The 56,319-nt window shown below is 60.1% G+C and carries 56 protein-coding genes, 1 tRNA gene, 1 pseudogene and 1 other annotated feature (1 of these 59 only partly in view); of the genes and pseudogenes, 26 read left to right on the top strand and 32 right to left on the bottom strand.

What is annotated here, in order from left to right; translation table 11 throughout:
• From OKC28_RS16910 to OKC28_RS16815, 20 genes are all read right to left on the bottom strand, one after another.
• Positions 1-914: the 5' portion of a hybrid-cluster NAD(P)-dependent oxidoreductase gene (locus tag OKC28_RS16910; protein ID WP_270690471.1), read on the bottom strand. 106 nt of this gene lie to the left of the window's left edge; only the first 914 of its 1,020 coding nucleotides appear in the window; the start codon lies at positions 912-914; the stop codon falls past the left edge of the window.
• Between the two features lie 132 nt (positions 915-1,046).
• Entirely contained in the window at positions 1,047-2,696 is a 1,650-nt protein-coding gene (gene hcp, locus OKC28_RS16905; protein WP_270690475.1) for a hydroxylamine reductase, read from the bottom strand.
• A gap of 218 nt (positions 2,697-2,914) precedes the next feature.
• Positions 2,915-3,382, bottom strand: coding sequence for a Dps family protein (locus tag OKC28_RS16900; RefSeq protein WP_021140949.1), 468 nt, complete (start codon positions 3,380-3,382; stop codon positions 2,915-2,917).
• A 131-nt stretch (positions 3,383-3,513) separates the two neighbouring features.
• Complete coding sequence (locus OKC28_RS16895) at positions 3,514-4,056, bottom strand: DUF3833 domain-containing protein (protein WP_219615254.1); 543 nt, start codon at positions 4,054-4,056, stop codon at positions 3,514-3,516.
• Positions 4,057-4,070: 14 nt separating this feature from the next.
• Entirely contained in the window at positions 4,071-4,613 is a 543-nt protein-coding gene (locus OKC28_RS16890; RefSeq protein ID WP_270690466.1) for a chalcone isomerase family protein, read from the bottom strand.
• Positions 4,570-4,788 (bottom strand): TIGR02450 family Trp-rich protein, encoded by a 219-nt coding sequence (locus tag OKC28_RS16885; protein ID WP_005311934.1) that lies wholly within the window; start codon positions 4,786-4,788, stop codon positions 4,570-4,572. Before OKC28_RS16885 ends, OKC28_RS16890 begins: the two co-directional genes overlap by 44 nt.
• Complete coding sequence (locus OKC28_RS16880) at positions 4,785-5,264, bottom strand: DUF2878 domain-containing protein (protein WP_270690464.1); 480 nt, start codon at positions 5,262-5,264, stop codon at positions 4,785-4,787. The genes OKC28_RS16885 and OKC28_RS16880 overlap by 4 nt, the downstream gene beginning before the upstream one ends.
• A 2-nt stretch (positions 5,265-5,266) precedes the next feature.
• Positions 5,267-6,523, bottom strand: coding sequence for an SAM-dependent methyltransferase (locus tag OKC28_RS16875; RefSeq protein WP_265458729.1), 1,257 nt, complete (start codon positions 6,521-6,523; stop codon positions 5,267-5,269).
• A gap of 121 nt (positions 6,524-6,644) precedes the next feature.
• Complete coding sequence (locus OKC28_RS16870) at positions 6,645-7,397, bottom strand: DUF1365 domain-containing protein (RefSeq protein ID WP_270690462.1); 753 nt, start codon at positions 7,395-7,397, stop codon at positions 6,645-6,647.
• Entirely contained in the window at positions 7,394-8,653 is a 1,260-nt protein-coding gene (locus OKC28_RS16865) for an NAD(P)/FAD-dependent oxidoreductase (protein ID WP_270690461.1), read from the bottom strand. Before OKC28_RS16865 ends, OKC28_RS16870 begins: the two co-directional genes overlap by 4 nt.
• On the bottom strand, positions 8,650-9,384 hold the full coding sequence (locus tag OKC28_RS16860; protein WP_270690460.1) for an SDR family NAD(P)-dependent oxidoreductase: 735 nt from the start codon (positions 9,382-9,384) through the stop codon (positions 8,650-8,652). The genes OKC28_RS16865 and OKC28_RS16860 overlap by 4 nt, the downstream gene beginning before the upstream one ends.
• On the bottom strand, positions 9,381-9,809 hold the full coding sequence (locus OKC28_RS16855) for a nuclear transport factor 2 family protein (protein ID WP_270690459.1): 429 nt from the start codon (positions 9,807-9,809) through the stop codon (positions 9,381-9,383). Before OKC28_RS16855 ends, OKC28_RS16860 begins: the two co-directional genes overlap by 4 nt.
• Before the next feature lies 1 nt (position 9,810).
• Positions 9,811-11,232, bottom strand: a complete 1,422-nt coding sequence (gene phrB, locus OKC28_RS16850; RefSeq protein WP_270690458.1) for a deoxyribodipyrimidine photo-lyase — start codon at positions 11,230-11,232, stop codon at positions 9,811-9,813.
• The gene (locus tag OKC28_RS16845; RefSeq protein ID WP_270690457.1) at positions 11,229-12,128 is read right to left on the bottom strand and encodes a MerR family transcriptional regulator; all 900 of its coding nucleotides are present in this window, start codon (positions 12,126-12,128) and stop codon (positions 11,229-11,231) included. The genes phrB and OKC28_RS16845 overlap by 4 nt, the downstream gene beginning before the upstream one ends.
• A 139-nt stretch (positions 12,129-12,267) precedes the next feature.
• Complete coding sequence (locus tag OKC28_RS16840) at positions 12,268-13,212, bottom strand: YbgA family protein (protein WP_059167975.1); 945 nt, start codon at positions 13,210-13,212, stop codon at positions 12,268-12,270.
• Positions 13,213-13,386: 174 nt separating this feature from the next.
• The gene (locus tag OKC28_RS16835; RefSeq protein ID WP_270690453.1) at positions 13,387-14,016 is read right to left on the bottom strand and encodes an outer membrane beta-barrel protein; all 630 of its coding nucleotides are present in this window, start codon (positions 14,014-14,016) and stop codon (positions 13,387-13,389) included.
• Positions 14,017-14,205: 189 nt separating this feature from the next.
• Positions 14,206-14,754 (bottom strand): DUF3157 family protein, encoded by a 549-nt coding sequence (locus OKC28_RS16830; protein ID WP_270690450.1) that lies wholly within the window; start codon positions 14,752-14,754, stop codon positions 14,206-14,208.
• A 105-nt stretch (positions 14,755-14,859) separates the two neighbouring features.
• Positions 14,860-15,732: a hypothetical protein gene (locus OKC28_RS16825; RefSeq protein ID WP_265458740.1), complete on the bottom strand. Its 873-nt coding sequence runs from the start codon at positions 15,730-15,732 to the stop codon at positions 14,860-14,862.
• Positions 15,733-15,776: 44 nt separating this feature from the next.
• Positions 15,777-16,055 (bottom strand): DUF6482 family protein, encoded by a 279-nt coding sequence (locus tag OKC28_RS16820; protein ID WP_059112965.1) that lies wholly within the window; start codon positions 16,053-16,055, stop codon positions 15,777-15,779.
• Between the two features lie 31 nt (positions 16,056-16,086).
• Positions 16,087-16,683 carry an HAD family hydrolase gene (locus OKC28_RS16815; RefSeq protein ID WP_270690445.1) on the bottom strand — a complete coding sequence of 199 codons (597 nt, stop codon included), beginning with the start codon at positions 16,681-16,683 and terminating at the stop codon, positions 16,087-16,089.
• A 170-nt stretch (positions 16,684-16,853) separates the two neighbouring features.
• Positions 16,854-16,976, top strand: a sequence feature (Phe leader region).
• A gap of 38 nt (positions 16,977-17,014) precedes the next feature.
• Between OKC28_RS16815 and pheA the strand changes: the two genes are divergently transcribed.
• Positions 17,015-18,187 carry a prephenate dehydratase gene (gene pheA, locus OKC28_RS16810; protein ID WP_021141201.1) on the top strand — a complete coding sequence of 391 codons (1,173 nt, stop codon included), beginning with the start codon at positions 17,015-17,017 and terminating at the stop codon, positions 18,185-18,187.
• A gap of 58 nt (positions 18,188-18,245) precedes the next feature.
• Here pheA and OKC28_RS16805 read toward each other — a convergent pair.
• From OKC28_RS16805 to OKC28_RS16795, 3 genes are all read right to left on the bottom strand, one after another.
• A protein-coding gene (locus tag OKC28_RS16805) for an IS3 family transposase (RefSeq protein WP_256688064.1) occupies positions 18,246-19,465 on the bottom strand; the annotation gives its coding sequence in 2 pieces (ribosomal slippage) (positions 18,246-19,117 and positions 19,117-19,465; 1,221 coding nt in all).
• 117 nt (positions 19,466-19,582) lie between these two features.
• The gene (locus OKC28_RS16800; RefSeq protein WP_159165733.1) at positions 19,583-20,008 is read right to left on the bottom strand and encodes an LPP20 family lipoprotein; all 426 of its coding nucleotides are present in this window, start codon (positions 20,006-20,008) and stop codon (positions 19,583-19,585) included.
• Between the two features lie 16 nt (positions 20,009-20,024).
• Positions 20,025-20,645, bottom strand: a complete 621-nt coding sequence (locus OKC28_RS16795) for a FlgO family outer membrane protein (protein WP_005311899.1) — start codon at positions 20,643-20,645, stop codon at positions 20,025-20,027.
• Between the two features lie 194 nt (positions 20,646-20,839).
• Here OKC28_RS16795 and OKC28_RS16790 point away from each other — a divergent pair, with 194 nt between their 5' ends.
• From OKC28_RS16790 to OKC28_RS16755, 8 genes are all read left to right on the top strand, one after another.
• Complete coding sequence (locus tag OKC28_RS16790) at positions 20,840-21,994, top strand: flagellar assembly protein FlgT (protein ID WP_270690438.1); 1,155 nt, start codon at positions 20,840-20,842, stop codon at positions 21,992-21,994.
• A gap of 50 nt (positions 21,995-22,044) precedes the next feature.
• A tRNA-Arg gene (locus OKC28_RS16785) sits at positions 22,045-22,121 on the top strand.
• A gap of 265 nt (positions 22,122-22,386) precedes the next feature.
• Positions 22,387-23,445: a PQQ-dependent sugar dehydrogenase gene (locus tag OKC28_RS16780; RefSeq protein WP_270690436.1), complete on the top strand. Its 1,059-nt coding sequence runs from the start codon at positions 22,387-22,389 to the stop codon at positions 23,443-23,445.
• Positions 23,446-23,465: 20 nt separating this feature from the next.
• A complete protein-coding gene (locus OKC28_RS16775; protein WP_021140529.1) occupies positions 23,466-23,591 on the top strand; it encodes an entericidin A/B family lipoprotein in 126 nt (41 codons plus the stop codon).
• A 100-nt stretch (positions 23,592-23,691) separates the two neighbouring features.
• Positions 23,692-24,594: a DMT family transporter gene (locus tag OKC28_RS16770; protein WP_270690433.1), complete on the top strand. Its 903-nt coding sequence runs from the start codon at positions 23,692-23,694 to the stop codon at positions 24,592-24,594.
• A gap of 95 nt (positions 24,595-24,689) precedes the next feature.
• Positions 24,690-26,633: a methyl-accepting chemotaxis protein gene (locus tag OKC28_RS16765; protein ID WP_270690430.1), complete on the top strand. Its 1,944-nt coding sequence runs from the start codon at positions 24,690-24,692 to the stop codon at positions 26,631-26,633.
• Positions 26,634-27,141: 508 nt separating this feature from the next.
• The gene (locus tag OKC28_RS16760) at positions 27,142-28,587 is read left to right on the top strand and encodes an OprD family outer membrane porin (protein WP_021140526.1); all 1,446 of its coding nucleotides are present in this window, start codon (positions 27,142-27,144) and stop codon (positions 28,585-28,587) included.
• A gap of 114 nt (positions 28,588-28,701) precedes the next feature.
• The gene (locus OKC28_RS16755) at positions 28,702-29,532 is read left to right on the top strand and encodes an SDR family oxidoreductase (RefSeq protein WP_021140525.1); all 831 of its coding nucleotides are present in this window, start codon (positions 28,702-28,704) and stop codon (positions 29,530-29,532) included.
• Between the two features lie 119 nt (positions 29,533-29,651).
• Here the strand turns inward: OKC28_RS16755 and OKC28_RS16750 are convergent, their stop codons facing one another.
• Complete coding sequence (locus tag OKC28_RS16750) at positions 29,652-29,984, bottom strand: DUF1904 family protein (RefSeq protein ID WP_005311886.1); 333 nt, start codon at positions 29,982-29,984, stop codon at positions 29,652-29,654.
• 70 nt (positions 29,985-30,054) lie between these two features.
• Between OKC28_RS16750 and OKC28_RS16745 the strand changes: the two genes are divergently transcribed.
• The 4 genes from OKC28_RS16745 (at position 30,055) to OKC28_RS16730 (ending at position 33,635) form a co-directional block, all read left to right on the top strand.
• A complete protein-coding gene (locus OKC28_RS16745) occupies positions 30,055-30,933 on the top strand; it encodes a TraB/GumN family protein (protein WP_021140524.1) in 879 nt (292 codons plus the stop codon).
• A 193-nt stretch (positions 30,934-31,126) separates the two neighbouring features.
• Positions 31,127-31,276, top strand: a complete 150-nt coding sequence (locus tag OKC28_RS16740; RefSeq protein WP_005311880.1) for a DUF3149 domain-containing protein — start codon at positions 31,127-31,129, stop codon at positions 31,274-31,276.
• Between the two features lie 165 nt (positions 31,277-31,441).
• Complete coding sequence (gene smrA, locus OKC28_RS16735) at positions 31,442-32,023, top strand: DNA endonuclease SmrA (RefSeq protein ID WP_059169594.1); 582 nt, start codon at positions 31,442-31,444, stop codon at positions 32,021-32,023.
• Between the two features lie 133 nt (positions 32,024-32,156).
• The gene (locus tag OKC28_RS16730; RefSeq protein ID WP_270690425.1) at positions 32,157-33,635 is read left to right on the top strand and encodes a carboxypeptidase M32; all 1,479 of its coding nucleotides are present in this window, start codon (positions 32,157-32,159) and stop codon (positions 33,633-33,635) included.
• Positions 33,636-33,704: 69 nt separating this feature from the next.
• On the opposite strand, the gene OKC28_RS16725 is transcribed toward OKC28_RS16730, so the two are convergent.
• The gene (locus OKC28_RS16725; RefSeq protein WP_270690423.1) at positions 33,705-34,106 is read right to left on the bottom strand and encodes a VOC family protein; all 402 of its coding nucleotides are present in this window, start codon (positions 34,104-34,106) and stop codon (positions 33,705-33,707) included.
• Between the two features lie 170 nt (positions 34,107-34,276).
• On the opposite strand from OKC28_RS16725, the gene OKC28_RS16720 reads away from it, so the two are divergent.
• Both OKC28_RS16720 and OKC28_RS16715 read left to right on the top strand, forming a co-directional pair.
• A complete protein-coding gene (locus OKC28_RS16720; RefSeq protein ID WP_408861436.1) occupies positions 34,277-35,863 on the top strand; it encodes an AlkA N-terminal domain-containing protein in 1,587 nt (528 codons plus the stop codon).
• On the top strand, positions 35,850-36,344 hold the full coding sequence (locus OKC28_RS16715) for a methylated-DNA--[protein]-cysteine S-methyltransferase (protein WP_270690420.1): 495 nt from the start codon (positions 35,850-35,852) through the stop codon (positions 36,342-36,344). The genes OKC28_RS16720 and OKC28_RS16715 overlap by 14 nt, the downstream gene beginning before the upstream one ends.
• On the opposite strand, the gene OKC28_RS16710 is transcribed toward OKC28_RS16715, so the two are convergent.
• The 6 genes from OKC28_RS16710 to OKC28_RS16685 form a co-directional block, all read right to left on the bottom strand.
• Entirely contained in the window at positions 36,317-36,982 is a 666-nt protein-coding gene (locus tag OKC28_RS16710; RefSeq protein ID WP_270690418.1) for a class I SAM-dependent methyltransferase, read from the bottom strand. The genes OKC28_RS16715 and OKC28_RS16710 overlap by 28 nt on opposite strands.
• A 133-nt stretch (positions 36,983-37,115) precedes the next feature.
• Positions 37,116-37,367 (bottom strand): DUF1272 domain-containing protein, encoded by a 252-nt coding sequence (locus OKC28_RS16705; RefSeq protein ID WP_270690416.1) that lies wholly within the window; start codon positions 37,365-37,367, stop codon positions 37,116-37,118.
• 39 nt (positions 37,368-37,406) lie between these two features.
• Positions 37,407-37,736, bottom strand: a complete 330-nt coding sequence (locus OKC28_RS16700; protein ID WP_058393547.1) for a DHCW motif cupin fold protein — start codon at positions 37,734-37,736, stop codon at positions 37,407-37,409.
• A gap of 180 nt (positions 37,737-37,916) precedes the next feature.
• Complete coding sequence (locus tag OKC28_RS16695) at positions 37,917-39,785, bottom strand: peptidase U32 family protein (protein WP_270690413.1); 1,869 nt, start codon at positions 39,783-39,785, stop codon at positions 37,917-37,919.
• A gap of 190 nt (positions 39,786-39,975) precedes the next feature.
• A complete protein-coding gene (locus tag OKC28_RS16690; protein ID WP_219615226.1) occupies positions 39,976-40,584 on the bottom strand; it encodes a LysE family translocator in 609 nt (202 codons plus the stop codon).
• A gap of 129 nt (positions 40,585-40,713) precedes the next feature.
• Positions 40,714-41,655: a LysR family transcriptional regulator gene (locus OKC28_RS16685; protein WP_005311863.1), complete on the bottom strand. Its 942-nt coding sequence runs from the start codon at positions 41,653-41,655 to the stop codon at positions 40,714-40,716.
• A 238-nt stretch (positions 41,656-41,893) separates the two neighbouring features.
• Between OKC28_RS16685 and OKC28_RS16680 the strand changes: the two genes are divergently transcribed.
• The 11 genes and pseudogenes from OKC28_RS16680 (at position 41,894) to OKC28_RS16630 (ending at position 54,610) form a co-directional block, all read left to right on the top strand.
• Positions 41,894-42,982 (top strand): ketoacyl-ACP synthase III, encoded by a 1,089-nt coding sequence (locus OKC28_RS16680; protein ID WP_270690410.1) that lies wholly within the window; start codon positions 41,894-41,896, stop codon positions 42,980-42,982.
• 267 nt (positions 42,983-43,249) lie between these two features.
• A complete protein-coding gene (locus OKC28_RS16675; protein WP_270690408.1) occupies positions 43,250-44,467 on the top strand; it encodes a methyl-accepting chemotaxis protein in 1,218 nt (405 codons plus the stop codon).
• A 9-nt stretch (positions 44,468-44,476) separates the two neighbouring features.
• A complete protein-coding gene (locus tag OKC28_RS16670; RefSeq protein ID WP_017412489.1) occupies positions 44,477-44,845 on the top strand; it encodes a response regulator in 369 nt (122 codons plus the stop codon).
• Between the two features lie 14 nt (positions 44,846-44,859).
• Positions 44,860-45,186, top strand: a complete 327-nt coding sequence (locus OKC28_RS16665; RefSeq protein ID WP_169046663.1) for an STAS domain-containing protein — start codon at positions 44,860-44,862, stop codon at positions 45,184-45,186.
• 26 nt (positions 45,187-45,212) lie between these two features.
• Positions 45,213-47,425: pseudogene (locus tag OKC28_RS16660) on the top strand (chemotaxis protein CheW).
• 15 nt (positions 47,426-47,440) lie between these two features.
• Positions 47,441-49,363, top strand: coding sequence for a methyl-accepting chemotaxis protein (locus OKC28_RS16655; RefSeq protein ID WP_270690404.1), 1,923 nt, complete (start codon positions 47,441-47,443; stop codon positions 49,361-49,363).
• Positions 49,364-49,375: 12 nt separating this feature from the next.
• Positions 49,376-49,948: a chemotaxis protein CheW gene (locus OKC28_RS16650; protein ID WP_099991718.1), complete on the top strand. Its 573-nt coding sequence runs from the start codon at positions 49,376-49,378 to the stop codon at positions 49,946-49,948.
• A 72-nt stretch (positions 49,949-50,020) separates the two neighbouring features.
• Positions 50,021-52,192, top strand: coding sequence for a methyl-accepting chemotaxis protein (locus OKC28_RS16645; RefSeq protein WP_270690401.1), 2,172 nt, complete (start codon positions 50,021-50,023; stop codon positions 52,190-52,192).
• 61 nt (positions 52,193-52,253) lie between these two features.
• Positions 52,254-53,057 (top strand): CheR family methyltransferase, encoded by an 804-nt coding sequence (locus OKC28_RS16640; protein WP_021140865.1) that lies wholly within the window; start codon positions 52,254-52,256, stop codon positions 53,055-53,057.
• Positions 53,058-53,067: 10 nt separating this feature from the next.
• Complete coding sequence (gene cheD, locus OKC28_RS16635; protein ID WP_270690399.1) at positions 53,068-53,538, top strand: chemoreceptor glutamine deamidase CheD; 471 nt, start codon at positions 53,068-53,070, stop codon at positions 53,536-53,538.
• A gap of 10 nt (positions 53,539-53,548) precedes the next feature.
• Positions 53,549-54,610 (top strand): protein-glutamate methylesterase/protein-glutamine glutaminase, encoded by a 1,062-nt coding sequence (locus tag OKC28_RS16630; RefSeq protein WP_058393557.1) that lies wholly within the window; start codon positions 53,549-53,551, stop codon positions 54,608-54,610.
• A gap of 53 nt (positions 54,611-54,663) precedes the next feature.
• Here the strand turns inward: OKC28_RS16630 and OKC28_RS16625 are convergent, their stop codons facing one another.
• Positions 54,664-55,896: a cysteine desulfurase-like protein gene (locus OKC28_RS16625; RefSeq protein ID WP_270690397.1), complete on the bottom strand. Its 1,233-nt coding sequence runs from the start codon at positions 55,894-55,896 to the stop codon at positions 54,664-54,666.
• Between the last annotated feature and the right edge of the window lie 423 nt (positions 55,897-56,319).

Raw genomic sequence — 56,319 nt, 5'->3', positions numbered from 1 at the left:
TCGCCAATCGTGGTGCAACGACAGGCGCCACACACACCGGCGCGACAGGCGGCCATCATGGTCTCGCCAGCCCCCTCCAGTGCGGCCAGCAGGGTCTGGCCCGGCAGTATCTTCACCTTCTTGCCGCTTTTCTTGAGGGTCAGCCAGAAATGGTCGCTGGCGGCCGCAACCGGCGCCGCGCCCGATGTAACAGCAGGCAGGCCGAACGACTCCTGATGCAACTGCTTCGCTGGCAACCCCAGCTCCGCCAACATGCGACTCACCGCCGCCATGTAAGGCGCAGGACCGCACAGGTAGACGTGGCGACTGAGCAAGTCCGGCGCCAATTCCCTCAGCATGTCCTGGCTGAGTCGGCCAACCCAGGGATAAGCCGTCGGCGCCTCTTCCAGTACTTGCTCCAGCACTAAAGCGTGGCGCACGCCGGGATGAGATTCGGCCAGCGCAGCCAGATCATCTGCGAAGATCACATCCGCTGGCGAGCGGGCGCTGTGGATAAAGCGGATGTCCGCCTCAGGCCGTTTGGCAAGCTCGTCGCGCAACATGGCCCACATGGGGGTGATGCCGGAACCGGCGCTGAGCAGTAGCGGCCGCTCGCAGGGCAGCGCAGTCAGGTTGAAGTCGCCGAAGGGGCCGTCGACCCGGATCTCGTCCCCCACCAGCAGGCTCTGGTGCAGATGGTGGGAGACCCGTCCCACATCCTTGATGGTGACTTGCCAGAAATCATCCTGCGGGCAGGAAGAGAGGGTATAGGCGCGGCACATGGGCTGGCCGTCTATCTCTGTGTGCAGAGTGACGCACTGACCGGCCAGAACGGGAGGCAGGCTGCCTGCGAGCGGCATGAACTGCCAGCTCACCACATCATGGGTGTCGGCGCGACGACCGATGCAGCGCAGGGTGAGAGAGGTGGAGGTCATCACAAGGCTCCTCATTTTGAAAACATGTTTTTTAAACACGACGCTTTGAAAAAAAGGCGAGCCACCAGGCTCGCCAAAGGCTTACAACATGCTGAGATGAGCAGGCCGGCACGGCCTGCGGTATCACTGGGTTCAGGCAGCCAGGATCTCGGCCAAGTCCGCCTCGGCCGTGGTGGTGCCCTTGAGGCCGAATTGCTCCTCCAGCACCTTGAGCAGGGCCGGTGTCAGGAAGGCAGGTGCGGTCGGACCGGTGCGAATGTCCTTCACACCGAGGGCCAGCAAAGTGAGCAGAATGACAATGGCCTTCTGTTCGAACCAGGAGAGTACCAGGGTCAACGGCAGGTCATTGACGCCACACTCGAACGCCTCGGAGAGCGCCAGCGCCAGCTGGATGGCGGAGTAGGCATCGTTGCACTGACCCACATCCAGCAGACGGGGAATGCCGCCTATGTTGCCAAAATCGAGCTTGTTGAACTTGTACTTGCCGCAGCCTAGGGTGAGCAGCAGGCTGTCTTTGGGGGCGGCCTTGGCAAACTCGGTGAAATAGGCGCGCTCGGCCTTGTCGCCGTCACAACCGCCCACCAGGAAGAAGTGGCTGATTTCACCGGCTTTCACCTTCTCAATCACTGCCGGGGCGGCCTGCATCAGGGCATTGCGGGCAAAACCGATGGTGATGAAGTGCTCGAGCTCTGTGTGCTTGAAACCGTCCAGCGACAAGGCTTTTGCCACCACGGCGGAGAAATCGTCCCCTTCGAGGTGCGTCACGCCCGGCCAGCCGACGATGGAGCGGGTGAAGATGCGGTCGCTATAGTCGCCCACGTTGGGATCTATGATGCAGTTGGAGGTCATCACAACGGCACCGGGGAAGTTGGCAAACTCCTTCTGCTGGTTCTGCCAGGCGGAGCCGTAGTTGCCCACCAGGTGCGGGTACTGCTTGAAGAAGGGATAGGCCAGCGCCGGCAGCATCTCGCCGTGGGTGTAGACATGGATGCCAGTGCCTGCGGTCTGCTCCAGGATCAGCTTGAGATCCATCATGTCGTGGCCGGAGACCAGGATGCACTTGCCAGGCACAGGAGTGACCCTTGCTTGCGTCGGCTCGGGGTGGCCAAACGCCGTAGTTTCACCCAGATCCAGCATCTCCATGACACGGAAGTTGAGCAGACCAATCTCCATGGCGCATTTGAACAGAGGATCCAGCTCGCTCGGGTCAGTGCTGAGCCAGCTCATGATGCGATGGAACTCGGCGGCTACCTCGCTATCCCGCTGACCCAGTACCCGGGCATGTTCCATGTAGGCGGCAGCCCCCTTGAGGCCGTAGAGGCAGAGCAGACGCAGCCCCATGATGTCTTCGTGCACCTCGCTCTTGCCGCGATTGACCGCGGTTTGCGGCGCATGGGCCAGCTGGGCGAGCAGCTCGTCACCCGGCTCGAAGCCGGCGGCCTCGGGCAAGCCGGTGACTTGCACCGCCAGTGCAGCCAGACGGTCGACTAGCTGCTGACGATGAGCCAACGCCTGGTTGACATAGGCAACGATGCGGGCGGAGTCGAAGTTGACGTTGGTGAGGGTGGCGAAGAAGGCCTTGGGCACGAAGGCATCGATCTCGTTGTCGATGATGCCATGTTCGCGGGCGGCCAGCGCCCAGGCGCTGAGGCCCTGCAGCGCATAGATCAGTACATCCTGCAGATCCGAGGTTTCGGCCGTCTTGCCGCACATGCCTTGTGCATAAGCACAGCCATTGCCTGCCGGGGTACGAATTGTCTGTTCACATTGCACACAAAACATCATGCCTCTCCTAATTGGACATTTCAATTACTTGTTTTGTAGCGATTCTATGCCCCTCGCCAAAAACTTAATAGGCATTCAATTTGCCAATTAAGTTTTCATTGATGCAGATCAAAAACAAAAAAGCCGCCCAAACAGGGCGGCAAGCGGGTGGATAAAAGGAGAGACAACTCTGGTTTACGACAAAGGTTTACAACAAAACTCACATCAACAAGCGGTCAGGCCAGATAGGCGCGCAGCATCCAGACCAGTTTTTCCTGCTGCTGCACATAGTCGGAGAGGATGGATGCCGTCCCCTCGTCACCGGCCTCGGCGGCTTGTCCCAGGATCCGGCGCTGGGCGACCAGCAGCTCGCGGAAGCTCTCGAGCAGGGATTCGACACAGGCACGACCGTCATGCAGCCCCTTCTGCTCCGGGATGGCAGAGACTTTCAGGTAGTCGCTGAAGCTGTGCATGGGTACCCCATCCAGGGTGAGGATGCGCTCAGCCAGGGCATCGACCTTCAGCAGCAGATCGTTATAGATCTCTTCAAATTTCAGGTGCAGTTCGAAGAACTGATTGCCGCGGATATTCCAGTGGAAGCCACGGACGTTCATGTAGAGGATCTGGTAGCTGGCCAGCAACTTGTTCAGCTCGGCGGCCAGGGCTTGTGATTGAACGGTATCAAGACCAATCGGACTTTTCATGTTTCACCTCCAGATTTGACGACGGAGCCAGATTAACGCCATTCAGACTCAAGAGGTAATCGTTGCTACCTGAGTGATTGATAGGGAATGGCTATCGCCTGGTGTGACAACCCGCTGATTATCCAGATTTATCACCCTTGGGTGCGTTCGATATAGAGGATCACCTCGCCCAGATGAATGCCGAACTTGCTGATCTCGGCCCGATTGATCAGGCGATCTTCATCCAGCAGGTACATCCAGTCATCAAAGCTCACCCTCACCACCTGCTCATCCGGCAGTACCAGATCGAGCTGATAGCGCCAGTTGAGAGCAAAACCTTCCGTCTTGCCTACCGCCTCCCCCACTACGTCGGATGCGGTACCGCGCCAGTGACCATCTGCCCCCTTGCTCAAAAACCAGGTCCGGGTCTGCTGACGGCCGTCATCAAAGTAAAACTGCTCAAACAGTTCGCCCTTGCCATCCTGCCAGCGCCCCACCATCTCGACCCGAAAGCGACTGGTCACTTCGCCGCTGCGGTCTGTCACCAGGCCATGAGCCACCAGTTTGCCATTGAAGAAACGGGCGAGATCCCAGTTCGGCCCCTGACCGCGATAGTCATCCAAACTGGCACCACAGCCAGTGAGCAACAGGAGTGGCAACAAGAGCAGAAAACGACAGCAACGATAGAAAGACATTGAGTACTCCAGCATCAGAGTTGGCCGCGCAGGCGGCGGGTAAGGGCAGGATCGCGACTGTTGTCGGCAAGCCAGATGGCCAGAAAGGCGACCGCAAATTGTGGATCAGTAAGAGTACCGAGGGGTTTGTCCTGCCACCAGAAGTGGGCAATCCCGGCTTCATCCACATAGAAGGTCAGTGTGTCCCCCGCCGCCACATCGGGCCAGAAGGTTGCCAGTTGCCCCAGCCACTGCTGGCGCTGCGTCTCGCTGCCAAGCCCCAGCCGTTGCCACTCCTCTGCGGTGGCGGTCAGCAGGTCATCCCGTTCGATATCTCTGGCGTAGGTGAGGGTCAGCGCCTGGGGATAGTGGCCCGGCTGATAGCGGCCACTCTGGCTGTAGAGGGTGGCATCATAGAGTTTGAACCAGAGCCAATTCATCTCCCCCTGTCCGACCGGGCGCAGCTGTTGCCAGGGGGCGGCAGATGCCTGCGCAGAGGGTGCCATCATGGCGCCAAGCGCGGCAATCAGGAGGCTAATTCCACCCCATGTGCCAATTCGCGGGATCTTCCAGTTCATGCCAATCCATCTCCTGTTCCAGCAAGGTGTTGATATCCTGCATCACCACACGAGCCAGTCGCCCCTGCGCATCACGCTGGCAGGCAACCACCAGATAGTAACGCTCGGTCAGCTCGTGCTGGCTCTCTTTGGTCCACTTGGAAAACAACAAGGCGTCGGTCGAAAAGGTGTTCATCTTGATTCACCCTCAAGCTTGACCGTTACCCACAGGAGTACGGGTAACCACCACATCCAGATCACCGCCAATAGTGCTGTGCTGATCCAGATGCCCCAAGGTAAGTGTACTGCGCCCATGGCCGCTCCCGCCACATAGGAGGAGGCGCCACCCGCCATGCCAAACAGCGCCTGCTGCCAGCGAGGCAAGGGGCGCAACCAGCGCAGTCCATGGCTGAGGCTCAAGGCAAATCCCAGCCACAGCAGCACCAGCCAGAGAGGAAAGCCGGCCGGGAATTGAAACAGCCCCAGTTGCCAGAGCAGGCCATCAAGCAGACAACCGGCCAGGGCCACCGGCAATAACCGCAGATCCCCCTTGCGGCTTGGAGAGAAGATGAAGTGGAGCAGCAGCATCAACAGCAGCGGACCCGGCTGCTGCCATTTCACCGCCAGCAGCCAATAGAGGTTGAACCCCAGCAGATGGACCCACTGCCACATGGTCAGTGACCGCTCACTGGCACATCACCCCGCCAGCCCGTTGGTCCTGGTTTGGCCGCCTCCAGCTGGACCAGACTGATGGCTCGCTCCCAGAAGCCCCCCTCGCAATAGGCGAAATAGAAGTGCCACAACCGGATGAAATCCTGGCTGTAACCCAGCTTGGGCAGCTCGGGGGCCAGCGCCAGAAAGCGCTCGCACCAATGCGCCAGGGTGCGGGCATAGTGATGGCCGTGATCGTGCAGCCGCACCAGCTGCATGTCGGTCTCGCGGGCAATCAGTCCCGCCATCTGGGAGACACTCGGCAGACAGCCGCCCGGGAAGATGTAACGCTGGATGAAGTCGACACTGCGCACATACTGGGCGTGGCGCTGATCGGCAATGGTGATGGCCTGAATAAGCAGGCGGCCACCGGGTTTGAGCAAACGTGACAACTGGCGGAAGTAATCGGGCAGGAAGGCGTGGCCCACCGCCTCTATCATCTCGATGGAGACCAGCTTGTCGAAGGTCCCCTCCAGTTTGCGATAATCCTCCAGCAGCAAGGTGATGCGATCTGCGAGCCCCTCCCGCTCGATCCACTCGCGCGCATAGTCATGCTGGGCCTGGGAGATGGTCGTCGTGGTCACCCGGCAGCCATAGTGACGGGCCGCATAAATGGCCAGCCCGCCCCAGCCTGTGCCTATCTCCAGCAGGTGATCGTCCGGTCCCAGCTCAAGGCGCTCGCAGATGGTATGCAGCTTGGCCTGTTGTGCCTCCTCCAGAGTGGACTCTGTCCCCGGATAGATGGCACTCGAATACTGCATATGGCTATCGAGAAAACCCTGATAGAGGGTATTGCCCAGATCGTAGTGGGCGGCGATGTTGGATCGTGAACCTGTCAGGGTATTGCGATTGAGCCAGTGGCGCGCCTTGTTGAAGGGGAAACTCAGCCAACTGAGCCGCCGCTCCAGGCTATCGAGCAGTGTCATGTTGCGGGCCAGCAAGCGCACCAGCGCCACCGGATCCGGGCTGGTCCAAAGCCCCTCCACCCAGGTTTCACCGGCGGCAATGCTGCCTCCCAGCAACAAGCGGCGATAGAAGGCCGGATCCTTTACCACCACTTCGGCGTGCAGGTCAGTGCCCGCCACCCCGAAACTATGACGATCGCTGCCGTCCCGCAGCAGCAGTTGCCCGTGCTCGAGACGCCCCAGCAGCTTGAGCAGCAGTTGCCTTGCGCCTTTGTCGATGAAAGAGGCCGAACTTGTTGATTGCACCAGTTCCATTAGCGAGTCTCCGGATGGCTGAAGAATAAGTGGCAGAGAGTCTGAATTGAATCTGCTTCATGAATTGAGCTGGCCTCCGGATAGGAAATTGAGGCTGCGGAAGTGGATTGTATCTGCTCCATTAGCGCGTCTCCGGATGGCTGAAAATAGGTGTTCGTTTGATAAAAAGACGCAGGGCCTGCCAGTAGATACCGAGCAGCACCTTCAGGGTCATCCAGGGCCAGCGGGCAAGCAGCGCCATCAATCCCTTGCGGGACAGGGGCTCGCGGCTCAGCGCCAGGGTGGCGTCAAACAACTTGGCCTCGCCGGACTGGGGATGACTCTCTATGTGGATCAATGTCTCCTGCTCCGGTGGGCGAATGCGCCAGTGGTAGCGCATGGCCAGCCCCATAAACGGGGAGACGTGAAAATCCTTGTCGTGGGGCGCCAGCGCCGCCAGATCCAGCAGGTAATAGTGACGCTCGTTCCAGGGAGTGTTCGACACCTCGGCCAGCAGGTAACGCGCCTCACCCTGCCGGTAGCAAAAGTAGAAGTTGACCGGGCTGAAGTAAAAGCCCATGCAGCGTACATTGCCGAGCAGCAGCACTCGCCCGTCCGGCTCGGCTGTGCCCCCCAGCTCTGCCACCTTGTGCCACACCGCCTGCTTGAGGTTCCCTTCGCTGCCTTTGAGATAGTCATTGCGATGAAAGGAGAGCAACCCGGCCCGCTCCACGCCGAACCAGCGCCCCTGACTGAGGCTCGGCAGCTCATCCAGATCCAGCCCCAGCATGAAGAGGCTGTAGGAGAAGGCGTGGGCCCTGGGTGCAAAGCGGCGATGGCGCACCGAGCCCTGCCAGATGGCGCTGACTGTCTGAGCCATGGTGACAGTACTCATAGCTCGGCTCCGAAGCGTCTGGCGACGTCCAGTGCGCTGCGCACCCCGTCTTCATGAAAACCGTTGTACCAGTAGGCACCGCAAAAGTGGGTGTGATGCTGACCACAGATCTCCAGACGTGCCTGCTGCGCCTGGATGGATGCCTGATTGAACACAGGGTGGTGATAAACGAAGCGGCGCAGCACCTTGCTCTCGTCCACCTTTCCTTTGGGATTGAGGCTGACGCAGAAGGGCTGCGGTGAGTTCACCTCCTGCAATATGTTCATGTTGTAGCTCACCAGCGGCCTCGCCTCGTCGTCCCCGTCCAGCTGATAGTTCCAGCTGGCCCAGGCCTTGCGGCGAGTGGGCAAACAGCTGACATCGGTATGGAGCCAGACATCGTTGGCCTGATAGGCCATGTCGCCCAGAATCGCCTGCTCCCGCTCGCTGACATCCTGCAACAGGGCCAGCGCCTGATCGCTGTGGCAGGCGAGGATCACCTCGTCAAACTGCTCCTCGCCATAGCTGCTTTGGATCAGCACCCCCTCGGCCAGGCGCCGGATCCCCTGCACCGGGCAGGCGAGGCGGATCTGCTGTTGCCAACCTGCGGTCAGCGGGCCTATGTACTCCCGCGAGCCGCCGGGGATCACGTACCACTGAGGGCGATTGGCCACATCGAGCAGGCCATGGTTGGCAAAAAAACGCAGGAAAAAGCCAAGGGGAAAGGCGCGCATGTCCGCCAGGGTGGATGACCAGATGGCCGCCCCCATGGGCAGAATGTAATGGCGGGCGAAGTAGTCACTGAAATCCCCCACCTGCAAGAAATCCCCGAGAGTCAGCTCAGGACTATCTTGCTGCCGTTGACTGTCGGCCAGCCAGGCGCGCGCTTCCCGGTTGAAACGCAGGATCTCGGCGACGAAGCGGTAAAAACCCGGGCTCAGCAAATTGCTGCGCTGGGCAAACAGGGTATCCAGGTTGTGGCCGTTGTACTCGAGCCCCTCCGGGCTTTTCACCGAAAAGCTCATCTCGGCGTCCTGGCGCGCCACGCCGATCCGCTCCAGCAATTTGAGGAAATTGGGATAGGTGCGATCGTTGAATACGATAAAGCCGGTATCGATGGCATAGCTGCGGCCACCCTGGTTCACATCGACGGTGGCCGTGTGGCCACCCAGAGTGTGCGCGGCCTCAAACAGGGTAACGTCGTGCAACCTGTGCAAGAGAAAACCGGCGGTGAGGCCCGAGATACCCGAACCGACGATGGCAATCTTTTTCTTCATGAATGGCGTCCTTTCGAAACAAGCGAGCTGCCAAGGCGCAGCCACAACCACACCGGCAGCGCCCCCAGTGCGCGCAGCAGCCAGATAAAGCGGCTGGGGAAGTGGATCTGATGCCGACCCGCAGCAAGCCCTGTCATGATGACCCGGGAGGCCTGCTCCACCGGCACCAGACAAGGCATGGGAAAATCATTCTTGGCGGTAAGCGGCGTCTGTACAAAGCCGGGGCGGATCAGTGTCACGGCGATTCCCCTGGCCTTGAGATCGAGTCGCAAGGTGGCGGCCAGATAGTCGAGTGCCGCCTTGGAGGCCCCATAGGCTTCGGCCCTTGGCAGCGGCAACCAGCTCACCGACGAGCTGACGATGGCGAGCCGCGCCCCCTCGCCAAGCAGCGGCAAAAAGGCGGCAAGCGCATGGCCGGTGGCGATGAGGTTGGTCTCGATCACCCTGGCAAACAGTTCGCCGTCAAAGCCATCCGCCACATCCATGTACTCGCAGTTGCCCGCATTGAGGATCAGCAGATCGAGGGGTGGCAAGCTGGCCGCCACCTCTGCCATGACAGCCGCATCCCGTGCATCGAACTGCAAGGGGGTGATGCCGTCCCGGGCCAACTGCGCCAGCCGTTCGCCATCGCGACCACAACCCCATACCTGCCAGCCCGCCTGCCGGTAATCCATCGCCAACTGGCGACCCAGCCCGGAGCTGGCACCCGTGATCAACACACGTCCGCTCATGATCCCAACCTCCCCTTGATGGTGCGCACCAGGGCGCCCAGCAGCGGCAACTGCTCGTAGAGCATGGCGCCGAGATCGAAGTAGTCGCGATGCAGACACACCTTGTCTTCAGCATCGAACTCAAGCCGAGTTGCCCCCTCGACCCTCACCGGCTGACCCGCGGCCAGTCTTGGGTGAGAGAAGGTCATGACCCAGCTGATCCAGGCCTCACGACCCTGTTGCTGCTGACTGGTTATCTCGAAGCGGCAATAAGCGAGGCGCTGGTACATGACAGCAAAGTAGTCGGTGAGCGCGGCCAGCCCGTCGATGCGGTGCGCCGGATCGATGAAGATCACCTGCTCGGCATAAACCTCTGGCAAGCGGTGCAGTTGCTGCTTGTCCAGTTGCTGGTAAAGGGCAATAAAGCGGGCCAGCGGCTCCTTCATCCTATTTCTCCAGATTTCGAAACATCTCGATGGCTTTCACCCGTGCAAGGGCGTGATCCACCATGGGTGCCGGATACCCCCTTCCTCCTTTGAGTCGCAACCAGTCATGAGGCTGATGCACGTAGGCGGCGGGAATATCGGCCAGTTCAGCTACCCAAGTACGGATAAAGTCTCCTTCTGGATCAAATCGTTGCCCCTGAGTGGTGGGATTGAACACCCGAAAGTAGGGGGCCGCATCGGCACCTGTGCCTGCGGCCCATTGCCAGCCACCGTTGTTGGCCGCCAGATCCCCGTCAATCAGCTGGCTCATGAAGTAATCTTCCCCGAGGCGCCAGTGGATATGCAGATCCTTGGTGAGGAAGCTCGCCACTATCATCCGCAACCGGTTGTGCATCCAGCCGGTGGCATTGAGGCAGCGCATGGCCGCATCGACGATGGGATAACCGGTACGTCCCTCGCACCAAGCGGCAAAGGCCACGGGATCCCAGCTCCAGGGCAGAGCCGCGGTCTCGGGTTTGAAGGGCAGGTTCATGGAGAGGGTTGGTACCAGTACCAGCAGATGACGATAAAATTCACGCCAGACAAGTTCGTTGAGCCAGACGAAACCGGGTTCTGCCTTGGATTGAGGCCGGTGGCCGAGCCGTTGTTGCAGCGCCCCGACGCACTGGCGCGGACTTATGATGCCAGCGGCCAGATAAGGCGAGAGGATGGAGGTGCCCGCCTGCGCCGGAAAATCCCGGGTCTCCCCATAGTCAAGCACCGCCTGTTCCAGAAAAGCGTGCAGACGGCGCTGAGCTTCCACCTCCCCCACTGGCCAGCGGAGATCCGGCGTTACTTCGCTGAGCGCCCCATCGACCCATTCCCTCTCGGCCAGCGGTTGCCACGACAGTGGCTCGGCGCGCGGAGCGGGGGCGCGATGAATGACGAAGCCATCCTCCTCCAGCGCCTTGAGCCAGGCGCGGCTGAAGGGGGTAAAGACCTTGAACATCTCCCCCGACCCGGTCAGCACCCGTCCCGGTGGCAGCACGCAGCAGCCGTTGAACCAGTGGCAGCTCACCTCCTGTTCGGCCAGCATGGCGCTGACGGCCAGGTCGCGGCGCTGCTCGTCGATCTCGATGGCCTGATTGGCATACAGCTGGCTGACACCCAGCTCGCGGCTGAGGCTCGCCAACGCCGTTGGCATCTCGGCAAAGGTCTCCACTCGCAGCAGATGGAGCGGGATACCGAGCGCCGCCAGCGCCTTGCCCAGCTCATCCACCTGCGCCAGCAGGAACTGCTGACGGATGGGGGCCATCTTGTGCTGCTGCCACTGGGTCGGAGAGATGACAAACAGGGCGGCCACCTCTCCCGCCTCGGCGCAAGCGTGTCGCAAAGCCGGATTGTCGGCGAGGCGCAAGTCATTGCGAAACCAGACCAGCTTCATGATGCCTTCCTCCCGCGAGTGCGCTTGCCCTGGACTGGCGTCTCTGCCGACTGTGCAGCCAGCCAGTCGGCAAGGGTGGGCTGCCACCCCTGAGTCGCCAGCCACTGGGCGTCATAGAGACTGCCCAGCTCACCAAACAGACAAGTACCATCGGGCCAGCTGGCGGTCAGCTCCTGCTTGCCAAGTCCGGCTCCCAGCAACACCAGCCAGGGCGTCACGGCACGTCCTTCGAGCAAGATGGCCTGCCTGGGCTCGACGGCCCCCAGCAGTTGCACCTCATAACCCTGGCTTACCAGCTCATAGGCGCTCCAGACCAAGTCGAGGGGACCAAGCTGCCCCCAGCTTGCGAGGGTAACCGGGCGTCCCTTCTCTTGTTCGATGAGGTGGCGAGCGAAGCGGGTATGGAGCCAGCCCAGCCAGACCTGTTGCAGCAGCTCGCCATCGGGCCGCTCACGCCACAGGCCGAGCAGTTGATCCACCAAGGGTTGCAGCACCCGGCTGCGCACCAGCTCGAACGGGTAGCTCGCCAGCAGTTCGTTAAGCTGCGCCTCCACCTTGCGCTGATTGAAACCAAGCAGAGCCTGGCTGATCTGCTCCAGGGTCTGCTGCCAGTGATCGCTGACCAGCTGGGTCTGAGGCTCACTCAACAGTCCCTTGACCTGACCTATGCTCACCCCCCGCTCCAGCCAGCTCAGGATCTCGCCGATCTGGCGAATATCCTGCTCGCTGTAGAGGCGGTGCCCCTTCTCGGTACGGGCCGGTTGCACCAGACCATAGCGGCGCTGCCAGGCACGCAGGGTGACGGGGTTCACACCGGTCAGGCGGGAAACGTCGCGGATGGGATAGATCCCCTCATCCGGCTGGGTGACATCATCTTGTTTGGGTAGGTCAGACATAACGACTTCCATTCAATCTATGGGGCGCCCCGGCCCAGGGGGCCGGGGTCGCAAAACAGGGATCAGAGCCCGTAGCGCAGCTTGAGCGTATCGGGATGCAGGTCGGGATAGACCTGCTCGACCATACCAAGCCGCACTTTCAGAGCCCGTAGCGCAGCTTGAGCGTATCGGGATGAGGATTGAGATAAACCTGCCCGGACAGATAGGGATTGGGGTATTCGCGCAGGTAGTGGCGGATCAGGGTCAGCGGCACCAGCAGCGGGAAAATGCCGGTGCGGTACTTGTCGATGGTCTCGGCCAGCTCCTGCTTCTGGGAAGGAGTCAATACCCGCTTGAAGTAACCCTGCAGGTGCATCAGCACATTGGTGTGGCTGCGGCGATTTGCTCTCAGGGTCAGCGCTGTCATCAGCCCCTTGATGTAACTGTCGGCCACCTCCTGCAAGTTGGCCTTGCCGAGGTTGCCAAGCAGTTTGCCCAGCGCCCGATAGTGGGTAGTGGCATGAGAGAGCACCAGATACTTGTAGCGGGAGTGGAACCGGATCAGGGCCGCGGCCGTCAGACCCTGGGCGCAGAGTTGCTGCCAGTCGTGGTAGGCGAAGACCCGCAGCACGAAATTTTCCCGCAGTATGGGATCGCACAGCCGACCGTCTTCCTCCACCGGCAGCAGGGGATTGGCTTCCATCAACGCCTTGGCGAACAGGCCAATCCCCTCCTTGGCACTCCCCTCGTTGTTGGCGCCATAGATGCGCACCCGCTCCATGCCACAACTGGGTGACTTGGCGCAGAGGATATAACCGGAGATGAAGTCGAGCTGGCGAGCCTTCTGCTCGCTGAAGGCGATCAGCTGCTCGGTGACATCGAAGCTGCCGTTGCTCGCCTCGGCGCGTATTTCGCCGTTACGCTTGACCAGCCGGATGGCGGCGCGGGGCGATCCCAGACCAATGGCCATCTCGGGACAGACGGGGTGATAGTCAAAGTGAGCGCCAAGATCCCGTTCGCAGAAACTGGAGCGCTTGTGGCCCCCATCGAACCGCACTTCCTGTCCCAGCAAGCAGGCACTGATACCGACTTTAATCTTGTACATGTTGGCGCTCCTTGTATAAGCCTTGATTCAGTTATAGCAGTTATACAAAAGAATGGAAGCTGTATAACTATTGCGGACTGAATACGGCGCAAGGGCGACATCTGGATCACCAGAAACCAAAAAGCCCATGACTGACGTCATGGGCAAGCAATCAAGACACTACGGGAGGGAAGATCAGAAGCTGTACTTCACACCCAGGCTGGAGATGGAACCTTTTTGCAGATCCCAGTTGCGATAGGTGTAGTCGGCGGTGAGGGCCAGGTTCTGGCTCACCTTGTAGGCGGCGCCCACTTTGAAATCCTGCATGTCGTCGGTCATGTTGGCGTAACGGTAGCCGGTGGAGAGCTCGACGGCGCCAATGTCATAGCGCAGGCCCACTTCACCATACATGCTGCCGCTGTTCTTGCGGTTGATGTTGTCCCAGCCAGTGTTGTTCACGTTGGCAACCTGCTGGCGCTCCATGGTGTAACCCATCAGACCCGCTTCACCGTACAGGTTCAGACCCGTGCTGAGCGGGGTGTAGACACCCAGACCCAGGCTGGAGATGCCCATGCTGTCATTGCCGTCGTTGCGGGAGGTGTATTCGCTGCCCATGCGGCCATAGAAATTGGAACCGAAGCTCTTGGAGACGTCCAGGTTCAGACCACCGAAGTCGCGGTTGTTGCTGTCTTTGCCACCGATATAGTCGGATTTGGTGTGGGCCCAGGTCAGGCCGCCCTTGGCGTAGCTGAAGGCATCCTGTGCCAGAACGGAAGTAGAAGCGAAACCGGCCAGAACCAGAACAGAAAGTGCAACTTTTTTCATTTTGATGACTCCTCGTGTTGAGCTAGTTGAGACCTAGCTGGAATGGAGTCATTGTGCCGAGGGGCGAGCAGAATGCCGAGCGGCAAGCTGTTGCCAAATCATGTCAGATGTAAGCAACTGTTGCTGGCGGTTACCGGGTTAACAACTGAACTGAAACAGGCTCCGTAACGGAGCCTGTTTGGCAAGGGCTTAGCGAAACTCCACTTCCTCAATCTCGACCCGCACCAGGGGTTTGCCGGTCAGGCCGGCCGGGCGCGGCATCTCGATCACCATTGAGGGACGCTGCTGCCCCTTGCGCAGATAGGATTCCGGCAGACGGTTCTCGCCGACCCAGAAACGGGCCTCCTGTCTGGCCAGCTGCGCACCCTGTTCGCTGAACAGGGTGACAGTGCCACGCACCCGCACCACGCTGCGGGTGCCGGTGTTGCTCACGGTAAATTGCAGCAGCAAGGGATCCAAGCCCTCAACCTTGTCGAGCTTGACGCCGATGCCGTCCTTGACCGCCTGAGCCAGCAGATCTGGATTGGTCATCGCCTGCTCGGTCAGCACAGGCACGGCAACCGCGCCTGTGGCCCTCTCGCCACTCGCCGTCGGCTTGATCAGCAGATATTCCCAGGTAAAGTCATCGTTGAGCTGCACTTGGCGACCATCCGGCAGGGTCACCTGGGTCATGGGGGCGGCCTGAGCCAGCAGGGGGGACAGGCAGAGGGCAACCAGCAGGCGGGACAAGGGTTTCATAGGGTGATGGCTCGGCGTCGATGGAAAAGGGCGTCAGTATAAAGAGTCGGCTCCGGCTTGCCTATGACCCGACTCACGTTCTTGCCCTCTGCCGTGGCGCTCGTCTCAGCGTAGAGACTCCTGTCGCTCCTCTTCCTGCACCATGTCCAGGGTCACCAGATCGAACTCTGTGCTCTTGAGGGCATTGAGGATATCCGGTTGCAGATCAAAGGCCTGAGCACGAAGCTTCGGTGGCACCCTCACCCGCGCCAGTGTGGTCGCCTGATCGGAGAGGGTATGAAAGAACACCTGCGCCTCCTCCAACCCCATGTCGGCCAGCATCTGCTCCGCCATGTCCACCATCCGCAGATGATGCTTGTCCACCAGCTCGGGATCGGAGAAGCGGCGGCTCAAGCAGCCGTAAGCACTCTTGCCCCAGCGCCCCAATTGTCGCTTGTTGAAACCATAGCGAAAATCCCTGTGGGTCATGCCCTGCTCGGCAAACAGCCAGAGGGTGTTGGCCGGCAGGCTGCCAAAACGACGCAGGTACTCCTGTTGCTCCTCGACCGGTGCGGGCAACAGCATGGGCAGATGGCTCCAGTCGGTTTCCTGCGCCATGAGGTGGCAGATATAGCGCACAGGGTCGATGACCTCGTTGAGGTGACGCAGATGATCGCAGAAGATCATCTCGTCGGTCTTGATGACGATCTGCTCGATACTGTAGCGCTGGCAGTAGCGCTTGGCCCGCGCTATCTCCTTGCGGTGGCGGGTCGGGCTGTCCAGGGTGATGGCCCGGATCCGGACGCCGCTGGCACGGCACAAATCCATGCTGTAGCAGGATTCCAGTCGGCCAGAAAAGGAGACCACCAGCTCGCCGTAACTGGCCAGGGTCTCGATAAGTGACTGTTCCCTGGTCTGAAAGGTCTGATCGTATCCTCGATTCAGCACAACTATATTGGCAGCCATAACGACAGCACCGGATGATGAATTGGCGGCCATTGTGCCGGTGCAATCCTGAATACACCCTTAAAAAACAAGTTTAATCAGAATTTAATTATAATTTCATGACAATTATCTTCATTTTCATCTTGGATGGAGTCATAAATCCGCAGTTTCGCCTGATGCACTCTGTGTGCTCGCAGAAAGCCTTCGGCCTGTTCGAGGGAGCCGAATGTCAGCCGTGCCCCCTCACTGTCGGTGAGACATTGCATCTCGCCATCCACATCGACGCAGAGCTGGTAACCGCTGCCATCTTGGCAGGCAATCAGCAAGCCGGCATCCGGATAGTGACTCAACCAATTGCGAAACCGGCCATGCTCCATGACTTCTCCTCGAGCATTCCTGACAGTCAGCTCAACCGGGCAGATAACCCAGCGATACCAGCTGCTGACGACAGCTGTGCGCATCGGTAAACGCCATGCCCCTGATCCCCAGCGCTTTGGCAGCGGCCACATTGGCGGGGCTGTCATCGATAAACAGACACTCGTCGGCCTTCAAATCAAACGACACCAGCAGGTAGCGGTAAATATCCGGCTCCGGCTTTATCATCCGCACCCGCGCCGACACCACCTTGCCGCTGAAGAAGCGCCAGAACGGCTGCTGCTCCAGCCAGTCGATGCTGGCATGACCCATATTGGAGAGCGCATAGAGAGTGTGGCCTGCGCCATGCAGCTCGGCTATCAGGGTCAGCATAGCGGGATCCGGCACGAGCGAAGCAGGCACAGCCTGCAAAATGGTGAGATTCTCTGCCGCTGACAAACCTGTACGCTCCTGCGCCTGACGGGCCATGGTATGCAGTGACAGCGTGCCCCTGTCCACTTCCAGCCAGTCCGGGTGGTTGAACAGCCGCTCCGCCAGCGCCTCAGCGCCGCCCGGCCCTCGCACCGAACTCACTATGGCCACAGGATCCCAGCTCACCACTACCCGCCCCAGATCGAAAATAATCGCCATGTTCACTTCCTCCATATGCCTCTGCCGCCAGGCTGACAGTACCAATCCAGCTCTTTAGCGCCCCGGCCAGCGCCAGCAAATACCCTGCTCCGTTCGCACCCCACGGGCAAGTTTTACTTGCATCCCGGGTCCAAATCCCTTAATGGTTATGACGATATTTTCAGGACAAGACCCATGCACGCACCATTCTTCTTTGCTTTCTCGTTTATCCGGCCCACATGAGGGAAGGCCCTGTCGTCGCGTGAACAGCAACCAAAGACGAATCGAGCCTCCCCTAGTGGAGGCTTTTTTTTGCAGCTACAACAATCGATTACTTGGATAGGGAACAATCATGGCTACGCTCGACGAGATCAGACAAGACATCACCCGGTTGGATCAGGAGCTGCTTGCCCTGCTGGCCAAGCGCAAGACTCTCAGTATCGAGGTCGCCCGTGCCAAGCAGGCCAATCCCCGTCCCATTCGCGATACCCAGCGCGAGCAGGACTTGCTGGTCGCCCTGATCCAGCAGGGCCGGCTGCTGGGGCTGGATGCCCAGTACATCACCCGCATCTACCACACCATCATCGAAGATTCGGTTCTCTCCCAGCAGGCCTATCTGCAGAGCCTGCTCAACCCGGAGCAGCAGGAGCCCATGACCAGCGTCGCCTATCTGGGCCCGCGAGGCTCCTACTCCAGCTTGGCGGCCCGCAAGTATCTGGCCCGTTACAAGGATCAGGTGATAGAGGTGAATTGCCAGAACTTCCGCGAGGTGCTGGATGCTGTGGAGTCAGGGCGCGCCGCCTTTGGCGTCTTGCCCATCGAGAACACCAGCTCGGGCTCCATCAACGAGGTGTACGATGTGATGCAGCACACCAGCCTCTCCATCGTCGGTGAGCTGACCTACCCCATAGAGCACTGCATCCTCACCGCAGTGCCGACAGAGCTGGGTCGCATCAAGACCTTCTATGCCCACCCCCAGGTATTCCAGCAGTGCTCCCACTACCTCAGCAAGCTGGAAGGGGCACGCCACGAGATCTGTGATTCTTCTTCCAGCGCCATGATGAAGGTGAAAGAGCTGGCCAGCCCCGATGCCGCCGCCATCGGCAGCGCGGCCGGCGGTGAGCTCTATGGCCTGAACGTGCTGGCCGAACAGCTCGCCAACCAGAAGGAGAACTACAGCCGCTTCATCGTAGTGGCGCGTAAGCCCATCGACGTAGCGCCGCAAATTCCGGCCAAGACCACCCTCATCATGTCCACCTCCCAGAAACCGGGTTCCCTGGTGGAAGCGCTGCTGGTGCTGCGCAACAACGAGATCAACATGACCAAGCTTGAATCCCGGCCGGTACAGGGTAACCCCTGGGAAGAGATGTTCTATCTGGATGTCTCCGCCAACCTGCAGACGCCGGCCATGCAAGCCGCATTGATCGAGCTGACCAAGCTCACCCGCTACATCAAGGTGCTTGGCTGCTACCCGAGCGAAGACGTCAAGCCGACCACAGTGCCGCCGGTCTTGATGGGCAACTGACCGTAACTGTGTCTAGTCCTGAAATAGGTTTACACATTTTCGGCTAGCATTTCTCCACTCAGAACCCCCGATGTACTGCATCGGGGGTTCTGTATTTCAACGCATGATGCGGCCGCTCCACGTTGTAGATATCCACCGCCTCACGCACCATCTCCCGCGCTTGCGCCAGGTCCTGCGGGCTTTGCAACAACAACTCTCCTTTCAAAATCCCGTTCACCCGCTCCGCCAACGCATTCTGGTAGCAGTCATACCCATCGGTCATCGAACATCTCACCCCGTACCGTTCATGCAATGACTGATACAGGCCCGAGCAATACTGCACGCCGCGGTCCGAGTGATGGATAAGCCCCTCGCCGCCACGCCGTTGCTTCAGTGCTTTCTTGAATGCCATCGCCACCGACTCCGCGTGCATCCCTTCGTGCACGTGATGGCCCACTATCTTGCGTGAGTACGCATCTGTCACCAGGCTCAGGTACAGTGGCCCACTCCTGGCTGGTAGATAGGTGATGTCGGCGACCCAGACTTGCTCCGGGGCCACCGGTGTGATCTGCTCCGGCCCCGCCTTGAGCAAGTTGGGATGACGGTAGAAACGGTGAAAACTGTGGGTGGTCTTGTGATACGCACGCCTGGGCGGCACCAGCAGGCGGTGCTCGGCCAATATCTGAAACAGCCTGTCCCGCCCGACCTTGAGCCACACATCATCCTGACCCTGAAGCAGATAATGCAGCTTGCGGGTGCCGACCCGCGGTTGTCGCAGCCGTACCTGACGCACGAAGCGCACCACCTGCAGCCCCTGTGCATGGCGCACGTCTGCAACCCGATTGCGCTTGTAGTAAGCCTGACGGCTTATCCCCAGAAACAGGCAAGCCCTGACGATGGTCAGCCTCTCGACTTGCCGCTGCGAGAGGACTTGCCGGGTCGCTTTTTTACGATGGAGACGCCGTAGTCGTTCTTCAGCACATCGACGACGGCCTCAAAGAACTGGGCCTTCTGGCTCATCAGCGCCAGCTGCTGCTCGAGCTCCTTGATTCGCTGTTCGGGCGTCTGGTTGTCGTGGTCAGGCATGGTGATGCTCCTGCCGGCGCGCACAGAAGCCCCCTGGCTCCAATCTTGCCGACCATGTTTACGCAACCATACCAGAACGGTGGAGCGGCCCTGAATGCCATAACGCGCCTGAGCCTGTTTGTAGGTGAGCTCGCCTTTTTCAATCTGCTCGACCAGCGCCAGTTTAAAAGTCAGCGAGTAATCGCGCTGTGTCCGTTTCACACCTTGTCCCATCGGGCTCTCCGTTTATGTGGGGGAAAGGTGTAAACCATATTCAGGACGGGACACTGCAAACAAAAAAGGCGAACATCATGTTCGCCTTTTTTGTTTTTACCTTAGCTCGGCACGTCGTCAGAACTGACCCGCCATCAACTGGTTGATGTTGTAGAGGGCACGGGTATCGAGCTCCATCTCGGTGGCATAGGTATTTCCACGGGGATAGGAGGCCACCACCCGGGCGCCGCGCACCATGCCGGCCACGGACACATCCAGCGAGTTGGAGGTCTGGGTCAGGTCCTTGTAGCTGCTCTGCCCGCGCACCTGCTGGCCATTAAGCTGTTCAGCCAGCTCGCGGTAGGCATCCATCTTGGAGGCCCGGATGGCTTGCAGCATCTTCTCTGACTGGGACGGGCCGGGCTGGATATCGATCACCGCATAACCGACCGCCTTGAGCACCGGGAAGTCATCTGGCTTGTTGTTGCCACCATAGTTGACCACCCGATTGCCACTGCATGCGGTCAGCAGCAGGACCAGCAGGCATCCAAACAGGATTTTCATTGTGCTCACTCCTATATCAGGGCGTCAGGTTGACCAGATGGCCGCCGGGACGCGCCTGACTATCGCGCATCAGATAACCACGGTTGATGGAGGCCCGGCCGAACGAATTGTTGGCGCCAAACAGGTATTTTTGCGGTATCAGGCTCTGGGCTGTGGTCTCCACCATCTTGGTCCGCAGATCTATGATGCGGGCATTGACCAGGATCCCCTTGCCATTGCGGCTGAAGGTGCCGGTCAGGATTCGGGAGATGGGCAGACGGGGGGAAAGGTCCTTGTAATTGCGGCTCATCACGAAGTCACCCTGAGGGGTTACCTTGATGCTGCCGGTCATCTTGAAGTCCACCACCACTTCCCCACGGCGATTCAGCTCATAAATAAAGCTCTCCTCAATCTGCTGCCCCATCCAGTTGGTGTCCTGCAGGGTATCGAGATCGACGAAGGAGGAGACAGCGATGGGCTCGGTCAGGGTCGTGAGCGACTTGCGCTCCATCAGCTGATCGGTCATGCGGGCCACCAGCCAGTTGAGCTCCATGCCAGCAGCGGCCTGGCGAGGGTCACCCTGATCCCGGTTGATGGGGTCGGAACTACAGCTGGTCAGGGCCAGCGCAAGGGCCAACGCCGTGATGAGTTTGTTCATGGATACCTTTCCTGTATCTGCACCTGATTCGTTATCGGTTCGACCGGCCAAAGCTTGAGTCAGGAATGAGGCATGAATCTTGCTTTTGATTTGCAGTGTGCTGTGCAACTGACACGGTTCTGTGGTCTGTATCGGCCGGCGCTGTCACTTCGACAGGAGTGAATGCGCCGACCCGCATATTCAAGGTGTTTGTCATGAAATTACCGCTGCTGTTAATCCTGCTGCTGGCCAGCCTGTCAGCCCGGGCCGAGCTTATCGAAGCCCAGGGCAGTGCCGCCATTTTGGGGGGCGACGAGGCCTATGCCCGTGAGCAGGCGACCCGCGACGCCCTGCGCCAGGCCCTGCTGGCGAGCGGTGCTGCCGTCTCCAGCATACAGCGCCTGGAAAACGGCAGCCTGCGCTCCGAGCAGATCCAGATCCGCTCCGGTGGCGACATTCGCCAGTACCGGCTCAAACGGGAAGAGGTGCGCAACGGCCGCATGTACATCACGGTACAGGCCGATATCCAGGCCGAGCGCCAGATCTGCCAGACCCAGCATTACGCCAAGGATTTGACACTGGTACGGCTGCGGCTGCGCTATCCGGATCAGGCGAGCTACGGCGCCCTCGACGACATGCCCGCCAACCTGTCACGCCGCATGTTCGAGACCCTGGCCAACGCACCGCAAGGCGTGGCAGCCCGTCAGTGGCTGGACGAGAACCTGCGCATCGACCCGCTCCACCTGCAACAGGGAGATCGCAGCGCCCTGGAGGAGATCAAGGCCCTCAGCCTGCGCACCGACAGCCAGTATCTGGTGCTCGGCAGCATAGACGACCTCTCCCTCGAGCCTCAGGGCAACCAGCTGACCAGCTGGTATGAAGACCCCATCCGCAATTTTCGCATGCAGCTCTACCTGTTCGATGGCATCAACGGCAGCCTGATCAGCCGCAAGGAGTATCAGGGGCGTGCCAACTGGACCTTCGGCAAGCGGGATCAGGTCGGCAGCAGCAGCGGCCAGTTCTGGCAATCGAGCTATGGCCAGGAGGTGAATTATCAGTTGCAGGAAGCGGTGCAGGATCTGGTTGCCCAGCTGAACTGCGCCCCTGTCACCGCCCGGGTGATAGGTCAGAACGAGCGGGGCCCTCACATCAATCTCGGCCGGCGCAACGGCGTCAGGCTGGGGGATCAGTACAGGATCCAGCACAGCACCGACTTCATCGATCCTTACGGCAAATCCCGCATGATGCGCAACCCGGCCGACGGCCTGTTCGAAGTGGTACAGGTGTTCGAGGATGGTGCCATCATCAGCAGCCAGAACAAATATTCACCGTTTAACATCCAGATCGGGGATCTGGCAGTATTGGAATAAGAATCAAGGGTTTAAAAGGGAGCGGCTTCTTGTATAATGCCCGCCACAAAGCTCCCGTAGCTCAGTAGGATAGAGCGGTCCCCTCCTAAGGGACAGGCCACTGGTTCGACTCCAGTCGGGAGCACCATATAAAACAAGGGGTTAGTATCTTCATGGTGCTAACCCCTTGTTGTATGAACTCTTCATCGTCAACCCAAAAGCGCAAACCTTTCACTCCCCTTCTCCGTCAACACACACCAGACATCTGACAGACACTCCCTAAATCCCGGCTCGTACAGGGGCCCATTGCTCCTGATTCTTCTGTCACGTCTCTCTATACTTCAGCGATCTTCAGCGATATTGACCCAACCCGGAAACCTGTATTTTGACCGCTCACTGTAGAGGAGGCCCACATGTTCAGGCTGCTGGTAGTGTTGCTCTGTCTGATAGCGCCTGTCCGGGCCATCACCCTGACCCCGCTGGTCGAGGGGCTTTCCCATCCCTGGGGTCTGGTGCTGTTGCCTGGCGGGGAGTTTCTGATCAGCGAACGGACAGGCCGTTTGCTGCGCATCGACCCGCAAGGGAAGCGCCATGCGGTGCAGGGACTGCCTCCCATCGCCAATGCCGGCCAGGGGGGATTGCTCGACCTGGCCCAGGACAAGGAGGGCTGGATCTATCTGAGCTACAGCGAACCGGGTCAGGGCGGTGCTGGCACGGCAGTGGCCCGTGCCAGATTGCAAGATGACCGGCTGCACCAGTGGCAACTGCTGTTTCGCCAGCAGCCGAAAATGGGAGGGAGTGCCCACTTTGGTTCCAGGCTGCTGACGGGGGACGATGGCTACCTCTATATCACGCTGGGAGATCGCTATCGGGGGCGAGATCAGGCCCAGTCCCTCGATAACCACCTGGGCAAGACCATACGCCTGCATCTCGATGGCCGGGTGCCACAAGACAACCCCTTTGTGCAGCAAACCGGGGCCCTGCCCGAGATCTGGAGTCTGGGTCATCGCAACATGCAGGGGGCTGCCCTGCACCCCGTCACAGGCCTGTTCTGGGCACACGAACACGGTCCCCAGGGTGGCGATGAGGTCAACCTGATCCAGCCCGGTCGCAACTATGGCTGGCCCAGAGTCAGTTTTGGCGAAGAGTATGGCGGCGGCAAAATTGGTTCGGGCACTGCGGCCCCCGGCATGGTACCGCCGAAGTGGATCTGGGTCCCCTCCATAGCCCCCTCCGGCATGACATTTTATCAAGGCACCCTGTTCAAGGAGTGGCAGGGAGACCTGCTGGTCGGTGCCTTGCGGGGTCAGGCCCTGTTGCGCCTGAAGATGGAGGGAGACAAGATAGTCTCGCAAGAGCGTTTGCTGACCGAGCTGGGTGCCAGGATCCGCACCGTCAAAGAAGGACCGGATGGCGCCATCTATCTGCTAACCGATGCCCCTGACGGACGCTTGCTGAAACTGATGCCCTAGCTCATCAGGGAGGAGACAAGATGAAACAGATGAAATATGGGCTGCTGCTCTGCTGCGCCCTCTTGATGGGCTGCAACACCGTCAGTGGTGTCGGCAGGGATATCGAAAAAGCGGGGGAAGTGATCCAGCGCTCAGCCAGTAAATAATCGACAACCAGACCAAAACAGGGATGGTCAGGAGGGAGGGTCAGTCTGCTAGACTGGCCCTCTTTTTATTCATCTTATTCATCTTGCAAAGGAGTGTTGGATGGCGGGTTCTTCGTGGTGGGACAAGTCCACCGGCCTTGCGCTGTTGACCATACTGCTGTGGGCCTCGCTGGCGGCGCTCACCTCCCGGGTCACCAGCGTGTCGCCACTGGTGCTGGTGGGCCTGGTGCTGTTTTTCTGTGGTGTCGGCGCCCTGCCGTTCTGGCGCCAGTGGCGGGCCCGTCCGGTCAGCTGGCTGGTGACCATCACAGCGCTGCTGCTCTATCACCTGCTGCTGTTCATGAGCTTTCGGCACGCCCCCGTGCTGGAGGCGAACCTCATCAACTACCTCTGGCCCCTGTTCATCATACTGTTCACCCCCTTGCTGCTGCCCGGTCACCCGCTGCACAGCCGTCACTTGCTGGCCGGCGCGCTCGGTCTGGCCGGATCCGTACTGGTGATGGTCAACGGCGAGTTGCAACTGCAGGTCACCTATCTACCGGGCTACCTGCTGGCACTGGGTGCCGCCATCATCTGGGGGGCCTATTCGGTGCTTTCCCGCCGTCTGCCACCTGCACCGGCCGTGGTGACGGCGGCGGCCTGCCTGCCCGCCGGGCTACTGGCGTTGCTGCTCGCCTGGTGGCTGGAAGGGCCGCTACCCATTGCGCAGATCCCCGCCGACGACTGGTGGCTCATCGTCGGGCTCGCCCTCGGTCCCATGGGAGCGGCCTTCGTTACCTGGTATCTGGCATTGCGGGACGGGGATCCGCGCCGCATCGGGGCGCTTGCCTACCTGACACCGCTGCTGAGCACACTGTTGCTGGTGCTGCTCAACGGAGAGGAGCTGACTTCCCGCCACCTGCTGGCCGGGGCATTCATCATGGGTGGGGCCCTCCTTGGCATGCTGGGCAAGTCGCCTGCGGCCCGCAAGCAGGAGGAGCCCGCTGCACCGTCCTTGTCATGATTTCTCAGTCATGAACCGGATGTCATAAAAACGCCATCTTTCCTGCTTAAGCTCACGGCGACTTCCAGTCCCCTGACTCAAGCAGGAACTCTGACGTGAAAATTGCCCACTATGCCTCCCTCTCCTCCCTGGTACTGCTGCTGGTCGCTAGCGTACAGGTCGGCGCCCTGTTTCATGGCTGGCAACAGCTGGAGCAGGCCGAGCAAGCACAGCATCAACATGAACGGCTTCAACAACGGCTGACCGATACCCTGCAAGGCACCTTGCGCGATTACCTGAGCAGCGGCGATCCCCTGCGCCTGGCCGAAGCCCAGACGGTGCGCCAGCTGGCGCTCGGCCAACTGGCGCAGCAGGACGAGCAGCTGACAGCCCCGCTGCGCGCCCTGCTCGAGAAGATGGGAGAGCGCATCGATGGCGATTATCTGGCGGCAGGCAAGCTCTCTGGCAACAGCCAGTGGCTGTTGCAAAATGCCGAGAACGAACTGACCACCCAGGCCAGGGCACTGCTGCGCTACGGCCAGCAGGGAGCCATGGATCCGGGTACGGATCAGGCCAGTGCCGAGGCTTACCGCAAAGGGGCGGCCGATCTGCTGGCTGCCCTACCGGGGCTGGGCCACCTGCGCCAGAACTACATGGAGCAGGCCAGCCCCAAACTGCTGGAGGGGCTGCAATTCGAGCTCGCCGCCTTGCAAAAGCAGGCTGAGCAACTGGCCGCCCTGCCGCTGCTTGGCCTGTTTGAGGCCCTCCCCGCCGACGAGTTCACCCTGGGCGAGCCGGTGCGCAAAGAGCTCGGCGCCCAGCCGCGCAGCGAACTGCTCTCCCTGCTCAAGCGCTATCCGCAAGAGCTGGAAAACAGCCGCAAGGCGCTGCAACAACAACAGGCGGCCCACCAGGCAGTGCAACAGGACATCACGCGCATGCTGCAAGCAAGCGGGGAGATGGGGGCGCAGCTCACCGCAGGGCGGCAGGCCGTCAACCAGGAGCTGGCTCTCATCCTCGGCAGTCTGGCGCTCTGTCTGGTGCTGGTCGCCCTGCTGTTTGCACTGGTACAGCGTCGCTGGCTGGTCAAACCGCTGCTGCGGCTGCGCGGTGCTTTTCTGCAACTTGACGAAACAGGCCAGGCCGAAACCCTGCCCCCGGGGCGCGAGCGCAACGAACTCAGCGACATAGTCGAGAGCTACAACCGGCTTATCGTTCGCCTGCAACTGGATCAGCAGCAGAAAGAGGGCCAACTGTCGGCGGTCTCATTGAGCCTGCAGGGCATGGTCAATCAGGTCGAAGAGATCCACCACAGCACCCGTACGACCGAGCTGGCGGTGGACGAGAGCGATCTGATGATGAGCGAGTTGAACCAGCTGGCCGGCGAGGTCCATCAGGTGGCCGCCGAGATAGCGCAGCATGCCCAGCACAACGAACACTCCATGAGCCAGAGCGAGCTGCTGGTGGGGGGCATGTTGCAGGCCACCGCCCAGACCGGTCTTGCCATCGATGAAAGCGACGGCGCCCTGACCCAGCTCAAGCGTTCGGTGGATGACGTCACCGCCATCGTCGACGTGATCGGCCACATCGCCCAGCAAACCAACCTGCTGGCGCTCAATGCGGCCATCGAAGCGGCCAGGGCGGGCGAGCAGGGGCGCGGTTTTGCGGTAGTGGCCGACGAGGTACGCCACCTCTCCGCCGATACCCAGAGATCCCTTGGCCAGATCACCGAGATCCTGGTGCGACTCACCCAATCCGGCGATCAACTCGGCACTGTGCTGGCGCGGATCACCACAGAAGCGGCCGCCCAACGCCAGCAGGCGGAGCAGTTGCGCCAGACCACCCAGGCGGTGAGAGAGATGGCGCGCAGCACAGCCGTCATCGCTCTGCAAGGGGCGGACAACGCCAAGAGCCAGGAGCACAAGCTGGCCAGCTTCGCCGACCTGATCGCTCGCATCAGCCAGCACGCCCGCCAGGGCAGTCGGCTCTCGGTTCAGGTGTCTGAACACATCCATCATCAAGCCAGCCAGATCCCCCGCATCCTCGGCCATCAGGCCTGAATCAGCCGCCGGACTCCCCTCCAAAATGCCCTGCCCCCGCGTCCCAACGCGGGGGCATATCTTTTTTTGTGCCACAAAATTATCTGTTGCATACAGGTTAACGAAAAAAGTTATGCCCCTTGTAAGAGATCCGCCCACATCGGCAGGTCATTTCACTTGAAAACGCTATCAGCTGCGATATGAGTGGGCTGGGAGTGTCCACACCAAGATCCATGATTATTTGCACTCGGTCATATTTTTGAAACTTGGTGGGAACTTTCCATTGATATTTCGCACCGCGAACGTACTCTTGGAATTGTCCGATAGCCAAGAATCGGAACATAAAAAATAAATGATGTGATGAACAGAACTGCACCACCGCAGATGTGCCAAGACGTCGCGGCCGCAGCCGACATAGAAAGAATTTTTTGCCCTACGGGGTCTTGATTGCAATGCCAATACCGAGCGGCGGGCCCTTGCCTGACTGCCGGACAAAAAGCTAAGTCCATAAAATCAGGAGCAATACAAAATGGAAAAAGTGATCTTCAAGCGTGCCGCATTGAGCGCAGCTGTTGTTGCCGCCTTGGTCGCCCCCGGTATGGCATTTGCTGCCGACGAAGCCGGTCCTGCCTATGCCGCCGCCGCCAGCAAATTCTATGAAGAAGGCAAACTCAACGGTGGCCTCTTCTACTTCCAGCGTGATCGTCAGCGTATCGATGGTGACCCGACTGCCGCCAAGAAAGAAGGCAAGTACCAGTCCAACCTGAGCCACGCCACCACTCAAGCCGCTCTCAACTTCAACTCGGGTTATGCCTGGGATATCGTCGGTATCGACGTGGGCGGTTTTGGTGCCTATGACCTGGCCGTGACCGAGAACCATGCGGTCAACCAGGAGAACGAATTCTCCTTCGCCGGCAACAAATGGGGCGAAAACTACAAGGATGGCTCCCCCAAAGGTGGCTTCAGCCTGGCCAACGCCTCCCTGAAACTGAAAGCACTGGACGGCGCCGTCACCGCCAAGGGCGGTCTGACCCAGCTCTACGTACCGGGCGTGATCGGAGTGAACTGGTCCTATCAGCCGGGTACCTACCGTGGCGGCCAGATCGAGGGTAACGTCGGTGGTCTCTACCTGACCTACGCCATCGCCGACGAATACAAGTCCCCCTGGTACAAGGAGACCCAGAAGTTCTCCCGTGCCAAGGCATGGATGGATCCGTTCGCCGATGAAAACGTCATCGACTACATCCAGGGTGTAGCAGCACGTTATACCTTCGAAAACGGCACAGCCGTGACCGGTTCTTACGGTAACTCCGAAAACTACATGGACAGCTACCACTTCAAGCTGGCCCACAAGTTTGACGTGCTGAACGGCCTCTCCACCAGCTACCAGTTCTACGGTTCCGAAACCGACACCTATCAGAAGGGTGGTGCCGACATCGAAACTTATGACGGCATGGCATGGCAGCAAGCCCTGACCGCCGCCTGGGGCATGGGTCCGTACGGCTTCCGTGTAGAAGGTCTGTGGACCAAAGCCGAGGGTAGCGAAGGCAACTACCTGCCCCGTCTGACCCGTGGCTACGGCAACTCCCAGGGCGCGAACGAAATCTGGTGGGACTCCCGCTCCGACTGGAACGCAAACAACGAAAAAGCCCTGTTCTTCGGTGTGACCCGTTCCCTGGATGATCTGGTGGGTGCACCGGGCTGGTCCGTCGGTGTCTCCGGCGCCTACGGCTGGGATATCCAGAAAGGCGACGGCACCAAGGCCACCAACGGTGAAGATACCGAATGGGCAGCCAACTTCGACGTCATGTACACGGTGCAAGATGGCAAGCTGAAAGGCACCCTGTTCAAACTGCACTACACAGATTACAACAACGACATCAGCCAGGGCGGCGGTTGGACCGAATACCCCAACATCTTCGCCTCCGAGCATGACGTCAAGTTCCACATCATAATGCCGTTCACCATACTGTAAGCAGGCGGTGCAACCTCAGCAAACCGGGCCCCTTGGCCCGGTTTTCTTTTTGGTCGCACTCAGGCTACCATGCCCACCTTGGCCACACTCAGGCCGCCACCATGGATGATTTTTATGCCCAACCCCTTCGTGCTCATCACCGGCTGTTCCAGTGGCATAGGCCTCGCCGCCGCCAAGGCGCTCGGTGACCACGGCTTTACCGTGATCGCCTCCGCTCGCAAGGCCGACGATGTAGCACAGCTGCAACAGCAGGGTTTACTGGCTGTACAACTGGATCTGGCCGATACCGCCAGCATTGAGCAGGGTGCTGCCGAGGCACTGGCGCTGGCCGGAGGCCGTCTCTACGGCCTGTTCAACAACGGTGCCTATGGCCAGCCTGGCGCACTGGAAGACTTGCCCACAGAGGCGCTGCGTGCCCAGTTCGACACCAATCTGTTTGGCTGGCATCACCTGATCCGCCAGATACTGCCAACCATGCTGGCAGCCCGGGAGGGGCGCATAGTGCAGAACAGCTCGGTCCTGGGGCTGGTGGCCATGAAGTATCGCGGCGCCTACAACGCCAGCAAGTTTGCCCTTGAAGGCTATACCGACACCCTGCGCCTCGAACTTGAGGGAAGCGGCGTGCACATCAGCCTGATCGAACCTGGTCCCATCGATACCCGCTTTCGTGCCAATGCCCACGCCGCCTTCGTGCGCCATATCGATCCGGCCCAGAGTCGTCATCAGGGCGCCTATCGCCAGACCCTGACCCGGTTGGAAAAAGAAGGGGCCACCAGCGGCTTCACGCTGCCAAGCGATGCCTGCATTCCGCCACTGCTCCATGCACTGCAGAGCAAGCGCCCCAAGCATCGCTACCCTGTCACCTTCCCGACCCGGTTGTTTGCGATACTGCGCCGCCTGCTGCCAAGCAGCTGGCTTGACCGGATCCTCTCCAAGTCGGCCTGATCCTTGATTCACACAGGGTGAGTGGCACCGCCTGCTCGCCCTGCGGTTGATGATGTGACCCCCTTTCTGCCCCTTGCCCGCCATCTGTCCCGCAGCCAGGATGAACGTCGATACTCCCCTCAATAGTGCTGACCGTTGCTGTAGTAGTGGCTTTTGACTATGGGCAGCACCTGTACAACGACATAAGTTTGCTCCCCCAGCACCGCCTTCAGATGGCGGGTGATGAGCGCGGCGGCGGCATCTTGCATCGCCTGCGGCCGCTCGAACCAGACCAGCTCCACAAACGGGAAGCCAGCTTCGATCGCACCATTGCGTACCCAGCTGCTGTCGACACACTCCAGGGTGACAAATTCAGGCTTGCCGCCAGTGAGGGCGCACAGCTCAGCCAACAAAGGGGTGCTGATCTGCTGGAGGGTATCGACTGAAACGGCCCTAAAACGAAGATGGGGCATGGGAAACCTCTTGGCTGTGACGAATGAGGACTTATCATAGAGAACTCAATCCGCTCACATAAGGTGCCTCATGAGATTTCATCGCACGCTGATTTCCTTCCTGCTCTGCCTGTTGCTGCCTTTGACCGCCTTTGCCGATCCCGCCTTCTATCGGGTGAACAAGGGCGACCAGCAGCACTGGCTGCTGGGCTCCATCCATGCGGGCAAACCCTCCCTCTATCCGCTGCCCGACCCCATAGAGCGCGCCTGGCAACAGAGTCATGCCCTGGTGATGGAAGCTGACCTGACCCACATAGGTGAGGAGCAGTGGCAGGATATGGGCACCATCACCCGCCTGACCGATGGCAAGACGCTCAAGGATCATGTCTCAGCCGATCTCTACCGACGCACCATCATAGCCGCCGGTCAGAACGGCCTGACCGAGACCATGCTCTCCCCGCTGCGCCCCTGGTTTGCCGCCATTACCCTGACCCAGGCCGCGCTCGAACGCACCGGCTTCAGCAGTGCACTCGGAGTGGATCAGCACTTTGCCAAACGTGCTACCGAGAGTGGCAAGCCCATAGTGGGCTTTGAGACCCTGCTCGAACAGCTCGGCTATCTTGCCAGCGTAGGCGACAACCAGACGCTGATGCTATCCACCACCCTGGATGAGCTTCCCCAGCTGGAAACCGGCTTTCGCGATGTGATGAAAGCCTGGCAGGACGGGGATCAGGCCGCCCTCGTCAGCCTGCTGAAAGCGGAGATGGCGCCGCCCAAGCTGCAAGCCTGGCTGGAGCAAACCCTGCTGGCGGAACGCAACCACAACTGGCTGAAAAAGTGGCCAACCCTGCCAAACGAGAGCTTTATCGTGGTAGGTGCCCTGCACCTTTACGGCGACCAGGGCCTGATCGCCCTGCTGGAGCAGCAAGGGTGGCGCGTCACGCCGCTCACCAATCCAGCCGCTAAGTAAACGACAAGGGCATGGCGTGAAGGCCCTGCCAAACCGGGGGACTGTCCCAACACGCACTGGGCCGAATGGGAGGCGGCTCACAGATCAGGTTGCCGATTAAATAACCGCAAGGGGACTTGATCGAGATCATCCCATCAGGCCCAAAGAGGTATCTATCATGCCTGCCATCAATGGGATGACAGGAGTGTGTGAGATGGAATTCTGGATGAACCTGATGTTCGGCAACAGCGTGGGACTCATGTCCATGTTGGTGATTATCGGCACCTTCCTGCTGATCAGTTCCTATGCGGTCTATTTCATCTACAAGGTGATGAGCGCCAAGCCGCCGAAAGAAGAGCAGTAACGCCCCTGCGTCAGGCGATCCCCCCGATCGCCTGCCCATGTCTCCTGGCTGGCATTGTCTATCGGCCAATAGTGCCTACCTGTCGGCCGGCTGATGCTGGCTGCCATTTTCTGACTCGCCCCCGCCCGCTATAATGCCCGCTCATTCCAATGCGGGGAGCCTGCCGTGTCTTGCAACGACGAACTCTCACTGTTTCGCAATGAAGTGGCCGATGTCCGCCCCATTCGCAGCGACAATATCCATTCCCCTGCGGGCAAACCCGTCCCGACGGAAGCGCAACTGGCCCGCCGTCAGGCGGCTACCGCCGAGCAACTGGCACTCGACCACCTCACCATGGAGGCGGTGGAGATGCGCGATCCCCATGACATCATCGGCTTCAAGCGCGATGGGGTGCAGGAGGGGGTCTACAAGAAGCTGCGACTCGGCAAATATGAGTTGCAGGCGAGCCTAGATCTGCATCAGAAGACCCTCAATGAGGCGCGTCAGGCGCTGGTGCAATTCATTGCGGATTGCGAGGTGCGGGACATCCGCTGCCTGCTGATCCTGCACGGCAAGGGGGAACGCAGCACGCCGCGTGCCCTGCTCAAAAGCTATGTCAGCGCCTGGTTGCCGCAACTGCCCGCCGTCATGGCCATCCACAGCGCCGAGCGCCGCCACGGTGGCAGCGGCGCCCTCTATGTGCTGCTGCGAAAAAGCGATCGCCAGAAGGCGGAGAACCGCGAGCGACACCAGAAGCGGCTCGGTTAGTCCGCAACCGTCATCTGGTCAGGCCCCTTCAGCCAGGGTGGTAAAACGCGCGATGGCAGTGTTAGCATCGATCGGCCCCGATCATGCCAGGTACGGGGTGCATACCATCAGGGACGATAACAAGGACAATCCCATGTCATATCAAAAACTTGAACAACATCAGCAACAGCTGTACCGGCTCTCCCACCTCAGCGCCATCTGCGGCTGGGATCAAGCCGCCATGATGCCGGAGGGCGGCAACGAGGCACGCGCCGAGGCCATGGCCGAACTCGGCGTGCTGATCCACCACAAACGCACAGCCCCCGAGCTTGGCGACTGGATCGCCAAGGCCGAAAGCGAGCCGCTGGATGACGTTCAGCGCGCCAATCTCGCCGAGATAAAGCGCCACTGGCAGGATGCGAGCCTGCTGCCCACGGATCTGGTAGAGGCCTTGTCCCTCGCGGGCAGCAAGTGCGAGCACGCCTGGCGCAGCCAGCGCAAAAACAACGACTGGGCAGGCTTCGCCCCCAATCTGAAGGAAGTGGTTGCCCTGTCGCGGGAAGTGGCGCGCCTTCGCGCCGAGGCGCTTGATGTACGCCCCTACGACGCCATGCTGGCGCTGTACGAACCCGGCATGACGAGTGCGCGGCTGGATCAGATCTTCGGCGATCTCACCGGCTGGCTGCCCGGCCTGATCCAGCAGGTGAGTGAACAGCAGAAGCATGAATCCATCTTGATCCCGCAGGGTCCCTTCCCCATCGCAAATCAGCAGGCGCTCGGCCAGGAGGTGATGGGGCTGCTCGGCTTTGATTTTGCCCACGGCCGGCTCGATGTGAGCAGCCACCCCTTCTGTGGCGGCGTGCCGACCGACGTGCGCATCACCACCCGCTACAACGAGCAGGAGTTTATCTCCAGCCTGATGGGCATAGTGCATGAAACCGGTCACGCCCGTTACGAGCAGGGGCTGCCGCGTCAGCTGCTGGGCCAGCCGGTGGCCGAAGCGCGCTCCATGGGCATTCACGAGAGCCAGAGCCTGTTTTGCGAAATGCAGCTCGGCCACGATACGGCCTTCCTGGCTCTGCTGGCGCCGCGCATTCGCGCCCACTTTGGCGAGCAGGCAGCACTTGACCCAGCGAACCTGGCGAAGCTCTACAACCGGGTCGAGCCCGGCTTTATCCGGGTCGATGCGGACGAGGTGACCTACCCGGCTCACGTGATCCTGCGCTACGAGCTGGAGCGTGACCTTATGGAAGGACACATCGAGGTGGCGGATCTGCCCGAGCTGTGGGATGCCAAGATGCAGCAGTGGCTCGGCCTCTCCACCAGGGGCAACTACCAGAATGGCTGCATGCAGGACATTCACTGGACAGACGGCTCGTTTGGCTACTTCCCGAGCTACACGCTCGGCGCCATGTATGCGGCGCAGTTGCGTTTTGCGCTCGAGAAAGAGCTGGGGAACATGAGCAGCGTGATCGAGGCGGGTCGCCTGCCGGAGGTGCTCGCCTGGCTTGGTCGCAACATCTGGTCACAGGGCAGCCTGCACAGCACGGACGAACTCATCCGCCGCGCGACTGGCGAGGCACTGAACCCGCGCTGGCTGCGCCAGCATCTGGAGCAGCGCTATCTGAAATAACGGATGCGGCGACAGCGAATGAAGAGGGCAACGGGGCAGCGAGACTGCCCCGTTTTTATGGGCAATCCATCACAGCGGGTCGGGGGTGGTGAGAAGCTCGCGCAATTGCAGGATATTGCCTTCCGGATCGAACGCATTGCGCAGTACCAAACCCGGTCCCGGCCACTGCTGCGGCAACAGGCCGCCGCCGAGGTCGGCCGCCTTCGCCTCTGCCCAGGCGAGGCTTGGCACGGTAAAGAACAATTTGATCGCCCCCTCTTCCCGCAGGATCGGTGGCACCTGGATATCGATATCACAGGCAATCGACTCGGGGATCGCGTGGATCAGCAACTGGATGTCGTGATTTTCCATCACCACTAAGCCGGCTTCCTGACTGCGAATATCCATCTGCAGCAAGGTGCGGTAGAAATGGGTCAGCAGGCCGAGATCCCTGGCGTAGATCAGGGCGCCGGCGCGAGCGGGTCCGGGCATGGTGCAATCCTCCTTGGATGTTGTCACCCCAGATTCTCACACTTGCTCACCCGATTCGACCGCTTTCAACCTCGTCATCGGCTCTCTCCCGACGATATTTTTATTTCAATTCCTGTCCGTTTCTGGCTAGTCACTGCGCCCTCTCCCCCTTACTCTCAGCCATACACCCAATGCAGAGCTTGCATCCCATGACCCCACAGCCCGTCAGTGACAACCCTCAGGATGAGGGGATCCCGAGCATCAGCCGCGAACAGTGCCATGCAGCCCGCCTCGCCCGCGATGCGCGCTTCGATGGCCGCTTCTTTACCGGTGTCATCTCCACCGGCATCTACTGCCGCCCCGTCTGCCCCGCGCGGCCACCGCACGAGCACAATGTGCGCTACTTCCGAAGCGCCGCCGCCGCCGAGCAGCATGGTCTGCGCCCGTGTCTGCGCTGTCGCCCCGAGCTGGCCCCTGCCGCCAGCGGCGATCTGCCGCCCGGACTCGCCCGTTTGCTGGCGCGGATAGAACGTGGCGAGCTGGCAGACACAACGCTCGCAATGCTCGCGCAGCAGGCAGGGATCACGGAGCGCACGCTGCGCCGCCAGTTCGAACAGCACCTTGGCGCCTCGCCAAAACAGGTGGAGCAGACGCGCCGCCTGCTGCTCGCGAAACGGCTGCTGACCGAAACTGCACTGCCCATCACGGATATCGCATTTGCGGCAGGCTTTGCGAGCATCCGCCGTTTCAACGATGCCTGGAGCCAGGCGTATGGCCTCGCGCCCAGAGCCCTGCGACAACTGCAAGGGAGTGAAGCGACGGCGGAAGGTGGCGCTGCACTCACGCTGCAATTGCCGTATCGCCCACCCTACGATGTGGCGGCCATGCTGGCGTTCTACCGGCTGCGAGCGATACCCGGGCTGGAGCGGGTTGATGGAAATGTGTATGAACGGCGCCACAGGGTCGGCGATCAGTCTGGATGGATCCGCATCGAGCAGGGCAAGGGCCATAGCATCAGGCTCACAGTGCATGATCTGCCGCCCGCTGCACTGCCTGATCTCCTGTATCGCGTGCGCCGCATGTGGGATCTCGATGCTGACATGCAGCGCATCGGCGATCGGCTCGGCCAGGATCCGCTGCTGGCCCGCTTGCAGTCACGCTGGCCCGGGGTGCGACTGCCCGCCGGTTGGGATGAGTACGAGGTGATGCTGCGCGCCATTGTCGGCCAGCAGGTATCAGTCAAGGGCGCCATCACCATTATGGGTCGGCTGGTGGCGCGTACCGAGGCGCAATTCGGCGTGGCCCAGCTGCCCACACCTGCGCAGCTGTGTGCACTGGATCTCGACGGCATCGGCATGCCCGGCAGTCGCATCCGCACGCTGCAAGGGCTCGCCGCTGCGCTCGCGAGCGGTGTGCTTTCCCTGAGCACAGCCAGCGACGAGCAATTATTGGCCTTGCCGGGCATAGGCCCCTGGACTGTCGCCTACTGGCGGCTGCGCTGCGGGCAGGATCCGGACGCCTTCCCCGCCTCCGATCTGGTGCTGCAAAAGGCTCTGGGGGGCGGCGACAAGCTGCCGGTGAAGGAGGTATTGGCGCAAAGCGCAGCATGGCAACCCTGGCGCGGCTATGCCGCGAGCTGGCTGTGGCACGCCATGAGCGAACAACCGGCACTGCTCATCAAGCAGCCATTGACCACCACTGCGAGCCTGGTTTCACCCACAACGGGGAGCAATCCGCCCCAAAGCCATGACGAGGAGATAACCCATGATCCGCTATGACATGTTGCCAACAGACTGCGGCGATCTGCTGGTCGCCATCAACACCCGCGGCCTGGTGCACGTGGACTTTGTGGCTGGCCTGCGGGCACTGCCCGATATGAGCGGCTGGCAACAAGACAGTGAGGCGCTCGCCCCCTATCTTGCCGAATTTGCCGCCTACTTCGCCGGCCGTCTGCAGCGCTTTACCCTGCCGCTCGCCGCCCACGGCACCGCCTTTCAGCAAGCGGTATGGCAGGCACTGTGCGACATTCCCTATGGCGAGACCCGCAGTTACGGCGATATTGCCCGCACCATCGGCAAACCGGCAGCGGTACGGGCAGTGGGCGCGGCGAACGGTCGCAATCCGCTCTCGATCATAGTGCCCTGCCATCGCGTGATAGGCCAAAATGGCAGCCTGACCGGTTATGCAGGCGGACTGCCCATCAAGCAGCAGTTGCTGGCGCTGGAATCTGATCAGTCACGTTCAGCCAACCAGCCATGAAAACCGAGCGCCTGAAAATAGCGCCCGCCAGTGCCAAACCCGGCTGCCCCCAGCAGTTGCCGGGTTTGGTCCTCATTCAAGGGGAAAAAGTCCCGATCCAGACGCTGTACCATCTGCTCGCTGGCCGAGAGCGGCAAACCGGCCAGATGGGCCTGCAGGCCCATAACCGCTCGCTCAATGTCATCTTGCGCCGCCATCAAGTCGGCCATCAGCAAGGGAGATCCCGCCCGGAGCTGACGGGCAATATCCCGCAGTAGCGCCGTTTTTTGCTCAAGGGGAAGGAAGTGCAGCACCAGCAGACAGAGCGCACCGTCACACCCCAGGCTCTGCGCCGGTAGCGGCCCCTCCCACCATGTGACCCGCTCGGCCATGTCTGCCAGCTCTGCCCGCTGGCGGGCCTGTATCAGCATGTCCGCCGAGATATCCTGGGCAATAAACTGCCATTCGGGACAGGACTGTCCCAGCAGCAAGAGTTCACTGCCCGTGCCAACCCCCACCAGCAGCACTCGGGCGCGAGGGCCAAGCCTCGTCATCAGCTGGGCCGCACTGAGCTGATGCAGCAACGCATAACCGGGTACCAGCCGCGAGATGCGCTGATCATAATCTTGTGCCCCGTCACCTTTGAATCGTTCCACCATCTGCCCCTCCTTGCTCGTTGAAACCCCTGATACGGGCTCCTGTCGGGAGAAGGTAAAGCGCCATGATGACACCAGGGTTCAGACCTTGTACGCCGCCCACGAGACGACCCGGGAACGGCGACCAGGAGCGCCGCTAGCTATCTCTCTTGTTTCTCAGGGCTGGATTGAATATTCGCTTGATGGAAGCCGGACTGTTCGCCAGCTTGGCCGTGGGACGGCGGGGACGCCTGACCAGTTCACCGCCGCAGTTGGGGCAAGTCAGTTGCAGATAGTGCTCGCTGCAATCGGCGCAGAAGGTGCACTCGAAAGAGCAGATATAGGCAAGCCCGGTGTCGGCGGGCAGGTCCTTGTCACAACATTCACAGTTGGACCTGAGTTCGAGCATGGTGGTTGGCCTCAGTGGGAGCGGAAGAAGGTGAGCAGCTCAATCGACGATAAAGAGCCTGGCGCCCTGCTCGGTGAAGGATCTATGGGGCTCGGCGTTGTCGGCCACCTGATAGCTCATGCCCGCCGTCAGTGTGAAGACCCGGCCATCCTGCAACTCTGTGTGCAGCTCTCCCTCGATGCAGAGCAGGACGTGCCCCTTGCTGCACCAGTGATCCGCCAGGTAGCCAGCAGAATATTCCACCATCCGAACCCGCAGCGCACCAAAGGTTTGGGTATGCCAACGGGCGACGCCGGTTTCCCCCTTGTGCTCGGTCGGCGCTATATCGGCCCAGCGGGTCGTGCAAAACGGCAGGTCTTTGATTTCCATCACAACTCCATTTGTCGAAAAAACGGGGATCCCAAGGACGACTCGCTTGCCCCCACAGAAGGCATCGCCATGCCGGCTGTTGGCCGTGGCATCCAGGGCAAGCCAGCCCTCTCTCGCGCGTCTTATACTGCCATCAAACCCACTCCTGTGGCATGCCCCGTCTGGTCCCTTGATGGGGCATTAACGCTTGAGGCTCCCCATCACCTGCATTTCGCAGCGGTGACAGTCAAAGCGCAGGCGGAGGCTGTCCTTGCCCATTTTGAGCTCCAGCGGTTCGGCCTTGAGGCCGGGCACCTCTTTCGGGCAGAGGTTCTGGCTGTAGCGGATGCAGTGCTTGGTGATCATCAGCACCACTTCTCCCTCCTCCCTGTTCGCCTCATAGGCGGGAGCAATGCGCTCAACCCCGTGCTCGCGGAAGAACTGCTCGGCCGCGCTGTTCAGCACATTGCCAAGGTAGGAGAGGCGGTGCTGGGGATAGCTGACATCCCGCAGGGCGATGCGCCGCTCGGGCCTCTGGTAGCTGGCAAGACGAGCCTCTTCCAGCGCGGCTATGCCGTCCCGACGCAGACCGTTGAGCATGGACGCGGCGATGAATAGCGGGTAAGTGAATGCCAACTCAATCTTGCGCGCCACAAACAGGGTATTGCCGAGTTTGCCAAGTTGGTCGCGCGCCTGTTGCAACGCCCGTTCCGGATTGTCGGCAAGCTGCTTGTCGCAAGACAGGGTCACAGCGGCGCAGATGCCCTGCTCGTCGGTCAGCGCAAGCTGGACGCCAACCTCGCACTCGGCCAGCTGCATATCGACCCGGATGCGGCGATCTGCGCTCGCCTTCTCCAGCATCTTGCTGAAAGCCTGATCGTGGTTGCGGTAGATCTCGGTGCCCACTTTCAGACCAGGAATGGACTCGGAGAAGAGTAACTGCTTACGTCCTGCCCTCTCTTCCACCTTGTTGAGGCGCATCCCCACCAGCTCCTTGTTCGGCTTGAAGAAGCCCAGACCGTCGCCGTTATTGAGGGTGACCTGCTTGCCGTCGATCTCGATGCCATCCTTGGTCACTCTGGTGACCCGCCCCAACGGCTCGCCCACATATTTCGGGCTCTTGGTGGAGTCGATCCCCTGCTGGCGGCCATGGAGGAAGTAGTCGGTAGCGCCACGGTTGAAGCTCTTTTTCGGATCCGGCTCGAAGCTGTAGCTGCAACGACCCGCCGAGGCGGCCACCAGATCGGAACGGCTATCGAGAATGGCGTCGAGCTTCTTGCGATACCAGGCGGTGACGTTCTTGACATAATCGAGCCCCTTGAGGCGCCCCTCAATCTTGAAGGAGCGAATGCCTGCCGCGATCAGCGCCTCCAGATTGTCGGTCTGATCCATGTCCTTGAGCGACAACAGGTGACTGTCGGCCACCAGCACTTCCCCATCGGGCTTTTGCAGCGAACAGGGCAGCCGGCAGAGCTGGGCACACTCGCCACGATTGGCGCTGCGACCGGTGCGGGCATGGCTGATATTGCACTGGCCACTGTAAGAGACACAGAGCGCGCCGTGGATAAAGAACTCCAGCTGCACATTGGTCGCTGCGCTTATCTCGCGGATCTGCGCAAGGGACAGTTCGCGCGCCAACACCACCTGAGAGAAGCCCACATCCTGCAGAAACTTCACCTTCTGTGGCGTGCGGTTGTCGGTCTGGGTACTGGCATGGAGCGCTATGGGCGGCAGATCCAGCGCCAGCAGCCCCATGTCCTGCACGATAAGTGCATCGGCCCCCGCTTGGTAGATCTGGTGGGTCAGGCGCCGGGCCTGCTCCAGTTCGTGATCGTGCAGCAAGGTGTTGAAGGCGACAAAGACCTGGGCGCCGAAACGGTGGGCATGGCGCACCAGCGCTTCGATATCGTCGAGGGAGTTGCCCGCCGCGCTGCGGGCACCAAAGGCAGGGCCGCCCATATAGACGGCATCGGCGCCATGGTTGATCGCTTCGATGCCATAGGCGAGATTCTTGGCTGGAGCCAGCAGTTCGAGGCGGTTCAGTGTGTGGTGATGAGTCTGTGGATGCATGGTCTCTGAATCTATCGGCAGACAGAAAATGCCCGTCACTCTAAGCCAGTCACCCTGTGTTTGCCTTGATCCCGCTTAAGATCACCGCGACATACAGGATTGAACGTCTGGCGCTCGCAGTCCCGCCCATGGAGCAGGGAATTCGTTCAGCGGCCCTGCCCTCATGGCGCGAGCCGCTGACAAGCGAACCTCAGAGCACCACTTTGAGCGCCAGCCCCAGCAGCACCAAACCACTCACCTTGTCGATGACAACGGACTTGGCCTTGAGCCAGGCCAGCACTGGGCCGCGAGAGAGTACCAGCGCCACCAGCACGTACCAGACAGCATCTATGCCGCCTGCGGTGAGCATCATGATCCCCCCCTCGTTCCAGCCAGTGTCGGCCCGCACAAACTGGCTGAACAGGGCGATAAAGAAGATGGCGAGCTGGGGGTTGAGAAAGGCCACCATAAAGCCTTCGAATGCCCCCTGACGGCCACGCAGTTGATGAACCACCTCCTCGGTCTTGGCGCTGACGGGCTTGGCAAGCAACGCCTTGATGCCGAGCCAGGCGAGAAACGCGGCGCCGCCGTAGCGGATCAGATCAAACAGCAGCGGCGTCTGGGTAAGCAGCACCGACAACCCCAGCGCAGTAATAAGCGCATAGATCCCCACCCCAAAGCCGTGACCGAGGGCGGTCGCCACCCCGTGCTCCTGCCCCCCCTGCACAGTGTTGCGAATGATCAACGCCAGACTCGGCCCCGGGCTGATGGCCCCCATTACACAGATCGCGGCCAGTGCCAGCCAACTCGTCAATTCCATACCCTTTCCTTGTCTGCACGCTGAATGTAAATACCTGGACTCAGGGTAAGGGGCGACTTGTTATGCCAGAAGTGAAAGTTGTGAATAGATTCCATAGCCAATGGCTATAGCCTGGTACAACTGACTGGGCTAGCGGGCGCGAACCAGCAGCTTGCGGCTCTCGGCAATGGTGCGCTGCAGGTGCTCCCGCAAGAAGGGGTAAGCCAGCTCGCGAAACCACTTGTGGGCAGGATCCTGATGATGGCGCTGATGCCACAGCAGATGATACTGCTGGGATCGAGTCGCAAATGGCAGATCCTGAAAGGTGAGCCCGTGCTCGCGGGAGAGCTGCCAGGCAATATGGGCAGGTGTCGTCATCAGGCAATCGGTGCGCAGCAACACCTCCACCGCAGCCTGAAAGAAAGGCACACGGGCAAACCAGCGCCGAAGCAGCCCCTGCGGTGCCAACACCTGCTCTACCGGGCTGTCCTTGTCTCCGCCGCCACTCACCTGCAGATGGGGCCAGGCGAGATACTCATCCAGGCCTAGAGGATTGCCCGCCAACGGGTGGTGGCTGCCCATCAACACCACCAGCCGATCTTCTCCCTGATGCAGACCACGGATCTGCTCCGGCACCAGATCCGTGATAGTGGAGACCAGATCCAGCTCGGATTGCCACAACTGTGGCAGCTGGCGCTTGTCCCACAGACTGTATTCCAGCGCAGCCAGGGGCGCCTCCCTGGCCAGCGCCGCACAGATATCCGGCAGAATATGCTGGGCCACGTAATCGGACGAGGCGAGTCTGAATACCCGCTCGCAGCGGCCAGGGTCAAACCCGGGCGCCTCATAGAGCCGCTCCAGCGCACAGAGGGAGTCAGACAGCTGAGCCGCCAGCGTCTCGGCCCTGGGCGTCAGCAACCAGCGTTGCCCTTCACGCACCAGCAGTTCATCACCAAACTCGTTGCGCAACTGGCCGAGCTGCTTGCTGATGGAAGGCTGGCTCAGGTGCAGCAGCTCCGCCGCCCGGCTGATGTTGCGGGTCTCCAGCAACACCTTGAGGGTAGGCAACAGGTTGAGATTGGCTTTGTGCAAGGGGTAACCCCATCCATGGTGGAAAGCCCTATCTTAGGGCAGAGGCGTCTTTCGTTTTAAGCAAAATTTCCCGCTATTTTCGACCACAGACGCCACCTGTCGAGCCGCCTTGCAGCCAGATGACCACTCAGGTAACCCTTCAGATAACGATGACCACAAGATGACAGTGGTTGTCTCGTGCGGCATAATTGCGCGATTTTCCGCCCGCGGGCGATCCACTTTGAGAAGCGGTAACAAGATGAAATACGCCAATATCACCGGTTGGGGCAAATGTCTGCCTCCCTCTGTGCTGACCAACGATGACCTCAGCACCATCATGGATACGTCGGATGAGTGGATCTATCCGCGTACCGGTATCAAGGCCCGCCGGATCTCCCATGTCAGCACCTCGGATCTCGCCACCCTGGCCGGTCGCCGCGCCCTCGCCTGTGCCGGTCTCGACGCCAGCGATCTCGATGGCATCATACTGGCCACAGCCACCCCGGATAATCTGCTGCCGAGCGCCGCCTCTGCGGTGCAGAAGAAGCTCGGCGCCGTCAACGCCGCCGTGTTCGACCTCAACGCCGCCTGTACCGGTTTCGTCTACTCCCTTTCCGTCGCCACCTCGCTGGTACAAACCGGCATGATGAAGAAGGTGCTGGTGATCGGCGCCGAGCGCCTGACCTATCTACTGGACTGGGCACGCCGGGACACTGCCGTGCTGTTTGGTGATGGCGCAGGTGCCGTAGTGATCGAAGCAAGCGAGCAGGAGTGCGGCCTTATCGCCAACAAGCTCGGCTGTGACAGTGAAGCCCGGGAGATACTGCACGTCCCGAACTTTGGTACCGATCGAGTGCGTTTTGCCGATCTCGATGGCCTCTTCACCTTCAACTTCGAAGGACCTGAGATCTTCAAACGCGCCGTGCGCGGCATGGGAGAAGCCACCAGCTCAGTGCTGGCTCAAGCTGGCATAGACCCTGAACAGGTCGATCTCATAGTGCCACACCAGGCCAACATCCGCATCATCGAGACTCTGGCCAAGCGCATGAACGCCCCCATGGAAAAGGTGATGGTCAACATCGAAAACTACGGCAATACCTCCGCCGCTACCGTGCCCATCGCCCTGTGCGAAGCGCTGGAGCAAGGCCGCGTCAAGCCGAACTCCTACCTGCTCACCGCCGCCTTCGGTGCCGGTCTGACCTGGGGTGCCGCCATCATCAAATGGGGCGATCGCGTTACTCCTGTCGGCCAATGCGATGCCGAATTGCCTCCGTGCGACAAGAGTGCGCTGGAGCTGATTGCCCACGCCGTCGAAGGCTGCCAGAAGGCCCACGCCAACCAGGCCTGATCCTCATCGGGAGCCTGATCATCAGGCTCCTCTCTTCTCCCTTCACCGCCTTCCCGCTCGTGAGATCATCACCACGCTACCGCATCCATATTCCAGTTTTCTCAGTACTCCCCCCCGAATAAGACCAATTCGCAACCAAGTACTTTTTTTGCGCTAACCTTACTGAGCCATTTGTAACTATGGGTTCAGGCGCAGCTCATCCTTCTTGTCACCAGCGGGAGAGCGGCGGGTTCCCATCTCAACTCACGTGCAGGGATGAGTTCGCGTATGACAGATCACAAGACGGCAGAGACCACTGCATTCTGGGACCCGGTGAGCTGGGCATCTTGCCTGGGCATAGGCCTGCTCAGCACCCTCTTGCTGGTGCTGGCCGGCAGCCCCCTGCCTTATCTGCTTGCCAACGGCGTGCTGGCGCTGGGCGCCGCCATGTGGAACTCACACCACTATCACAACAAGCAGGAGTCAAGACCCCACGAAGAGGAGCAGGCTCATACCTGGTCAGCAGCCCAGCTCAACCATTCCATCATCGGGCTCGAGCAGGTGTGTGAAAAGGCCGTCCCCATCTGGTCACAACAGATTGAAAACTCTCGACTGCAAACCGAAGAGGCCATGATCGATTTGACCCAGCGCTTTGCGGGGCTCACCACCAAGCTGGAAGAGGCAGTAGCCGCCTCACACGATGCTGCCGGGGATCTGGGGGGAGCAAAGTCGGCTGGCATGGCCGCCGTACTGGCCGAGAGTCAGGCCCAGCTCAATCAGGTGCTCACCATCATGCATTCGGCGCAGGCCAATCGCGACGCCATGCTGGCAGAGATCAAGACCCTTACTGCCTACACCATAGAACTCAATACCATGGCGCTCGACGTGGCCAAGATAGCCTCCCAGACCAACTTGCTGGCGCTCAATGCCGCCATCGAAGCCGCGCGAGCCGATGAGGCAGGTCGTGGTTTTGCCGTGGTGGCCGACGAAGTCCGCACTCTCTCACGCCTCTCCAGCGAGACGGCCCAAAAGATGACGGACAAGGTCGACACCATCAACACAGGTATCGGCCGCGCCTTCCAGATAGCAGAAAGTGCCGCCGCACGAGACCAAGCCGCAGTCAGCGACTCTGAGCGCGCCATCGAGCAAGTACTGGAGCGCTTTCGTATGGCCACCACCAGCCTGTCGGAATCAGCCGCCTTGCTGCAGAGCGAGAGCGCAGGGATCCACAGGGAGATCTCCGATGTCATAGTGTCGTTACAGTTCCAGGATAGGGTCAGTCAAATACTCAACCACGTACGCCAGAACATGGACAGTCTCTATGACCACCTGGTTTCTTCCCGCAACAGGCCCCATCAATCCGGCCCCCTCCAGATCGATGCAGACAGCTGGCTGGCTGAGATGGAGCTCTCCTATGCCACCGATGAACAACGCAATATTCACCACGGCCGCCGCCAAGCCACTGTGGTCAACGCATCCAGCAATGCAGACGTCACTTTTTTCTAGGAGACAACTATGCCCAAAACAGTCCTGATCGTGGATGACTCGGCAACTATTCGCCAAGTGGTCGGCATGACACTCAAGGGAGCCGGATACGAGGTGATGGAAGCCTGCGATGGCAAGGATGCCCTCAGAAAACTCGACGGCAAGAAGATCAATCTCATCATCAGCGACGTCAACATGCCGAACATGGACGGCATCAGCTTCGTCAAGGAGGCCAAGAAACTGGCCAACTACAAGTTCACCCCCGTCATCATGCTGACCACGGAATCCCAGGACAGCAAGAAGCAGGAAGGACAAGCAGCCGGGGCCAAGGCCTGGGTGGTCAAGCCGTTCCAGCCAGACCAGATGCTGGCGGCCGTCGCCAAGCTCATCATGCCCTGAGCCTGGAGGCGACCATGCCGCTGCACATAGAGACGGGTGAGCACAAGACCCTGGTCAAAGTATCGGGGGAGATGACCATCTATACCGCCGCCGAGCTCAAACAGGCACTCACGCCCCTGCTCTACCGCCAGCAGGCGCTGGAGCTGGATCTTTCTGGGGTATCCGAGATGGATAGCGCCGGACTGCAACTGCTGCTGGCCGCCAAGAAAACGATGCAGCAAGGGGGTTATCCGCTGCATCTGGTCATGCACAGCCATGCGGTGCTCGATGCGCTGGAGCTATGCCAGCTGGCTGCTTTCTTTGGCGATCCCACCCTTATTCCCCACGCAGATCACGCCTAGGCAGTCCCAGTGACAAGGAGGCATTCGTGAGCATCAATCTTGATCAGGCCCTGCAAACCTATATAGCCGAGGCACGCGAACTGCTGGAAGAGATGGAGTCTTCCCTGCTGACCCTGGAAAACGACCCGGAGAACAGCGAGCTGATCGGTGCCATCTTTCGGGCGGCACATACCATCAAGGGCTCCGCTGGCCTGTTCGGCTTGCAGCCCATCGTCAGCTTTACCCACATAGTCGAGGATCTGCTCGATCAGGTGCGCAATCAGCAACTGGGGATCACGACTGCGCTCATCAAGGATCTGCTGGAGAGCCGGGATCATATCGAGCGGCTGGTCTATCTGGTTGCAGAGCTAGGGTCGGCGCCAGGGGACGATGAACTGGCGCAAGACGCTCAACTGAGGCTCAACCTGGCCAGGCATCAGACTGCCAGCCAGAGCCGGCTGCCGGAGCGCACGGCGTCAACCACCCCGGACCCGGTCAGCAAGGAGGAGGGGCACACCAGCGCCACTTCCCTGTGGCATATCTCCCTGCGCTTTGGCCCGGATGTGCTGCGTAACGGCATGGATCCCACCTCGTTTTTGCGTTATCTCGCACCATGGGCACCCTCTGCGCCATCGAAACCCTCCACGATGCCCTGCCCGACTGGGAACATTTTGATCCGGAAACCTGCTACCTCGGCTATGAGCTCGATGTCGATACCCAGGCCGACAAAAGCACCCTGAGCGATGTGTTTGAATTCGTGCGTGACGACTGCCGCATCACCATATTGCCCCCGCATAGCAAGATTGCTGAATACATAGACCTCATCAATGAATTGCCGGAAGACAACGACATGCTGGGGCAACTGCTGGTCAAGACAGGAGCGTTGACGGCAAGCGAACTGGCACTGGGCCTGCAAACTCAGCATGACGACCAGCGAACAGAGAGCAGCAAGCTGGGAGAAATACTGGTCGCTCAGGGCGCAGTCGACGGAGTCGTGGTGGACGCGGCGCTCAAGAAACAGAACCAGAACAAGGAGAACAAAAACAAGGAGGGACGCTACGTTCGGGTGCACGCCGACAAACTGGATGAGCTGATCAATCTGGTCGGTGAGCTGGTGGTCGCCAGCTCGGGTGCCAGCCTGCTGGCACAGCGCTCGCGGGACAGCCAGCTGCAGGAGGCCAACTCCACCATCGCCATGCTGGTTGAAGAGATCCGGGACGGGGCCTTGCACCTGCGCATGGTGCCCATCGGCGACACCTTCAACCGCTTCCAGCGGGTCGTGCGGGATGTCAGTCACGAGCTGAACAAGGACATTGCGCTGGTCATCACGGGCGGAGATACCGAGCTCGACAAGTCTGTGGTGGAGAAGATTGGCGATCCCCTGATGCATCTGGTTCGCAACTCCATGGATCACGGCATAGAGTCGGCCGAGCAGCGCCTCGCGGCCGGCAAACCGGCAAGAGGCACCTTGACCCTCAACGCCTATCACGACTCCGGCAGCATCGTCATCGAGATCCTGGACGACGGTGCCGGACTCAACAAGGCAAGGATCCTGCAAAAGGCGCAGGAGCGAGGGCTGGTGGCCGCCGGCGCAACATTGACGGATCAGGAGATCTATCAGCTCATCTTCGAGGCAGGCTTCTCTACCGCCGAGGCCGTTACCAACCTCTCGGGCCGGGGCGTCGGGATGGACGTGGTCAAACGCAACATCACGGCCCTGCGCGGCAGCGTCGAGCTGGACAGCAAGCCGGGACAAGGCACCCGGGTTCAAATCAGGCTGCCACTGACTTTGGCCATCATCGACGGCTTTCTGGTTCGAGTCAGCACCACCCATTACGTCATCCCGCTCGACATGGTGATCGAATGCGTGGAGCTGACCCAGAGTGCACTGGATGACACCCAGGGACGCAACTACATCAATCTGCGTGGCGAGGTACTGCCATTTGTCCGGCTTCAGCACTACTTCGACGTCGAGGGAGCAAGAGGACGCAGGGAAAACATCGTCGTCGTCAGTCACGGCGGCAAGAAATCCGGGCTGGTGGTCGACGAGCTGCTGGGGGAGTTCCAGACCGTCATCAAGCCGCTCGGCAAGCTGTTTCAGCGCCTGCAGGGGATCAGTGGCTCCACCATTTTGGGGGGTGGCGAGGTCGCCCTGATCCTGGACATCCCCTCCCTCATTCAACATGCCATCGATCAGGAGCTGGGTCAGCTGAGCCAGTACGCCATTCCTCGCATGCAAACCCAACCAAGAGCCAATTAACGCCAGGAGCCAGTCATGTTCAAAAACTCCACCATTAAAATGCGCCTCACCATCTTGCTCTGCCTGTTATGCGTGCTGCTGCTGGCGGTGGGCGGGCTGGGACTTTACAACATGCAGAGCAGCAATCAGGGCCTGCAGCGGGTGTATAACGACCGGGTGGTACCGCTCAAACAGTTGAAAACCATCTCCGACAATTACGCCGTCGCCATCATAGAGAACGTCCACAAGGTCAATATCGGTCTCATCAGGGCCGAAGAGGCGCTGCAACATATCCAGCAGGCCCAGCAGCAAATCAAGCTGGAGTGGCAGCGCTATCAAGCTACCGAGTTAACGAACGCAGAGCAGACACTGTCGGCTGACGCGGTGAGCCTGTTCAGCGCGGCGGATCGCGATATTGCCCGGCTTGAGCAATTTCTTGCAACCCAGAGTGGCATCATCACAGGTGCTCTCGATGAGTTTGACGGCAAGCTTTATGGCTCCATCGATCCCATCGGCAACAAGATAACCGAGCTGGTCAACCTGCAACTGGATGTCGCCAAATCCGAATATGAGCAGGCCCAATCCTGGTATGACACCATGCTGCTCACCATGATGGGGGTGATAACAGCAGGCATAGTAGCAGCGGCCTGGTTTGGCATCGTCCTCATCCGCAGCATCATTGCCCCCATCAATCAGGCGCTGCAGGTAGCCAACCACCTGGCAGAAGGCAATCTGGATGTCACCATCACCATTGGTGCCCATGATGAAGCAGGCCAACTGCTGATGGCCATGCAGAACATGGTCAACAAGCTGACCTCTCTCATCAATGACATTGAAACCCTGGTCACAGCGGCCGTCGAGAAGGGGGATTTCAGCTACAAGATAGCGCTGGACAACCGGCAGGGGTACATCAAGCGCCTGTCCGAGTTGCTGAACCAGTTGTCCAATGTTACCGACACCAGCCTCAAGGATGTGATGCGCATCGCCACCGCCCTGTCTCAGGGAGACCTGACCCAGAAAATTGAGCAACCCTACCCGGGCATTTTTGGTCAGACCAAAGATGGCCTCAACAGCACCATAGACGCCTTGACCGCCATTATCGAAGAGGTGCGCAACGCCGCCGACAACCTCACCAACGCCTCCAATCAGGTCAGTACCACGGCCCAATCCCTGAGCCAGGCCACCAGCGAGCAGGCCGCAAGCGTCGAGGAGACCAGCGCCTCCATCGAACAGATGAGTGCCAGCATCAACCAGAATACCGACAACGCCAAGGTCACCGACAACATGGCGAGCGGCGCCGTGCTTGAGGCCACCGAAGGGGGTCGCTCGGTGCAGCAAACCGTGGCGGCGATGCAACAGATTGCCCGCAAGGTGAGCATCATCGATGACATCGCCTACCAGACCAATCTGCTGGCACTCAATGCCGCCATTGAGGCGGCACGGGCCGGTGAGCACGGCAAGGGATTTGCCGTGGTGGCCGCCGAGGTGCGCAAACTGGCCGAACGCAGCCAGATAGCGGCGCAGGAGATAGGCGAGCTCTCTTCCAGCAGCGTCGATACCGCGGAAAAGGCAGGCAGCCTGCTCGACAAGATAGTGCCTTCCATTCGCAAGACATCCGATCTGGTGCAGGAGATCAATGCGGCATCCGGCGAGCAGGCCAGCGCAGCCAACCAGATCAGCATGGCCATGAGTCAACTTAACCAGGTGACCCAGCAGAACGCGGCCAGCAGCGAAGAACTCGCCGCCACCGCCGAGGAGATGAGCTCCCAGGCCAACGAGCTGCAGCAAACCATGGATTTCTTCTCGCTGGCAAACCTGGCCAAGCCCTCAAAGCCGAGTGACAGCTCACACAGAGGCTCGGCTCCCAGAGGCAAGTTTGTCATGCCGGCCCAACACCCGCTGCACGGCAACACGGCGCCGCAACCCCTGGTTGACGAAGCCGACTTTGTCCGCTTTTAACCGGAGAGACCCATGAGCATGTCAACCGAAGTGGCCGCGCCCCCCAGCACACTGGCCCATGACAATCAGGGCGACGCCCAATACCTGACATTCCTGATCAATGGCGAGATGTTTGCCATCAATATTCTCGGGGTCAAAGAGATCATCGAGTACGGCAACATCACCCCTATCCCCATGATGCCAAGCTTCATCCGGGGCGTGATCAACCTCAGGGGAGCTGTGGTATCAGTGGTGGATCTCAACGCCCGCTTTGGCAACGCCCCCTCCAGCATCACTCGCCGCAGCTGCATCGTCATCATCGAAGGAATACACCCGGATGACTCGGAGCATGGCAATCAGGACATAGGCGTCGTGGTGGATTCAGTATCTGAGGTGCTGACCATTCCCTGCGACGAGATAGAGCCGCCCCCCAGCTTCGGGGCTCACATCCGGGCCGACTTCATCAGCGGCATGGGCAAGGTGAATGGCAAGTTCGTCATTCTCATCAATACCGAGAAGGTGCTCTCCATCGACGAAATGGCACAACTCAGCGAACTGACCCAGCAGCAGGAACGGCAGCTGGAGCACAGAGCGCAAACCCCTTAAGCAGGGTATTAAAAACAGCAAGGGTGACGCTCACACCACACAGCAATGGCATGTCGCACAAGGATAAGGCTCATGACTCAATCATTCTTTGGCAATCTCTTCGGCAACGGCAGCGCGCATGCCTTGCTGCAAACAGAACTGACCCAGCTGATAGGCGCCACACGCACCCTGCAGCAAGGGATAGCGCAGGGTGACCTGCCAACCCAGCTTGAACTGGGCACACTCAGCGGCCCACTGCGAGAGCTCTGTCAGGAGTTCAATGCCGTGATCGCGCTGCTCGGGCAGCGACTCAGCAGCAGCCTCACTACCATCAGTGACAATCAGGCGCTCTATGACGAGAACCTGCGAGTACGCAAGGCGCTGGATGGCGCCTCGACCAATGTGATGATCGCCGATAACAACCTCGACATCGTCTACATGAATGAAGCCGTGCTCGCCATGCTGGGGCAGGCGGAATCCGACATCCGCAAGGATCTGCCCAACTTCGACACCAGACAACTGATGGGCAAGAACATAGATACCTTTCACAAGGATCCGTCCCACCAGCGCAGCATGCTGGCCAAGCTGGACAAGACCTACCGGGCGCAGATCTCGGTCGGTGGCCGCATCTTCTCCCTCATTGCCAACCCTGTCTTCAACGACAGCGGGGAGCGGCTCGGTTCAGTGGTGGAGTGGGCCGACCGGACCAAGGAAATCGCCATCGAAAACGAGGTGAAAGCGGCAAACACAGCGGCCAAGCTCGCCGCCGCCGAAAGCCTGCGGGTCAAGAAGGCGCTCGATGGTGCCACTACCAACGTGATGATTGCCGACACAGACCTCAACATCATCTACATGAACGAGTCTGTCAGGGCAATGCTGAGCGAGGCCGAATCCGACATTAAAAAAGAGCTCTACAGCTTCAACTCTGCCACCCTGATGGGTGCCAACATCGACAGCTTCCACAAAAATCCCGGCCATCAACGCAGCATGCTGGCCAAGCTGAACAACACCTACCAAACCCAGATACTGCTCGGCGGGCGCACCTTCTCCCTCATCGCCAACCCTGTGTTCGGCGACGATGGCGAGCGGTTGGGATCCGTGGTCGAGTGGTCGGATCGCACCAAAGAGGTCTCTATCGAGCGGGAAATGTCGGAAATAGTGCAGGCAGTGATCAAGGGCGAGCTGCACCGCCGCATGGACCTGACCGGCAAGAGTGGCTTCTTCCAGACACTGGGGGAAGGCATCAATCACATTGCCGAGGTAATAGACACCAGCCTCAACGACGTCATCAGGGTGGTGCAATGCCTGGCCAAGGGCGATCTGACCCAGACGATCGAGGCCGACTATCCTGGGGTGTTCGGCACCACCAAGGACTCCCTCAATCAGACCATAGTCTCGCTGACCAACATAGTCACAGAGGTAAGAGGGGCTTCTGACAACCTGTCCAGCGCCTCTGAGCAAGTCAGCGCCACCGCCCAATCCATCAGCCAGTCGAGCAGCGAGCAGGCATCCAGCATGGAGCAGACCAGCGCCTCCATAGAGCAGATGAGTGCCAGCATCAACCAGAACACAGACAACGCCCAGATCACGGATGGCATGGCCAGCAAGGCAGCCAAAGAGGCGATGGAAGGGGGGGAAGCGGTCAAGCTCACGGTCGATGCCATGAAGCAGATCGCCAAGCGGATCGGCATCATAGATGACATCGCGTACCAGACCAATCTGCTGGCCCTCAACGCCGCCATCGAAGCTGCGCGGGCGGGAGATCATGGCAAAGGCTTTGCGGTGGTTGCTGCAGAGGTACGCAAGCTGGCGGAGCGCAGTCAGGTGGCCGCCCAGGAGATAGGCGAGCTGGCTTCCAGCAGCGTCGACATGGCGGAAAAGGCAGGTCGCCTGCTCGACCAGATGGTGCCCTCCATCAACAAGACCTCGGATCTGGTGCAGGAGATCAGCGCCGCCTCCGCTGAACAATCCACCGGCGTCAGCCAGATCAACATCGCCATGAATCAGCTAAGCCAGGTGACTCAGCAAAATGCCTCCTGCAGCGAGGAGCTGGCCGCCACCGCAGAGGAGATGAGCAGCCAGGCCGAGCAACTGCAACTGGCCATGGAGTTCTTCACCCTGGAGCAACACAAAAGCGGCGCGAGTCAGAAAGCCGCGCCCCCCCGTGCTGCTACGCGAGGACGATTCGTGACTGACGGCAATGGGCAGGATGGATTCGGCACCTCCCCTCGCCCCCGCAACGATGGGGATTTTGTCCGGTTTTAATCGAGGGGCCGGGTGAGCATGGATCCCCCGCCCCAACCCTATCGCCACAGGGAGTCCGACCGTGTATCAGACCCAGTTGCATGATGATGAATTTGCGCAGTTTCAACGCTGGATCCACCAGACGGCGGGCATTGATCTGTCACCGGCCAAGAAAGCTCTGGTCGCCAGCCGGCTGTCAAAACGGCTCTGCCACTATGAGCTGGAGAGCTATGGTGACTATTTCAGCCTGATCATGAACCAGAGGGGGGCAGAGCTGCAGGTCGCGCTGGATCTGCTCACCACCAATGAGACCTACTTTTTCCGGGAGCCAAAGCACTTCGAGTTTCTCAGCGAGAAGGTACTGGCACGACTGCCAAAAGAGAGGGGAGTGAGAGTCTGGAGCGCGGCCAGCTCATCGGGCGAAGAGCCTTACAGCCTGGCCATGACCCTGGCCGAGACATTGAGCCAGGGCAATTGGGAAGTAATCGCCTCGGATATTTCGACCAGGGTGCTGGAACAGGCGAGAGCGGGGCAATATCCCATGGAGCGAGCCCACAATATTCCGCTCTCCTTCCTGATGAAGTACTGCCTGAAGGGCGTGGGGTTTCAGGAGGGAACCTTCATCATCGATCGCAAGCTCAGGGACAAAGTACAGTTTCGCCACATCAATCTGAATCAGGAACTGCCCGACATCGGCATGTTCGACATCATTCTGATCCGCAATGTGATGATCTATTTCAACCGGGATACCAAGGGACAAGTGCTGCAGCGTCTGGTGCCGCGCTTGAAGAAGGGGGGCTACCTCATCGTCAGCCATGCGGAAAGCCTGAACGGCCTGCCCCACGGCTTGCAACTGGTGTCGCCGTCCATCTATCTGAAACCATAAGGGTTTCAGAATGAAAGAGATCATGCTGCAACCAGGAGAGTTCTTTTTTGGCCAAGATGACACAATTATTCGCACCCATCTGGGTTCCTGTGTCGCCATTACCATGTGGCATCCGGAGCAGAAACGGGGTGGCATGTGCCACTACATGCTGCCAAGCCGGGCTCGCGGCGATGACCCACTGGATGGCCGCTATGCCGATGAAGCAATCCAGTTATTTATCAATGAAATAAGCAAGTACCCCGCCCCCATTCACGACTATGAGGTCAAACTGTTCGGCGGCGGCAACATGTTTATCGAACAGCAGACACTCACCACCATGAATGTGGCCATCAAGAACATCAAGGCAGCCTGGCAACTGACGCAGCACCTGGGCCTGACCATCAAGGCCCATCATCTCGGACATGCAGGACACAGAAGCCTGATCTTTGAACTGGCCAGCGGCAATGTCTGGGTTCGTCATCATCGGCTGCCACATCGTTAAGGGAACGGGAATGAAACAGATCAAGGTCATGCTGGTGGACGACTCCGCCGTGGTCAGGCAGGTGTTACAGGCCATTCTCGAACAAGAACCGGACATCAAGGTGATAGCCACCGCCTCGGATCCGCTGTTTGCACTGGAAAAACTGAAAAAAGAGTGGCCCGACGTGATAGTGCTGGACGTGGAGATGCCACGCATGGATGGCATCACCTTCCTCACCAAGATCATGGCCGAACACCCTACCCCGGTAGTCATCTGCTCGTCCCTGACAGAGAAAGGCGCGGAAACCACGCTACAGGCCATGGCCGCCGGAGCGGTGGACATCATCACCAAGCCCACGGTCGGCCTCAAAAGCTTCTTGCAGGAGTCGGCACAAGCCTTGGCCATGGCGGTGCGCGCAGCCGCCCAAGCCAATGTCAAACGGCTGGGCAAGGCGCCCCCGTTGATCGTGGCGGCCAAACTCAGCGCCGATGCCATCATGCCGCCAGCCAGCCAGCATGCCATGGCCCAGACCACGGAGCGGATCGTGGCGATCGGTACCTCTACCGGCGGTACCCAGGCACTGGAAGCCGTGCTGACGAACCTGCCGCGGGTCTGTCCCGGCATCGTCATAGTGCAGCACATGCCGGAGAAGTTCACCGCCTCCTTTGCCGAGCGGCTCAACAGCCTTTGCCAGATCGAGGTGAGAGAGGCCAAAAGCAATGACAGGGTCATTCCGGGTCTGGCACTCATAGCCCCCGGCGGCAAGCACATGCTGCTCAAGCGCAGCGGCGCCTATTATCACGTCGATGTCATGGATGGCCCCCTCATCAACCGCCATCGCCCCTCGGTGGATGTGCTGTTTCGCTCAGTCGCCAAGTTTGCCGGCGGCAATGCCACCGGCATCATAATGACGGGCATGGGAGATGACGGCGCTCGCGGGTTACGGGAAATGCTGGAGGCGGGGGCCAATACCTTCGCCCAGGATGAGGCATCCTGCGTGGTGTTCGGCATGCCCAAGGAGGCCATAAAGCTCGGGGCCGCCCGTCACATACTGCCGCTGCAGGATATTCACCACGCCATCGTGGGTCGATAAAGCGCGCGTTCAGCCACTTGCGAAGTGTGCCCGGCCTGCCGGGCACAACTGTTTCAGGCGGGCATGTCGTCGAGCAGGGCAAACAGCCGGTCGATCTCGGCCGACGTGTTGTAGTGCATGCAACCTATCCGCAAGACCCCCTCGCTCACCCCCAACTGCTCGACCAGGGCTAGCGCATAGAAGTGGCCCGCCCAGCTACAGACCTGATGCTGGCCTAGAAATTCCGCCATCTCGACCGGCGTATGGCGGTTCGAGGTGAGGGCGAAGGTGGGGGTGCGCCCCTGGCTGTCATTGATGCCATGCAGGGCAAACCAAGGACGCTCGGCCAGCTTGGCCAGCAGATGGGCGCTGAGCTGTTGCTCATGGGCATGGCTGCGGGCAAATGCCAGATCGAGACGGGCCTCCAGATCATGTTCGGCCGCATCCAACCCGGAGAGGGAGGCCAGATACCCTATGGTGGCCTCGACTCCAGCCAGCGCTTCCCAACTCTGGGTGCCGGTTTCCCACTTGCCGGGCGCCACATTCTTCGCGGGCTCCACCTTGTAAGGGGTGAAATGCTCCAGATGGCGGTGCTTGCCATACAGGATACCAAGGTGCGGACCGAAGAACTTGTAGGCGGAGCAGCCGAGAAAGTCACAATCCCAGGCCTGCACGTCGATGCGCTCGTGAGGGGCAAAATGAACAGCGTCCACATAGAGCAGCGCCCCGACCCCGTGCACGGCATCGGCGATGCGAGGGATATCGACCAGAGTGCCAGTCGTATTGGAAGCCGCCGTCACCGCGACCAGCCGGGTCTTGGGGCCCAGCAGGCTGAACAGATGCCCGTAGTCGAGCCCGCCGTTCGCCACATCTACCCTCACCTGATGCACCACAACGCCGCGATCAGCCGCCGCCTGCTGCCAGCTCGACACATTGGAGTAGTGATCCAGCCCGCTGACAATGATCTCGTCCCCCGCCTGCCACTCCCGTGACAGAGCGCGGCTGACCGCAAACGTCAGTGTGGTGAAGTTGGCGCCAAAAACGATCTCCTCGGCGCTGTCAGCCCCAAGCAGGGTCGCTACTGCCTCTCTGGCTCGCTGTGCCTGCTGCTCCGTGGCTCGGGCCGAGAAAAAAGGCCCCCCCAGATTGGCGTTGAAGCGGCCGAGATAGTCAGTCATGGCGCTGAGCACAGAGTGAGGCACCTGGGCGCCGCCCGGGCCGTCGAAGAAGATGGGGGTCTTGCCATCAACCAGTTGATTGAGGGCGGGAAACTGGCCGCGCAACACGGCAATATCGAGAGGCTGCATAGAAGAGTCCACAGTCCATGTTAACAGTTGAATAACATGGTGAGAGTAAAATGACGCAGCAGCAATGTCCATCCATGAACCGGTCAGCCATCACAGTTACATGATGAGGCCATATTTTCAGTATAAAATGCTGGAAAGCCACGCATGGCCCGCCCTCTCCATCAGTGCCTGCCGGCACGGGTCTCTCGCCGTATTCATGCTGGGAATCGACATAGAAGTCGTTGATAAGGATGAAAAATGAGCGAAAAATATCAAAAAATGACCAGTTCGCACTTTTTTGTCGCCAGATATCACCAGAAGGGGTTCACAAAGCTGCCGGATCTGATAGTATGCGCCTCGCACTTGGGGAGGGGTTCCCGAGCGGCCAAAGGGATCAGACTGTAAATCTGACGGCTCTGCCTTCGAAGGTTCGAATCCTTCTCC

The organism is Aeromonas sp. D3 (assembly GCF_027705025.1).
GTDB lineage: Bacteria > Pseudomonadota > Gammaproteobacteria > Enterobacterales > Aeromonadaceae > Aeromonas > Aeromonas salmonicida.
This window is presented reverse-complemented; position numbering and strand designations above follow the sequence as displayed.

Excerpts from the sequence above, each read along its gene's own strand:
- hcp (WP_270690475.1), bottom strand. The coding sequence starts at position 2,696 with ATGTTTTGTGTGCAATGTGAACAGACAATTCGTACCCCGGCAGGCAAT.
- OKC28_RS16900 (WP_021140949.1), bottom strand. The coding sequence starts at position 3,382 with ATGAAAAGTCCGATTGGTCTTGATACCGTTCAATCACAAGCCCTGGCC.
- OKC28_RS16895 (WP_219615254.1), bottom strand. The coding sequence starts at position 4,056 with ATGTCTTTCTATCGTTGCTGTCGTTTTCTGCTCTTGTTGCCACTCCTG.
- OKC28_RS16890 (WP_270690466.1), bottom strand. The coding sequence starts at position 4,613 with ATGAACTGGAAGATCCCGCGAATTGGCACATGGGGTGGAATTAGCCTC.
- OKC28_RS16885 (WP_005311934.1), bottom strand. The coding sequence starts at position 4,788 with ATGAACACCTTTTCGACCGACGCCTTGTTGTTTTCCAAGTGGACCAAA.
- OKC28_RS16880 (WP_270690464.1), bottom strand. The coding sequence starts at position 5,264 with ATGTGGCAGTGGGTCCATCTGCTGGGGTTCAACCTCTATTGGCTGCTG.
- OKC28_RS16875 (WP_265458729.1), bottom strand. The coding sequence starts at position 6,523 with ATGGAACTGGTGCAATCAACAAGTTCGGCCTCTTTCATCGACAAAGGC.
- OKC28_RS16870 (WP_270690462.1), bottom strand. The coding sequence starts at position 7,397 with ATGAGTACTGTCACCATGGCTCAGACAGTCAGCGCCATCTGGCAGGGC.
- OKC28_RS16865 (WP_270690461.1), bottom strand. The coding sequence starts at position 8,653 with ATGAAGAAAAAGATTGCCATCGTCGGTTCGGGTATCTCGGGCCTCACC.
- OKC28_RS16860 (WP_270690460.1), bottom strand. The coding sequence starts at position 9,384 with ATGAGCGGACGTGTGTTGATCACGGGTGCCAGCTCCGGGCTGGGTCGC.
- OKC28_RS16855 (WP_270690459.1), bottom strand. The coding sequence starts at position 9,809 with ATGAAGGAGCCGCTGGCCCGCTTTATTGCCCTTTACCAGCAACTGGAC.
- phrB (WP_270690458.1), bottom strand. The coding sequence starts at position 11,232 with ATGAAGCTGGTCTGGTTTCGCAATGACTTGCGCCTCGCCGACAATCCG.
- OKC28_RS16845 (WP_270690457.1), bottom strand. The coding sequence starts at position 12,128 with ATGTCTGACCTACCCAAACAAGATGATGTCACCCAGCCGGATGAGGGG.
- OKC28_RS16840 (WP_059167975.1), bottom strand. The coding sequence starts at position 13,212 with ATGTACAAGATTAAAGTCGGTATCAGTGCCTGCTTGCTGGGACAGGAA.
- OKC28_RS16835 (WP_270690453.1), bottom strand. The coding sequence starts at position 14,016 with ATGAAAAAAGTTGCACTTTCTGTTCTGGTTCTGGCCGGTTTCGCTTCT.
- OKC28_RS16830 (WP_270690450.1), bottom strand. The coding sequence starts at position 14,754 with ATGAAACCCTTGTCCCGCCTGCTGGTTGCCCTCTGCCTGTCCCCCCTG.
- OKC28_RS16825 (WP_265458740.1), bottom strand. The coding sequence starts at position 15,732 with ATGGCCGCCAATTCATCATCCGGTGCTGTCGTTATGGCTGCCAATATA.
- OKC28_RS16820 (WP_059112965.1), bottom strand. The coding sequence starts at position 16,055 with ATGGAGCATGGCCGGTTTCGCAATTGGTTGAGTCACTATCCGGATGCC.
- OKC28_RS16815 (WP_270690445.1), bottom strand. The coding sequence starts at position 16,683 with ATGGCGATTATTTTCGATCTGGGGCGGGTAGTGGTGAGCTGGGATCCT.
- pheA (WP_021141201.1), top strand. The coding sequence starts at position 17,015 with ATGGCTACGCTCGACGAGATCAGACAAGACATCACCCGGTTGGATCAG.
- OKC28_RS16800 (WP_159165733.1), bottom strand. The coding sequence starts at position 20,008 with ATGAAAATCCTGTTTGGATGCCTGCTGGTCCTGCTGCTGACCGCATGC.
- OKC28_RS16795 (WP_005311899.1), bottom strand. The coding sequence starts at position 20,645 with ATGAACAAACTCATCACGGCGTTGGCCCTTGCGCTGGCCCTGACCAGC.
- OKC28_RS16790 (WP_270690438.1), top strand. The coding sequence starts at position 20,840 with ATGAAATTACCGCTGCTGTTAATCCTGCTGCTGGCCAGCCTGTCAGCC.
- OKC28_RS16780 (WP_270690436.1), top strand. The coding sequence starts at position 22,387 with ATGTTCAGGCTGCTGGTAGTGTTGCTCTGTCTGATAGCGCCTGTCCGG.
- OKC28_RS16775 (WP_021140529.1), top strand. The coding sequence starts at position 23,466 with ATGAAACAGATGAAATATGGGCTGCTGCTCTGCTGCGCCCTCTTGATG.
- OKC28_RS16770 (WP_270690433.1), top strand. The coding sequence starts at position 23,692 with ATGGCGGGTTCTTCGTGGTGGGACAAGTCCACCGGCCTTGCGCTGTTG.
- OKC28_RS16760 (WP_021140526.1), top strand. The coding sequence starts at position 27,142 with ATGGAAAAAGTGATCTTCAAGCGTGCCGCATTGAGCGCAGCTGTTGTT.
- OKC28_RS16755 (WP_021140525.1), top strand. The coding sequence starts at position 28,702 with ATGCCCAACCCCTTCGTGCTCATCACCGGCTGTTCCAGTGGCATAGGC.
- OKC28_RS16750 (WP_005311886.1), bottom strand. The coding sequence starts at position 29,984 with ATGCCCCATCTTCGTTTTAGGGCCGTTTCAGTCGATACCCTCCAGCAG.
- OKC28_RS16745 (WP_021140524.1), top strand. The coding sequence starts at position 30,055 with ATGAGATTTCATCGCACGCTGATTTCCTTCCTGCTCTGCCTGTTGCTG.
- OKC28_RS16740 (WP_005311880.1), top strand. The coding sequence starts at position 31,127 with ATGGAATTCTGGATGAACCTGATGTTCGGCAACAGCGTGGGACTCATG.
- OKC28_RS16730 (WP_270690425.1), top strand. The coding sequence starts at position 32,157 with ATGTCATATCAAAAACTTGAACAACATCAGCAACAGCTGTACCGGCTC.
- OKC28_RS16725 (WP_270690423.1), bottom strand. The coding sequence starts at position 34,106 with ATGCCCGGACCCGCTCGCGCCGGCGCCCTGATCTACGCCAGGGATCTC.
- OKC28_RS16720 (WP_408861436.1), top strand. The coding sequence starts at position 34,277 with ATGCAGAGCTTGCATCCCATGACCCCACAGCCCGTCAGTGACAACCCT.
- OKC28_RS16715 (WP_270690420.1), top strand. The coding sequence starts at position 35,850 with ATGATCCGCTATGACATGTTGCCAACAGACTGCGGCGATCTGCTGGTC.
- OKC28_RS16710 (WP_270690418.1), bottom strand. The coding sequence starts at position 36,982 with ATGGTGGAACGATTCAAAGGTGACGGGGCACAAGATTATGATCAGCGC.
- OKC28_RS16705 (WP_270690416.1), bottom strand. The coding sequence starts at position 37,367 with ATGCTCGAACTCAGGTCCAACTGTGAATGTTGTGACAAGGACCTGCCC.
- OKC28_RS16700 (WP_058393547.1), bottom strand. The coding sequence starts at position 37,736 with ATGGAAATCAAAGACCTGCCGTTTTGCACGACCCGCTGGGCCGATATA.
- OKC28_RS16695 (WP_270690413.1), bottom strand. The coding sequence starts at position 39,785 with ATGCATCCACAGACTCATCACCACACACTGAACCGCCTCGAACTGCTG.
- OKC28_RS16690 (WP_219615226.1), bottom strand. The coding sequence starts at position 40,584 with ATGGAATTGACGAGTTGGCTGGCACTGGCCGCGATCTGTGTAATGGGG.
- OKC28_RS16680 (WP_270690410.1), top strand. The coding sequence starts at position 41,894 with ATGAAATACGCCAATATCACCGGTTGGGGCAAATGTCTGCCTCCCTCT.
- OKC28_RS16675 (WP_270690408.1), top strand. The coding sequence starts at position 43,250 with ATGACAGATCACAAGACGGCAGAGACCACTGCATTCTGGGACCCGGTG.
- OKC28_RS16670 (WP_017412489.1), top strand. The coding sequence starts at position 44,477 with ATGCCCAAAACAGTCCTGATCGTGGATGACTCGGCAACTATTCGCCAA.
- OKC28_RS16665 (WP_169046663.1), top strand. The coding sequence starts at position 44,860 with ATGCCGCTGCACATAGAGACGGGTGAGCACAAGACCCTGGTCAAAGTA.
- OKC28_RS16655 (WP_270690404.1), top strand. The coding sequence starts at position 47,441 with ATGTTCAAAAACTCCACCATTAAAATGCGCCTCACCATCTTGCTCTGC.
- OKC28_RS16650 (WP_099991718.1), top strand. The coding sequence starts at position 49,376 with ATGAGCATGTCAACCGAAGTGGCCGCGCCCCCCAGCACACTGGCCCAT.
- OKC28_RS16645 (WP_270690401.1), top strand. The coding sequence starts at position 50,021 with ATGACTCAATCATTCTTTGGCAATCTCTTCGGCAACGGCAGCGCGCAT.
- cheD (WP_270690399.1), top strand. The coding sequence starts at position 53,068 with ATGAAAGAGATCATGCTGCAACCAGGAGAGTTCTTTTTTGGCCAAGAT.
- OKC28_RS16630 (WP_058393557.1), top strand. The coding sequence starts at position 53,549 with ATGAAACAGATCAAGGTCATGCTGGTGGACGACTCCGCCGTGGTCAGG.
- OKC28_RS16625 (WP_270690397.1), bottom strand. The coding sequence starts at position 55,896 with ATGCAGCCTCTCGATATTGCCGTGTTGCGCGGCCAGTTTCCCGCCCTC.